Consider the following 55,027-nt stretch of genomic DNA (forward strand, 5'->3'; position numbering starts at 1 on the left):
GGTCGGCGCGACGCCAGCCGGAACGTCCTGGCTCCCCGCCGCGCTTTGCCCTTGCCTCGCCGAGACGAACCCGTTAGAGGGAGCGGACCACGACGGGGCGCAAGCTCCGAAGCGTCGCCGCGGCCGGCCGTTCCAGCCGCGGACGACGACGGTGGGGGATAGTTTAACGGTAGAACTACCGACTCTGACTCGGTCAGTCCTGGTTCGAATCCAGGTCCCCCAGCCAATCTTCCGAACCCTCTTCAGTTTGCTGGACGAGCGCGCAGCGCCGTAAGGCGCTGCCGGCGCGATCGCCGCCATCCGCCGCGCCCGGCCACGACGCCGGCCGTCCTCACGAACGACAGCCACGCCGATCGCGGGAGGCCTTGCGAAAGCGTGAACGCGCCCCGCCTCGACGCCGCGAACATTTTTCCTAAATCCTCGTTCGACGCCATATATTTCAGAGGATATGACGCCGATGTCTCAAGCAACAAGAAGCGAACGCGCCGTCCTTTCCAAGTATGAGGCCGACCTCGTCGCCCGATCTCATTTTCCGAAAGCTTACGAACTCGGGTTTCAGGAGCTGATTGATCTGAACAAGCGACTTCGTGACGCGCAGGACAAGGAACGAACGTTTCACCGCCAGCTTCGTCGCCAGTCCAAGGGGACCGCGGAAAGCCGCGGCGGCAGTTTCCCTGGCGAGGCCGACAGGCCGTCGCGGCGCAAGCAGGTGTTCGGCGCGGCCATCAAGCGCCTGAACGGCGAGATTTCGCGCCGCCATCAGTTGAAGGCGCGGGAGGACCTGCAGAGCGCGGCGCGCAAGGCGCTGCGGCTCAAGCGGCAGGCCGGCGACGCGCGCCGGCCCGAAACCGGGCCGACCGCCGACGACGGCATGCGCCCGGTCACCAGCGAGCGGCGCAAGACGCGCGTGCATCCGGGCGTGGTGGGCCGCGTCTCCCAGCGCACCAAAGCGGCGCAGGCCCGCAAGGACAACCGCGCGGGCTGACGCCGCGACAGCGACCGAGGGGCCCCGCGCCGCGGGGCCCCGCCGCTCCCTATTCCGCGGCCAGAACGCCGGACCGGGATCCAAGCAGCGGCGCGTAAAGCGACGGCTCGAAATCCGGCGGCACCTCGCCTGCGATGCGCGCCGCGTGGGCGTCGAGATCGGCGAGGAACAGGTCGCGGCTGATCTGCGCGACCACGCCCGGCACGTCGCGCTTCACGCTCGGCACGTCGCCGACCGGCAGCCCGTAGCTGACGAAGGCGCTCGGATTGAACACATGGATGTGCCGGAGGAACGCCGAGGCCTCGGGCGTCCGGCCGCGATAGGCGTGGCCCGGCCCGAGATAGGGATGCGCGCCGAGGCCGGCGTCCTCCTCGCCCGCCGGCGGCTCGTAGACGTCGCGCCAACGCAGGATGTCGCCGGCGAAGTCGCGGAGCTCTGGCCGCAGTCCGGGCTCGGCGACGTAGCCCGTGCCCGCGATCACCACATCCGCGAAATGCCGCTCGCCGCCGAAGTCCAGCGCGACGCCGTCCGCGGTCTCGCTCGCGGCGCGCAGCGTCAGGCCGAGGTGAAGCCGGGCGTTCGGGAACGCCAGCAGGCGCTCGATCGCGTCGGTGGTCGTGGTCGAGCCGGCGCGGCGGAACCACAGCGCCGTCCGCCACTTCAGCGCGTCCGGCAGCGCGGGGTAGTTGTCATAGGCGCCGGGATAGGCCCGCGCGCGCGAAACCGGAAGGTTGGCGAGCGCCGGGCGGCGGACGAACAGCCGGACGTCGGCCGCGCCGGCCTCGAGCGCCGCGCCGGCCGCGTCGAAGGCGGACGCGGCCCCGCCGATGACCGCGACCCGCCGGCCCTTCAGCGCCGCGAAATCGATCGCGTCAGAGGTGTGGGCGAGCCGGTCCGGCGGCAGGCCGCGCAGCTCGTGCGGCGTGAACGGACCGCCCGCGCCGAGAAACCCGTTTGCGAGCACGATCTTGCGCGCGGTTTCGACATGGCCGCCCGCGTCGGTCTCGAGATGCAGGCGGAACGCGCCGCCGGCCGGCTCGATCCGGTCCAGCCGCACGCCGCGCCGCGGCGCGAAGCCGGTGACGCGGGCGTGCCAGGCCAGATAGTCCGCCCAGTCCGTCCGCGCGATGCGGTCGATCGCGGCGTAGGCCTCGCGGCCATGGCGCGCCTCGCGCCAGGCCTGGAAGCTCAGCGCGGGCAGGCCGAGCTCCGGTCCCGGCAGGGACTTCGGCGTCCTGAGCTTGAGCATCCGCGCCGTTGTCCGCCAGACGCCGGTCGCGGCCGCGCTGTTTTCCGCGTCGATCACGGAGACCCCGCCGACGCCGGCGCGCGCCAGCGCGAAGGCGATGGCGGCGCCGGATTGGCCCGCGCCGACGACGAGCACGTTGTGGTCGACGCCCTCGGGAATCGGAGCCCAGTTCTCGGGCGCCGGCCCCAGCAGCCGAAGCGCTTCCAGAGCGGCGGCGTCGGCCGCGGCCTGATCGGTCATGTGGCGTCTCCTGTGACAGGCTTGAGGCCGCGCGGGCCGCTCAGGCGAGCAGCTCGAGGATTTCGCGGCGCTGACGGACGAGCGCGGCGCCGTCCCGGGCGCGCGGACGCGGCTCGCTGACGCGCACTTCGGCGAGGATGCGCGCCGGCCGCGGGCTGAGCACCACCACGCGGTCGGCCAGCACGAGCGCCTCCTCGACGTCGTGGGTGACCAGCAGCGCGCTGAAGCCGGCCTCCTGCCAGAGCCGCGCGAGTTCGCCCTGCATCGTCAGGCGCGTGAGCGAGTCGAGCTTGCCGAGCGGCTCGTCGAGGATCAGCAGCCGCGGGTCGTTGACCAGCGCGCGGGCGAGCGCAGCGCGCTGCGCCATGCCGCCCGAGAGCTGGTGCGGATAGGCCGAGGCGAACTCCGAGAGGCCGACGAGCGCGAGCGCCTCCGCGACGCGGTGGCGATGCGTCTTCAAGAGACCCTGCGCCTCCAGGCCGAGCGCCACATTGGCCTCGACCGTCCGCCAAGGGAACAGCGTCGGGTCCTGGAACACGACGACGCGCGAGGGATCGGGGCCGGCGATGTCGTCGCCGTCGAAGATCAGCCGCCCGGCGGTCGGCGGCTCCAGCCCCGCGACGAGGCGGAGCAGCGTCGACTTCCCGCAGCCCGAAGGTCCGAGCAGCGCGACGAATTCGCCCGGCGCGACGTCGAGCGTGATCCGGTCGAGCACCGGCAGCGGCTTGCCCTCGAGCTCGAAGCGGTGGGAGACGTCGCGGACCGAGAGCGCTCCGCCGAGATCAAAGGGGGCCGGCGCCCGCGCCGCCGCGCTCACCACCGGACGACGCCCTTCTGCCAGGTGAGCTGCCGGTCGCGGATCTTGAACAGCGCGGTGATCAGCCCCGAGCAGCCGAGCGCGAGCACGATCAGCGCAGCGTACATGTTGGCGTAGGAGGCCCAGCCCTGGGCCCATTGCAGGTACCAGCCGAGCCCGGCCTTCACGCCCAGCATCTCGGCCACCACCAGCACCGCGAAGGACGAGCCGAGGCCCATGAACAGGCCGACGAAGACGTGGGGCAGCGCCGCCGGGATCGCGACCTTCAGCACGAGGAAGGCGCGGCTCGCGCCGAGCGTGCGCGCGACGTCGTAATAGCCGGAATGGACGCTCGCGACTCCCGACCAGGTGAGCACCGTCACGGGGAAGCCGGTCGCGAGGGCGATCAGGAAGGTGCTGGCGCTCCAGCTCGACGGAAACAGGAAGAAGGCGAGCGGCAGCCATGCGGTCGCCGGCAGCGGCCCGACGAAACGCAGGATCGGGTGCGTCCAGTAGGCGACGATCTGCGACCAGCCGACCGCGACGCCGAGCACGAAGCCGGCGGTCGCGCCGAAGAGATAGCCGACCGCGAGCAGCTTCGCCGACGCCGCGAGGCTCTCCAGCAGCCTCGCGTAGTCGTCGAGATAGACCTCGAGGATCGCCTGCGGCGGCGGGAAGAACGGCATCGGCAGGAGTTCGAGCTTGGCGGTGACGAGCTCCCAGCCGCCGAGCGCGAAGCCGATCGCCGTGAACCACGGCGCGGCGTGGCGGAGGCGCGCGGCGACCCCGTCCGACCAGCGCCCGCCGAAGGCGAGCAGCAGGATCGTGGCGCCGACGCCGGTGAGGAGCGCGGCGAACTCCTGCGTGTAGCCGAAGTCGCCGGTCTCCTGGAGCAGGCCCGTCACGGCGCCGGCCGCGATCCAGGCGAACGCCGCGCCGGTCTCCACCACCGGAAAGCGCCGCCTTTTCTGGACCGGCCCGCGCTCCAGCGCGGCGGCTTCCTCGATGCTGTCGTAGATGGCGGTCATGTCGCCTCCTCAGCTCGCGGTCAGCACGTCGGCGTAGACGCGATCCGCGAATTTCTGCAGGTCGGTCCGCGGCTTGAACACGTTCACCAGCTTCAGCTCCTCGCCATAGGCGACGATCTGGCGCTTGAGGTCGTCCGCGATCGGGCGGTGGTTGTGGTCCTGCGTCGTCAGGATCGTGGCGAGGTCGTCGATCGAGCCCTTGCCGCCGTACTTGGCGAAGGCTTCCGCGGCGTAGCGCGGATCCGTGCCGACGCGGTGGCCGGCCTCGAGCAGCGCCTTGGTGAGCGCGGTCGCGACCGGCCGGTCGTCGCGCACCAGCGAGCCGCGCACGGCGAGCAGGCAGCAGGTGCGGTCCTTGTAGTCGCCGGTCAGGTTGGTGGCGACCTCGACCAACTTCGGCTCCTTCAGCCAGATGAACGTCTTTGGGTCGGAATCCGCGAGCGCCTGGACCTCGCCCTTCTCGATCGCGAGCGGCAGCAGCTCGCCCGGATATTGCCGCCATTCGACGTCGGTCTCCGGATTGAGCCCGGCCTTCGCGAGCGCGATCGAGAAGAAGTTTTTCGCCGGGCTCGCCTGATCGCTGATTGCGACCGCCTTGCCCTTGAGGTCCGTGAGCGTCCTGATCCCGCTGTCCTTCGCGGCGAGCAGGCGCAGGCAGCCGCCGTGGATGCCGGCCGTGAGCTTGACGTCGAAGCCCTGCTCGAGCGGCTTCAGCCAGCGGAGCGCCATGCCGATGCCGGCGTCGGCCTTGCCGGTCGCGATCGCCTCCAGCAGCGTCTCGGTCGAGCCGCCGAAGTTCACGAACTCGATCTCGAGCCCATGCCGCGCGAAAATGCCGGCCTCCTGCGCGACCGGCGCGGAGGCGGTGCAGATCGCGGTCGCGTTCCAGGCCAGCTTGAGCTTCACCGGCGCTCCTCCCGGTCCGGCGACCGGAACGACGGTGCGGCAGATCTCCGCCAGAGGGTCGAACGGAGCGGCCGCCGGCCGCAGCGCCGGCAGCGCCATCGCGCTGAAGGGCGCGACGCCCGCGCCGGCGACGCCGGCGAGCTGGAGCAGCTTGCGTCGGGACAGGCGTGACGATGAGGGAGCTTCGGTCATGGGTGCTGGTCCTGAGAGGGCGGCCTGCCCGCGACGGCGACGGCGAGCGCGTCCGTCCACGACGGATGAAGGGACGGCGGTGAATCGCAGGGCCGGGCCACGCTGTCGCTCCATAGGAGGCTGCGAGAGGCCATTTAATCATTAAATCGATTGAATAAGTCAAATAATGATCGTCGACACGGCGCCGCGACCGGCCGCGGCGGATGCGCGAGCCGCGCCGGACGGCCTGACGATGTTTTTGACGGAAGCTGGAAAGAGGTCGCCGATCCGCGGCGGCGGATCGGGTCAGGCGGACGCGATCACGCGCCGGCGTGCGCGGGGATCGGTCCTCGACCCCGCCGCACGAGCCCGCGCGTGGCGGGCCTGTCGTTACGCGACTGAAACGACCGCGCCCGTCGGCGAGGCGACGTCACTTCTCGACGAAGGCCTTCTCGATCACGAAATGGCCGGCCTCGCCGTGGTTGCCCTCGACATAGCCGAGATCGTCCAGCAGCTGCCGCGTGTCGCGGATCATGTCGGGCGAACCGCACAGCATGAAGCGGTCGTTCTCGATCGACATCGGCGGCAGGCCGATGTCCTCGAACAGCTTGCCCGAGGTCATCAGGTCGGTGATCCGGCCGCGGTTGCGGAACGGCTCGCGGGTGACGGTCGGGTAGTAGACCAGCTTCTCGCGGATGAGATCGCCGATAAGCTCGTCCTTCGGCAGATCCTCGGTAATCATCTCGCCGTAGGCGAGCTCGTTCACATGGCGGCAGCCATGGACCAGAACCACCTTGTCGAAGCGCTCATAGGCTTCCGGGTCCTTGATGATCGACAGGAACGGCGCGAGGCCGGTGCCGGTGCCGAGCAGGTAGAGGTGCTTGCCCGGCAGCAGGTTGTCGATGACAAGCGTGCCCGTCGCCTTGCGGCCGACGAGGATCGGGTCGCCCACCTTGAGGTGCTGCAGCCGCGAGGTCAGCGGGCCGTCCGGCACCTTGATCGAGAAGAACTCGAGCTCGTCGTCGTAATTCGCCGTCGCGACCGAATAGGCGCGCACCAGCGGCTTGCCGTCGACCTCGATGCCGATCATCGTGAACTCGCCGTTCCGGAACCGGAACGACTGGTCGCGGGTGGTCCGGAAGCTGAACAGCGTGTCGGTCCAGTGGCGGACCTCGGTCACGCGCTCCTCAAGATATTTGCTCATCGTTTCCGTCTCGTTCGCTCGAACGCGCCCTTGGATCCAGGCGGGTTCAACAACGTTTGCGGACCAGGAACGCCGGCCGCAGCCGCGGCCGTGGATCGAGGCGTCCGCCTTCACAGATCCGGTGCGCGGGCTCATTACACAAATGCGATCGAAGCGGAAGATCGCACGGCGTCGCATCTGCATTGCGCCGGCCGGACGCCCTCACGCGGCAAGGATGGCCTCGGCGGCCGCGATCCCCGTGCGGTAGGCGCCGTGGGCGGTGGAGTAGTCCCGTTCGGAGCAGGCCTCTCCCGCGAAGAACAGCCGTCCGTCGACCGGCTCGGCGAGAACCGCGCGGTCGCCCGCGCGGCCGGGCGCGGCGTAGGAATAGGAGCCCCGCGCGTAGGGGTCCGCGCGCCAGGGGTGGATGTCGAGCGGCGCGAGCCGTCGGGCGAAGGCGGCGCCGAACACGCCCTTGAGCTCCGCGACGGCATGGGCCGCGAAAGCCCCCTCGCCCTCCCGCTCCAGCGCTTCGGCGAGCTCGCCGCCGAAGTAGGCCTCGATCAGCGGCCGGCCGAAGGGCCTGATGTGGTAGGCGCCGGTCGCGACGCGGTCGGTGTGGCCGAAGACGCGGGACTCCGCCGCGAACTCGTCCGCGTGGTCGAGCGTCAGGAACAGCTTGTCGGCGAGCCCGAGCGGAAGCCCCCGCGCCGCCTCGACCTTGCGCGGCAGCGCCGGGGTGAAGGCGATCGCCTCGTCCGCGATCAGCGCGCTCGGAACCGCGACGATCACGCGCCGGGCCTCAATCGCGCCGCGGGGCGTCTCAAGCAGGATGACGGCTCCGGAATGATCGATGCGGGAGACCGGGCAGCCGAGCGCCACGTCGAGCCCGCGCCCGTGGGCGGCGATCACCGCGCCGTAGCCATCCGGCGTCCGCCAGTTCACGCCCGTGTCGTGGTAGGCGGCGAGGTCGCGCGCCGAGACACGCTCGGGCTCGGCCCCGCTCACCCAGGTGCTGACGGCGCCGAGCAGCCCGTTCCAGCGGCCGCCCGGCTCGATCAGGTCGGCGACGGCGCGGTCCGGGCCGTCCTGCGCCGCAGCGGCGGCGACCCGTTCCGACAGCGCGTCGCTCGCGTCGCGGAAGGCCTGCTGGTCCGGCCCGGGGAATCCCGCCGCCACGGCCCGGCGCATCCACGGCGGCAGGGTCCGGTCGATCGCCCTGCCCTGCGCCTCCGCGATCGCGGTCCAGGGATTGTCGTCCGCCGAATGCAGCCAGCCGCAGCCGAGATCGAGCGGGCCGGGCGCGTGGGCCGCCGTGAAGGCGCGGCCGCCGATCCGCGGGCGCGCCTCGATCAGCCGCACGGCGAGGCCGGCGTCCGCGAGGCGCCGGCCGGCGGCGATCCCCGCCGCGCCCGCGCCGACGATCGCGACGTCGATCATGCGGCGTCTCCACGCCCGAGCAGCGCCAGGGTGCGCGGGTCCGGCTCGCCGCCGCACAGGCGCGCGATCGCGGAGGCGTAAGGGCCGTCGCCGTCGGCGGCGGCCGCGAACAGCGTCATGGACGAGCGGAACTTGAGGTCGTCGGGCGTCCCGAAGATGTGTCTCAGCGGCCGGCCCTCCCACTGGAGCGCCGCCGTCACGGCCTCTTCGAGCCGGGGGCCCAGCACGGGATGCGCGAGATAGGCCCGCGCCTCGCCGAGCGACGCGACGCCGTAGAACGCCGCCGTGGGCGACGCCCCCAGTCCCTTGAGCTGGGGAAACACGAACCACATCCAGTGGCTGCGCTTCTCGCCCGCCTTCAGTTCGGCGAGCGCCTGGGAGAAGACCGGCTCCTGCGCCGCGACGAAGCGGTCGAGATCGTAGCCGGCGCTCATGCGCTGCGCAGCGGCGTCTCCGCGAACTGCGCCTCGTGCAGGCGCCGGTAGACGCCCTCGCTGGTGATGAGGTCGTGGTGCCGGCCCTGCTCGACGATGCCGCGCTTGTCGACCACGACGATGCGGTCGGCGTCGCGGATCGTGGTCAGGCGGTGCGCGATCACGAGCGTGGTCCGCCCCTTGGCGAGCTCCGTCAGCGAACGCTGGATCGCGCGCTCGGTCTCGGCGTCGAGCGCGGAGGTGGCCTCGTCGAGGATCAGGATCGGCGGGTTCTTCAGGAACATGCGCGCGATGGCGAGCCGCTGCTTCTGGCCGCCGGAGAGCTTGACGCCGCGCTCGCCGATGACGGTGTCGAGCCCGTCCGGCAGCCGGGCGATCATGTCCTCGAGCCGGGCTCGGCGGGCGGCCTCCATGACGTCCTCGTCCGGCGCCCCGAGGCGGCCATAGGCGATGTTCTCGCGGATCGTGCCGGCGAACAGGAACACGTCCTGCTGCACGACGCCGATCTGGCTCCGCAGCGAGGCGAGCGTCATGTCCCGGATGTCGACGCCGTCGATCGCGATCCGGCCGGCGCTGACCTCGTAGAAACGCGGCAGCAGCGAGCAGATCGTGGTCTTGCCGGCCCCAGAGGGGCCGACGAATGCGATGGTCTCGCCGGCGCGGATGTCGAGGTCGACATTCTCGAGCACCGGCTTGTCCGGCGCGTAGCCGAAGCTGACGCCCCGATAGGAGATGTCGCCCCGCAGCGCGCCCGAGGGCTTCGCATCCGGCCTATCGACGATGTCCGGCGCCGTGTCCAGGAACTCGCAGTAGCGCCGGAAGCCCGCGACGCCCTTAGGATAGGTCTCGATGACGGCGTTGATCTTCTCGAGCGGCCGGAAGAAGGCGCCGATCAGCAGCAGGAAGCCGACGAAGCCGCCATGGCTGAGCTGGCCGGTGATGACGAAGTAGCTGCCGGCGACCATCACCACGATCTGGGTGAAGCGCATGCTGAGGTAGCTCAGCGACGCGGTCGCGGCCATGATCCGGTAGGCTGCGAGCTTCGTCTCGCGGTAGCCGCTGTTGTCGCGCGCGAACAGCTGGCGCTCGTGCTCCTCGTTGGCGAAGGCCTGCACCACGCGGATGCCGCCGACATTCTCCTCGATGCGGGCGTTGAAGGCGCCGACGCGGCCGTAGAGCTCGCGCCAGTTGCGCGTCATCCGCCCGCCGTAGCGGCCGGTGATCCACGCGGTCAGCGGCGCGACGGCGACCGTGATCAGCGCCAGCTCCACATTGACCATGAACATCAGCGTGAAGGCGCCGATCAGCGTCATCACGGCGATGAACAGGTCTTCCGGCCCGTGATGGGCGACCTCGCCGATCTCCTCGAGATCCTTGGTGAGGCGGCCGACGAGATGGCCCGTCTTCTGATTGTCGAAATAGCCGAAGGACAGCTTCTGCAGGTGGTCGAACGCCCTGCGGCGCATCTCGGTCTCGATGTTGATCCCGAGCATGTGGCCCCAGTAGGTGACCACCACCATTAGTCCGGTGTTGACGATATAGATCGCGGCGAGGCCGAAGGCCGCCAGCACCACGAGCTGCCAGTCTTGGCTCGGCAGCAGTTCGTCGACGAACAGCTTCACCGCCATGGGGAAGCCGAGCTCGAGCAGGCCCGAGGCGACCGCCGCGGAGAAGTCGAGCACGAACAGGCCGCGATACGGCCGGTAATAGGAGATGAAGCGGCGCAGCATGTTCTGCGGAGCGCTCCGACGATCAGCCGTCATCGAAGGCGATGGCCTCGGTTGGCGTGGGGTCCGGGCGACGGCCCGGCCTGTCTCAGGTTCGAAGGCCACAAAGCGGCGGCCTCCGCAAGCGCAAAGTCGCCGCGCTCAGGCATGCGCCGGCCACTCGGCACGGTCTGCGCGCAGCGCTTAGAGGCGCTTCCGGCGAAGCTTAGAAACGATCGACGACGCGAGAAAATCCGGACGCCTCCCTTCGACGCGACAAAAGCGACGATGTATCGCCTTTTATGGGGATGAGCCCTTCTCATGCATGGAGCTGAGCCGATGTCCGTCACGGCGGGTCCCGACGCGCTTCTCCTCGCGGCCTCGGTCGGCGCCGGGCTGATCGGCGGCCTGTTCTTCGCGTTCTCGAATTTCGTGATGCGGGCGCTCGACCGGCTCCCCGCCCGCGAGGCGATCGCGGCGATGCAGGCGGTCAACCTCACGGTCCTGAACGCCGGCTTCTTCGCCGTCTTCTTCGGGACCGGCGCGCTCGCGCTCGTCGGCGCGGCCTGGTCCCTCTCCCCCGCGGCCGTCGCCGGCGCCGCGCTCTACGCCGCCGGGACGCTCGGCGTGACGATCGCCTGCAACGTGCCGCTGAACGAGCGCCTGAAAGCAACGCCGCCGGGCCATGGCGACGCGGAGGCGCGGTGGGCCGCCTATCGCGGGCCGTGGACGCGCTGGAACCACGTCCGGACGGTCGCCTCGCTCGCGGCGGCGCTGGCGCTCGCGCTCGCGCTCGCGGCCGGCTGACGCCGGCTCACTTCACCTGCTGCTTCTCGAGCTTGCGGGCGAGCGTCCGGCGATGCATGCCCAACCGCCGCGCGGTCTCGGAGATGTTGAAGTCGGTCTCCATCAAGACCTGATGGATATGCTCCCATTCCAACGTCTTGATCGAGGTCGCGCGCTCGGTCAGCGGCGCGGCGACGTCGCCCTCCACCCGCTCGAAGGCGGCCTCGATGTCGTCGGTGTTCGAGGGCTTGGCAAGATAGTGCCGGGCCCCGAGCTTGATCGCCTCCACGGCGGTCGCGATGCTGGCGAAGCCGGTCAGCACCACGATGTTGATCTCGGGGTCGTGGGCGTGCAGCGCCTGCACGCAGGCGAGGCCGGACGAGCCGTTGGCGAGCTTGAGATCCACCACCGCGAAGGCCGGCGAGCGCGTCTTGAGCAGCTCCTGCAGCTCCTCAAGGCTCGCGGCCCGGAGGGCCTCGTAGCCCCGGCGCTCGAACGAGCGCGCGAGCGTCTGCGAGAACTTCGGGTCGTCCTCGACGATCACCAGCAGTCGGTCAGCCGACATCCTCACGAGCCTTCCCGATGGCGAGAGCCGCAAGCGGGAGCGTCAGGGTGACGATCGCCCCGCCGCCCGGACGGTTGGCGGCGACGGCCGCCCCCCCGAGCTTGCGGACCACGTTTACCACCAGAAAGAGTCCCAGTCCCCCTCCGGGCCGCCCCTTGGTCGAGCTGTAGGGCTTGCCGAAATTCGCCAGCATCTCGGGCGCGAAGCCCGGCCCGTCGTCCGCGACCGCGATCACGAGCGCGTCCTGCTCGCGCGACGCCGTCACCCCGACCCAGTGCGGCGAGGCGTCGATGGCGTTGTCGATGACGGTGGCGATCACCTGCTTCAGGCCGGTGTCCGAGACGATCGGCTGGTCCTCGCCGAAGTCGTTCTCGTAGGCGATCACGCCGACCGGCCGGGCCGCCCGGCGATCGGCGACGACGTCGTCGAGGAAGGCCGCGACCGTCGTCACCACGGGAGCGTCGCCGCGCGCCTCGCCGGCCGAGAGCAGGATGCCCGTGACGATCGCCTTGCAGCGCCGCACCTCGGCCTGCATGTCCTCGATCTCGTCGAGCAGCTCGGCGTTGTGGGCGAGCGCCGGCATCCGCCGCCAGTCGTTCAGGATCACGTCGAGCGTCGCGAGCGGCGTGCCGAGCTCATGCGCCGCGCCGGAGGCGAGCAGCCCCATGCGGACGATATGGGTCTCCTCGGCCGCCTGCTGGCGCAGGTCCGCGAGCCGCGCGTCGCGCTCGCGCACGTTGCGGCCCATGCGGGCGACGAAGGTCACGACCAGGATCGCGTCGAGCGCGAAACAGACGAACATGCCCTCGATGTGCAGACGGAACAGCTCGCTCTCGTCGCCGCCCGGCAGTTCGAGCGGGCGATGGAAGCCGATCAGCCCGCCGAAACAGGCGACCGCGAGCGCCACCAGCGCCCAGGCCGACCACGCCTCCAGCAGCACGGCGCCGAGCGTCACCTGCAGCAGGAACAGGAAGGCGAAGGGGTTGGTGACGCCGCCGCTGAGATAGAGCTGGGTCGCGAGCGCGGCGGTGTCGAAGGCGAGCTGGAGGAAGAGCTCGACGTTGGTCGCCGGCGCCCGCGTCTTCAGCCGCAGCAGCGTCGCCGCGTTGAGCGCGACGAGCGCCGCGAGCGCCGCCGCCATCGGCGCGAGCGGCAGCGCGATGCCGAAGCCGGAATGGACGGTGGCGATGGTGACGATCTGGCCGAAGACCGCGATCCAGCGGAGCTGGACCAGCTGCTGCATGTTCTTGCGCGTGGCGCCGTCGTCCGGCGCCGCCCGATCCGGCGCGAGACGCCGCAGCGTCGAACCGATCGCGATCACCCCCGCGCCGCTCGGCGCAGACGGAGCTCGTGCCGCGCCAGCAGGCCTGCGCCGCCGGCGACCATCAGCGCGAGCCCGAACCAGGTCAGGGCGTAGACGAGGTGATTGTTGCGGAAGCGGACCACGGTCAGCCCGCCGACCGGCCATCCGCCGGCGTTCGACCGCCCGTCGGCGTCCACGAAGTACGGCGCGGCGTCGGTCAGCCCCTTCGCCTTGGCGATGGCGGCGACGTCGCGCGAGCGCCAGAGATCGCGGTCGGGCTCGTTGGAGCGCAGGAAGGCGCCGTCGGGTTCGGTGAGCCGCAGCAGGCCCGTGACCGTGGCGGGGCCGCGCGGCAGGCCGTCCGCGCGGGTCGCGGGATCGCGCCGCTCGGGCGGCACGAAGCCGCGGTTCACCAGCACCTCGAAACCCTGCTCGGTCGTGAGCGGCGTCAGCGCCCAGTAGCCCGAGCCGAGGCCGGTCGAGGCCTGGACCAGAGTCTCGCGGGCATGGTCGAACTCCCCGGAGAGCCTCACCCGAAGATACTCGTAGCGCGCGGCGTCCACGTCCGGCCACGCGGCCGGGCCCGGCGCCGCGACGGGCTCCGCGGCGAGGCGAGTCTCGACGCGGGAGATCAGGTCGAGCTTCCAGGCGCGCCGCTCGATCTGCCACAGCCCCAGCGCGACGAAGCCGGCGAAGGCCGCGAGCGCGAGGACGCCGACCGCGGCGAGCGCCAGCCCCGAACGCGGCCGGCCGCCCTCCGCGTCGTCGCGGGCGAGCATGTCCCCCGCGACGGCCGCCGTCACCGCATCTGTTCCATGTCGTGCTGGCCGCCCGGCATCATGTTGGTGTTCAGGTGGTGCATCACCCAGAACGAGCCCGCCAGCGTGATGATCACCAGCACCCCCGTGAAGATCAGCGCGAGCAGCGTCCAGCCGTTCTCCGACTTCGAGTTCATGTGCAGGAAGTAGATCATGTGCACGAAGATCTGGATCACCGCGAACACCATCACGACGATCGCGGCCGTGGTCGGCTCGCGGAACACGTCGCCCATCACGATCCAGAACGGGATCGCGGTCAGCAGCGCCGAGAGCAGGAAGCCGGTGACGTAGCCCCGCATGGAGCCGTGGGCTTCGCCGCCTTCGTGGTGGTCGTCGTGGCCGTGGCCGCCGTGGCCGGCGGCGTGCGCGTCCGTTCCCGAGGCCATCAGAGCGTCCCCATCAGATAGACGAAGGTGAAGACGCCGATCCAGACGACGTCGAGGAAGTGCCAGAACAGGCTGAGGCACATCAGCCGGCGGCGGTTCTCCGGGATCAGGCCGCGCTGGCTGACCTGCACCATCAGCGTGACCAGCCAGACGCAGCCGAAGGCGACATGCAGGCCGTGGGTGCCGACCAGCGCGAAGAACGACGACAGGAACGCCGAACGCTGCGGCGTCGCGCCCTCGTGGATGAGATGCGCGAACTCATAGAGTTCGAGCCCGAGGAAGGCGAGGCCGAACAGCAGCGTGACGAACAGCCAGGCGAGCGTGGTCCCGGTCCGGTTCTTCACCATCTCCAGCATGGCGAAGCCATAGGTGATGGAGGAGAACAGCAGGAAGGTCGTGTTGATCGCGACCAGCTTCAGGTCGAACAGGTCCGCGCCGGAGGGGCCCGACGCGTAGTTACGTCCGAGCACGCCGTAGCAGGCGAACAGGACCGCGAAGATGAGACAGTCGCTCATCAGGTAGAGCCAGAAGCCGAGCATCGTCCCGTTCTCAGGGTGATGCTCCTCCCGGAGGTAGAACACGGTTCCGCGGTCCGGCTTTTCGAGCGCGGCGTCGGCGTGGGCGGCGTCCGCCGCGGCGATGGTCGTGGAGCTCATGGCGATCAGGCCCCGGCCGCGAGCAGCTTGGTGCGCTCGGCTTCGGTCGCGGTCACTTCAGCCGCGGGAATGTGGAAGTCGCGCGCGTAGTTGAAGGTGTGGATGATCGCGAGCGACACCAGCGCCGCGAAGCTCGCGGCGGCGAGCCACCAGATGTGCCAGATCAGCGCGAAGCCGCAGACCAGGCTGACGCCCGAGAGCACGATGCCGGCCCAGGTGTTCTTGGGCATGTGGATCGGCATGAAGCCGTCGGTCGGCCTGATGTAGCCGCGCTTCTTCATGTCGTGCCAGGCGTCGAGGTCGTGCACCACCGGCGTGAAGGCGAAGTTGTAGGCCGGCGGCGGCGACGAGGTGGACCACTCGAGCGTGCGCCCGCCCCAGGGATCGCCGGTCGTGTCCTTGAGCTGCTCGCGCTTGCGGAAGCTGACGACGAGCTGGACCAGGAAGGCCGCGATGCCGCCCGCGATCAGCACGGCGCCGAAGGCCGCGATCACGAAGAAGATCTGCAGCGACGGGTCCTCGAACCGGCTCACGCGGCGGGTCACGCCCATCAGGCCGAGCACGTAGAGCGGCATGAACGCGACGTAGAAGCCGATCGTCCAGCACCAGAACGAGATCTTGCCCCAGAACTCGTCGAGCTTGAAGCCGGTGACCTTCGGGAACCAGTAGGCGATGCCCGCGAACAGGCCGAACAGCACGCCGCCGATGATCACGTTGTGGAAGTGCGCGATCAGGAACAGCGAGTTGTGCAGCACGAAGTCGGCCGGCGGCACGGCGAGCAGCACGCCGGTCATGCCGCCGATCACGAACGTCACCATGAAGGAGACGGTCCACATCATCGGCAGGTCGAACTTGATCCGGCCGCGGTACATCGTGAACAGCCAGTTGAAGATCTTCGCGCCCGTCGGGATCGAGATGATCATCGTCGTGATGCCGAAGAACGAGTTCACGCTCGCGCCCGACCCCATCGTGAAGAAGTGGTGCAGCCAGACGAGGTACGAGAGGATGGTGATGACCACCGTCGCGTAGACCATCGAGGCGTAGCCGAACAGGCGCTTGCCGCAATAGGTCGCGACGACTTCGGAGAAGATGCCGAAGGCCGGCAGGATCAGGATGTAGACCTCCGGGTGGCCCCAGATCCAGATCAGGTTCACGTACATCATGGCGCTGCCGCCGAAATCGTTCGTGAAGAACGCGGTTCCGACGTAGCGGTCGAGCGACAGCAGCGCGAGCGCCGCCGTCAGCACGGGGAAGGAGGCGACGATGAGCACGTTCGAGCACAGCGCCGTCCAGGTGAACACCGGCAGGCGCATCATCGACATGCCGGGCGCGCGCATCTTCACGATGGTCGCGATCAGGTTCACGCCCGACAGCAGCGTGCCGACGCCCGCGATCTGCAGCGCCCAGATGTAGTAGTCGACGCCGACGCCCGGACTGTAGGCGATGCCCGAGAGCGGCGGATAGGCGAGCCAGCCGGTCGCCGCGAACTCGCCGACGAACAGCGACATCATCACGAGAACGGCGCCGCTCGTCGTCATCCAGAACGAGAAGTTGTTCAGGAACGGGAACGCCACGTCGCGCGCGCCGATCTGCAGCGGCACGATGTAGTTCATGAAGCCGGTGATCAGCGGCATCGCCACGAAGAAGATCATGATCACGCCGTGGGCGGTGAAGATCTGGTCGTAGTGGTGCGGCGGCAGGTAGCCCTCGGCGCCGCCGAAGGCGATCGCCTGCTGAAGGCGCATCATGATGGCGTCGGCGAAGCCGCGCAGGAGCATCACGAGGCCGAGGATCACGTACATGATCCCGATCTTCTTGTGGTCGATCGACGTCAGCCACTCGCGCCAGAGCCAGCCCCAGAGGCGGTAGTAGGTCAGCGCGCCCAGCACGGCGACGCCGCCGATCGCGACGGCCGCGAAGGTCGCGACCAGGATCGGCTCGTGCAGCGGCAGCGCGTTCAGCGACAGGCGCCCGAACAGGACGCTCTCTTCAACCGGGCTCGGTGTCATCGAAGCTACTCTGTCATTCCGGAAGAACGGCGGCGCCGGGCGCCATGGCGGTCTGCGACACGGGGAGGCCGGCGGCCGAGGCGCGGCGGCCGTCGGGCCGCGGCGTCACGCGCTCGACGGTCTGGCCGTCGCGCGGCGCCTCGGGCGTGCACACCGCCGCGATGAAGCGCTTCTGCGGGGCCGTGTGCCCGCTGCGGCTGCGCGGCTTGTCGTACTGCAGGGCGAACACGTTGCCGAGGCCGGCCTTGCCCATGCCGCCCTGGGCGTCGATGCGCATCATGTCCTTCATGCACATCTTCTGCGTGTCGACGCACATGTTGAGGATGGCGTCGAACAGGTCGTTCTCGACATTGGCGTAGAGCTTCACCGGCTCCCGCACGCTCGGCTTCTCGAGCTCAAGATAGCCGGCGCGGTCGAGCGTCTGGCCGCTCTCCTTGGCCTTCGCGACCCAGGCGTCGAAGCCCGCCTGGTCGACGCCGTGGAACTTGAAGCGCATGTCGGAGAAACCGGCGCCGCTGTAGTTCGCGGAGAAGCCGTCATAGACGCCGGGCTTGTTGATGACGGCGTGGAGCTTCGTCTCCATCCCCGCCATGGCGTAGATCTGGCCCGCGAGCGCCGGGACGAAGAACGAGTTCATCACCGTGGACGAGGTGATGCGGAAGTTGATCGGCGTGTCGACGGGAGCGGCGAGCTCGTTGACGGTCGCGACGCCGAGGTCGGGGTAGATGAACAGCCACTTCCAGTCGAGCGCTACGGCGCGGACCTCGAGCGGCTTGACGCCTTCCGGCAGCGGACGGCTCTCGTCGATCCGCGCGAGCGGGCGATACGGGTCGAGCAGATGCGTGCTGGTCCAGGTGATCGCGCCGAGCGCGATGATGATCACCAGCGGCGCGGCCCAGATGACCACCTCGAGCTGAGTCGAGTGGTGCCAGTCGGGATCGTAGGTCGCCTCCTTGTTCGAGGCGCGGTAGCGCCAAGCGAACAGGAACGTCAGCGCGATCACCGGCACGATGATCAGCAGCATCAGCAGGGTCGAGATCACGATCAGGTCGCGCTGCTGCGCGGCGATGTCGCCGGAGGGCGACATCACGACCATGTCGCAGCCGGCGAGGAACAGAAGGAGGGGGAGGACGGCGAGTGTTCTGAGCGTGCGCAAGGGCCGGCTGTCCGTGTCTCGGATCGGAACTTGATGGCGCCGGGTTAAGCCCGCCCGACGGCGCGGGACATTGGACTCTTTGTCCTATCGGCCTGCGGGCGCCGATGCCGCTAGACACGGCGATCGCCGGAACGGTCGCGGCCTCCGCCCAACCGTCGGGCGGAGCGCGTCGCGAGACGCCGGACGGGACCGGGGCGGACGAGCGCCGCCGGAGGCGCAGAGCCGCAAGGCGGCCTTGACAAGCGTTGGAGCCGATGAGCCACGATAGCGTGATGGAAGCGACCGCCGAACTCGAGCGCCACGGCCGCGAAAGCGCCACCGGCCACGCCAAGGTCACGCCCGGCGAGATCGCCCTCGCCGTGGTCATTGGCCGCACGTCCGAGTTCTTCGACTTCTTCGTCTACGGCATCGCCTCGGTGCTGGTGTTCCCCGCGCTGCTGTTCCCGGACGTCGACCGGCTGACGGCGACGCTCTACTCCTTCGCGATCTTCTCGCTCGCCTTCGTCGCGCGGCCGGTCGGCTCGCTGATCTTCATGACCATCGGCCGCGTCTACGGCCGCGGCGTGAAGCTGACGATCGCGCTGTTCCTGCTGGGCGGCTCCACCGCCTCGATCGCCTTCCTGCCGGGCCACGCGTCGATTGGCGCGGCCGCCGTCTGGCTGCTCGCCGCAGCCCGTATCGGCCAGGGCCTGGCGCTCGCCGGCGCCTGGGACGGCCTCGCCTCGCTGCTGTCGCTCAACTCCCCGGCGGGCAAGCGCGGCTGGTACGCGATGATGCCCCAGCTCGGCGCGCCCTTTGGCTTTCTGCTCGCCGCCGGCCTGTTCGCCTATTTCACGGCGACGCTGTCCGAAGAGGACTTCCTGTCCTGGGGCTGGCGCTACCCGTTCTTCGTGGCCTTCGCCGTCAACGTCGTGGCGCTGTTCGCGCGGCTGCGGCTGGTGCTGAGCGAGGCCTATTCGCAGCTTCTGTCGACCCGCGAGCTCGAGCCGGTGCCGGTGTTCGAACTGCTGTGGAAGGAAGGCCGCAACGTGCTGATCGGCGCCTTCGCGCCGCTCGCGAGCTTCGCGCTGTTCCATCTCGTCACGATCTTCCCGCTGTCCTGGGTGACGCTGTTCACCGATCTGCCGGCGCGGCACTTCCTGCTGATCGAGATGCTCGGCGCGGTCGTCGGCGTCGTCGGCATCATCGCGTCGGGCGTCATCGCGGACCGGATCGGCCGCCGCACGCTGCTCGGCGTCTGCGCCGGCCTGATCGCGGTGTTCAGCGTGCTGACGCCGTTCCTGCTCGGCGGCGGAATCGCAGGGGAGACGGCCTTCATCCTGATCGGCTTCGGCCTGCTCGGCCTGACCTTCGGCCAGTCCTCCGGCGCGCTGACCTCGAACTTCTCGTCGCGGTACCGCTACACCGGCGCGGCGCTCACCGCCGACCTCGCCTGGCTGATCGGCGCGGGCTTCGCCCCGCTCGTGGCGCTCACCGTGGCGTCGAAGCTCGATCTGGCCTTCGTCGGGGTCTACCTGCTGTCGGGCGCGCTCTGCAGCATGGCCTCGCTCGCGGTCAACCGTCAGCTCGTGATGAACGACTGACGCAGGAGGCGCCGCCGCTTCCGAAAAGAATCCGGCGCCGCCTGTCGGCCCGCGCCTCCGCCGGACGTCCTTGACGAGGACGACCAACGGAGGAAGCCGCCATGGCCATCAAGGCCTATCTGTTCTTCGACAGCCGCTGCGAAGAGGCGATCGCGTTCTACGAGCAGGCGCTCGGCGCCGAGCGCCTCATGTTCCTGCGCTATGCCGACGCCCCGGACCCTGTTCCCGAGGGCATGCTCCCGAAGATCGGCGCGGGCGGCGTGCTGCACGCGACGCTCAAAGTCGGCGACGGCGAGCTGATGATGTCGGACGGCTGCGGGCCGGAATGCGAGGCGTTCCGCGGCTTCTCCGTCTCGCTCTCCGCCGACGGCGCGGACGAGGCGAAGCGCTTCTACGACGCGCTCGCCGAGGGCGGCCAGATCCAGATGCCGCTCGGCCCCACCTTCTTCTCGCCCTGCTTCGGCATGGTCACGGACCGCTTCGGCGTTCCGTGGATGGTCGTCGTCCCCGGCGCGGCCTGAGGGGAGGAGCACGCCATGGGCGCGAAGACCATCCTCCTCGTCGGCACCAAAAAAGGGCTGTTTCTGCTGGAAAGCGACGCCGCGCGCCGCGACTGGGAGCTGAAGGGGCCGTTCTGCGAGAATTGGCCGATCAACCATGCGATCGTCGATCCGGCGACCGGCGTGATCTACGCCGCCGGCGGCGCCGAATGGTTCGGCCCCGCGATCTGGCGCTCGGACGACCTCGGCGCGAGCTGGAGCCATTCGAGCCGCGGGCTGGCCTACGCCGCCGGCCAGGAGCCGATCAAGGCGGCGTGGAGCCTCGCCGCCGGCCACGGCCGGCTCTACGCCGGCGTCGATCCCGCGGGCCTGTTCGTCAGCGAGGACGGCGGCGCGAGCTTCGCCCATGTGGCGGGACTGCAGGAGACGCCCTCGCGTCCCGAGTGGAACGCGGGCGGCGCCGGCCTGATCCTGCATTCGCTGGTGCTGCACCCGGACGACCGCGACCAGGTCTGGGTCGGGATATCCGCCGCCGGCGTGTTCCACACCGCGGACGGCGGCGCGACGTGGAGCCCGCGCAACCGCGGCACCCGCGCCGACTTCCTGCCAGAAGGCCAGAACTACCCGGAGCACGGCCAGTGCGTGCACTGCGTGGTGATGGCCCCGGGCCGGCCGAACCGGCTCTACCAGCAGAACCACTGCGGCATGTACCGCAGCGACGACGGCGGCGTGAGCTGGACCAGCGTGGAGCGCGGCCTGCCCTCGAGCTTCGGCTTTCCCGCCGCCGCGCATCCGCGCGACCCGGAGCGCTTCTACCTCGCGCCGCTGAACGGCGACATCGCCGGCCGCTTCATGCCGGACGCCCAGGCCGCAATCTGGTCCACCGGCGACGGCGGCGTGACCTGGACCGCCCATCGCGACGGGCTGCCGCAGCGGAACGCCTATTTCAACGTGCTGCGGCAGGCGCTCGCGACCGACCGCCACGACCCTGCGGGCGTCTATTTCGGCACCGGCTCCGGCGAGCTCTACGCCAGCCGCGACGAGGGCGCGGGCTGGACGCGCATCGCCGAGCATCTGCCGACGATCTCGTCGGTCGAGACCTATGTGGTGGAGGACTGACCGTGGCGGCGACGGCTCCCGCGCTGGTGCGCCTGCCGCCGCTGTTCGACGCCCTGTTTCCGGGCGCCGAACGGCGGGTGGAGATCGTCGCGTCGACCGTGCAGGAGCTCGTCGACGAACTGGACGCCCGCTGGCCGGGCATGCGCGACCGCATCTGCGACTCGACGCCGGCGGTGCGGCGGCACATCAACGTCTTCGTCGAAGGCCGCCGGGCGACGCTTGCGACGCCGCTCAAGCCCGGCGCGGACGTCTACATCCTGACCGCGATCAGCGGCGGCTGACGGGCTCAGCGCGCCCGCGGCGCGTCGAGCGCCGAGCGCACGGCGCGGCCGGCGTGCGCGGCCGAGCGGAACACCTGTCCCTCGAGCGAGAACGCCTCCGCGACGGCCGCGAAGAAACGGAATCCGCCGCTCTCCTGGCGGACCACGAGACCGGCCTGCAGGCCACGAACTTCAATGACGAACGCTGCGCTCATGGCGACGCTCCTCCGGAAAACCTGACGAAAAAGGACCCGGCGCCGCCGATTGCGCCGGGCCGACGGCGGCCTGTCAGGGCCGACATCGTCCGGTCGCGACGCGACGCCGGGGTCCAAGTCGGGAGAGGAAGGACGTCGAGGGGAACTTCATGACGAACCTCGTGGAGACCACGAGCGCTCGGCACGCAACGTGGCGCTTTAGCGTTTGGTGACGCGGGGCAAGCTGCTCGGTCAAAACCCGCGCTCCTGTTCGGGCGAACCGGAGAATGACCCCACCATGCGCCGCGGCGGATGCGGGGTCAACACTTATTTTATTCATTCTATGGATTTTATATTTTTATCCTGTCTCGACACGAGACGCCCGCTGGCGGCCGCGCCCCGCGGGGAGTTACGGCCCAACGCGCGAGCGTTCAGACGCTAAGGAATCGCCCGATCGACCGGCGGCGGTCAGGAAGGCCTGCGGGCCTCTGCGCCGTCGCGCGCCGACCTCGCCGGCGACGGCGCGTGCGCTCCGCGGTTTCCCGAATTGGCGACGCCAAGCTCAAGGCGCCGCCGGCCGGTCCGGACGAATCGTCAGCGCTGCATGCCCCAGCGCCGCACGGTCGCGGCCTCGACGGCGCGGAACAGCAGGCCGTCGACCACGAGCCCGATCACGATCACCGCGGCGAGGCCGGCGAACACCTTGTCGGTCAGGAGCTCGTTGCGGTTCTGGAAGATGAACCAGCCGAGCCCGCCCTGCCGCGAGGTGACGCCGAACACCAGCTCGGCCGCGATCAGGGTGCGCCAGGCGAAGGCCCAGCCGATCTTGAGCCCCGACAGCACCGCGGGCAGCGCCGCGGGCACGAGGATCTTCGCCACATAGGCCGGCCCCTTGAGGCCGTAGTTCCGGCCGACGAGCCGCAGCGTCTCCGGCACGCTGTCGAAGCCCGACAGCGCCGCCAGCGCGAACGGCCACAGCACCGCGTGCACCAGCACGAAGATAAGGCTTTTCTCGCCGAGGCCGAACCACAGCATGGCGAGCGGCAGCAGCGCGATCGCCGGCAGCGGGTTCAGCATCGCCGTCAGCGTCGTCAGCACGTCGCGCGCGAAGCCGTTGGCGACCGCGAGCGAGACGAGGACGAGCGCGAGCGCCACCGCAAGCAGATAGCCCTTCAGCAGCACCGCGACGGAGGCGAAGGCGTAGCCGCCCAGGCCGTCGTTCGCGACGCTGTCGGCGAAGGCGGCCGCGGTCTGGGTGAAGGTCGGCAGCAGGATCGGGTTGTTCTGCCACAGCGCCACGGCCTGCCAGACGAGCGCCAGCAGCGCGAGCACATAGGCGCGGCGCGCGAAGGGCGAACCGAGCGCGCGGCGCAGCCGTCCCGACGCCTTCGTAGGCTCGGCCTCCCGGCCGGCGAGGCCGGACAGCGGTTCCGTCACGTCAGACATGAGCGGCCTCAGGCATGGGCGCCCTCCTGCGGACGCGCGGCGCGGCGCGCGCCGTGGCGGTCGTCGCGCCCGAACAGCAGGCGATGCACCTCGCCCGCGACGCGCTCGAACTCCGGCGAGCCCCACGAGTCGCCGTCGAGATGCGACACGTCGAAGGCCGCGATGGTCCGGCCGGGATGGGCGCTGAGAAGATGCAGCTTGGTGCCGATCAGCACCGCCTCGTCGATCGAATGCGTCACGAACAGCAGCGTGAAGCCGAGGCTTTCCGCGAGCCCCAGCAGCTCCGCCTGCAGCGTCTCGCGCGTCAGCGCGTCGAGCGCCGCGAAGGGCTCGTCCATCAGCAGGATCTCGGGCTCGGCGGCGAGAGCGCGCGCGATCGCGACGCGCTGCTTCATGCCGCCGGACAGCGTGTGGGGATAGGCGTCGGCCGCGCGCGCCAGCCCGACGCGGGCGATCGCGGCGTCCGCCTTCTCGCGGGCCTCGGCCGCCCGCAGCCGACCGGTGGCGCGGAGCGGAAACGCCACGTTGTCCCGCACCGTCTTCCACGGCAGAAGCTGGTCGAACTCCTGGAACACCACCACCCGGTCCGGTCCCGGCCCCTGGACCGGGCGGCCGTGCAGCGCGATCCGCCCCTCGGCCGGCGCTACGAAGCCGGCGACCGCCTTCAGGATCGAGGACTTGCCGCAGCCCGAAGGCCCGAGCAGCACCAGCCGCTCGCCCTTCGCCACCGTGAAGCTGACGCGCTCCACCGCCCGGACCGATCCGGACGGCGTCGCGTAGTCGAGCGTGAGGTCCTTCGCCTCGAGGACCGGGGCGCCGGCCGTCATGCTCAGCTTCCCTCGACGTCCTGGATGTCGGGGAAGACGTAGTCCTTCCAGCTCGACGGCTTGTTCTTGATCGCGCCGGTGCGCGACAGGAACTCGGCGTAGACGAAGGTGCGCTCGGGCTTGAGCGTGAAGCTCACCTCCGGGCTCTGGACGATCGAGAGGATCAGCTCCGGATCGAGTTTCGACTTCTCCACGCGGATGTAGGTTTCGGCCGCCGCCTGCTTGTTGGCCTCGATCCAGGCCACGGCCTCCTTCAGCGCCTCCACGAAGGCCTTGTAGGTCTTCGGGTTGTCCTCGCGGAACTTCGCGGTCGTGTAGGCGAGGTTGGAGGTCGCCCGACCGCCGAGCACGTCGTAGGAGCTCAGCACCTTGTGGATCTTCGGGTCCTTGAGCGCCTGGTACTGGAACGGCGGGTTGGAGAAATGCGCCGTGAGCTGCCCGCCGCCCGACAGCAGCGCCGCGGTCGCGTCCGGATGCGGCAGCGAGACGGTGAGTTCGTCGAGCTTCTTGTGCTGGCCCTCGCCGAAGGCCTTCTCCGCCGCGATCTGCAGCGTGCGCGACTGGACCGAGACGCCGACCGCCGGCACCGCGATCTTGTCGGCCGAGGTGAAGTCCTGAAGCGTCTTCACCTTCGGATTGTTGGTGATGAGGAACGACGGCAGCGAACCGAGCGACGCGATCGCCCGCACGTCGACCGTGCCGCGGGTGCGGTCCCAGATCGTCAGCGCGGGGCCGACGCCCGCCGCCGCGACGTCGATCGAGCCGGAGAGCAGGGCGTCGTTCTGCGCCGCGCCGCCGGAGAGCTTCGCCCACTCGACCGTGATGTCGAGCCCTTCCGCCTTGCCGTGCTTCTCGATCAGCTTCTGGTCGCGGATCACGTGCAGCGGCAGGTAGGAGATGCCGTACTGCTCGGCGATGCGGATCTGGCCTTCGGCCATCGCCGTCGCGGAGATCCCCGCGACGGCGATGATGGCGGCGCCGAGCGCCGCGAGCGTGCGTTTCATGGAACAGCCCTTTGATGGCGGCCGCCAGCCTCCGGGGCCGGCCGAGGCGCACACCAGAACGCGATCATCACATGAATGTCAATTAAGTCGACGGATTGAGTATATTGACGATTGCGAGAGCCTCAGGATCAATGCCGTTCGGTTTGACGAACGGCTCAGGAGGCCGACGATGAAGGCGATTACGGGGATTGCGGGCCTTGGGTTCGCGCTGGCGCTCGGCGGCGTCGCGGCCGCCGCGGAGAGCGGCCCGCTGGTGACCGCCGACTGGGTCGCCGACAACCTCAAGAACCCGAAGGTCAAGGTGTTCGAGGTCAGCGTCGACCCCGGCGTCTATGAGCGCGGCCATGTGCCGGGCGCGACCAACATCCGTTGGCACACCGAGCTGGTCGATCCGGTCAAGCGCGACATCGCTTCCGCTGAAAACCTGCAGAAGCTGCTTTCGGCCGCCGGCGTCGACAAGGACACCACGATCGTCCTCTACGGCGACAACAACAACTGGTTCGCCGCCTGGGGCGCCTGGGTGCTCGAGGCCTATGGGCTCGGCGACCGCGTGAAGCTGCTCGACGGCGGCCGCAAGGTCTGGGAGGCCAAGGGCCTGCCGCTCGACACCGCGACACCGGAAGCCGCCAAGGGCTCGATCGAGATCGGCGAGCTGAACACCAAGGTCCGCGCGCGGCTCGGCGACGTGCTGAAGGTGGCCGAGGGCGACCAGAGCGTCACGCTGCTGGACATCCGCTCGCCGGACGAGTTCTCGGGCAAGATCTTCGCGCCGGAAGGCTCGAAGGAGACCGCGGTCCGCGCCGGCCACGTGCCGAACGCGAAGAACGTGCCGTGGTCCAAGGCGGTCAGCGCGGACGGGACCATCAAGCCGAAGGAGGAGCTCAAGAAGCTCTATGCCGAGGCCGGCGTCGACGGCTCCAAGCCGGTGATCGTCTACTGCCGCATCGGCGAGCGCTCCAGCCACACCTGGTTCGTGCTGGCCAAGGTGCTGGGCTACGACGTCCGCAACTATGACGGCTCCTGGACCGAATACGGCAACGCGGTCGGCGTGCCCGTCGCGAACCTCACCGGCACCGTCTGGCAGGGAAAGTGAGACCCTGAGGCTCCGTGCTGGCGTCCAACGGGCGTCGTCCCGGACGGCGTGTCAGCGCCGCGCCGGGATCGTCGTCCGCAGGAGGCGTTCTTGTCTGGGCGCGATCCCGGCTCTCGCTTCGCTCGGCCGGGCTGACGAGCGCGCCTGATCACTCAAATCCGTTGTTGGCCGGTGGTCTCGCGACCGCCGGCCAACGACGTTCTCCAGCATGAAGTCGCCATGACGCCCCCATTGCCCACCGCCGATCACCTGTCCCCCACGCGCATCGCCATCGCGGCCGGCGTCCTCGCAGGCGTCGCCGCGTGGGCCTACGCGCTGGGGCAGACGCCGGGAGCCGTCGGCGCGCGCCAGTCCTTCGCGCTGCTGGCGGGCGCCTCCTTCGGGATCGCGCTCCAGCGCGGCCGTTTCTGCTTCCTCTGCAATCTCCGCGACCTGCTGCGAGAGGGCGATCCCCGCGGGGTGCTCGCGATCCTCGTCGCGCTCGCCGCCGGCGCGGTCGGCTACGCCGCGGTGTTCGGCGCCTGGCTGCCGAACCCGTTCGGGGGCCGGCTGCCGCCGACCGCACACGTGGGTCCGGTCGGGCCGGCGCTCGGCCTCGCCGCCTTCGTCTTCGGGGTCGGCATGGCGGTGTCGGGTTCCTGCCTGTCGGCGCATCTCTACCGGCTCGGCGAAGGCTCCCCGACCTCGCCCTTCGCGCTCGCGGGCGCGGTCGGCGGATTCGTGATCGGCTTCCTGACCTGGAACCCGATCTATCTCGCGAGCGTCGCCGAAGCGCCGGCGCTGTGGCTGCCGGCGCTGCTCGGCTATCCCGGCTGGCTGGCGCTGACGCTGCTCGTCCTCGCGCTGCTGGCGGCGCTGGCGCTCGCGCGCAGCCGCCCCGGCGCGGCCGAACCAAGGGAGCCGCTGACGCTCCGGAGCGCCGCGCGCGCCGTGTTCGTGGAGCGCTGGCCATTCCTGCCCACCGGCCTCTTGGTGGGGGCGATCGCGACGCTCGCCTATCTGCGCGTCGCCCCGCTCGGCGTCACGGCGGAGCTCGGCAGCGCGGCCCGCACCGCCGCGGGGCTCGCCGGGCTGCTGCCCGCGACCCTGCACGGGCTCGACGGACTGCGCGGCTGCGCGACGGTCGTGAAGGAGACGCTGCTCTCCGAGAACGGCCTGTTCGTCGTCGGCCTCGTCCTGACGAGCTTCGCGGCGGCGCTGGTCGCGGGACGGTTCAGGCCGGCGGTCCCGACCGGAGCCCAGGCCGCGCGGGGGCTGATCGGCGGCCTGCTGATGGGCTGGGGCGCGATGACGGCGCTCGGCTGCACCGTCGGCGTGCTGCTCTCCGGCGTCCACGCCGGCGCGGTTTCGGGCTGGGTATTTCTGGTCTTCGTCACGCTCGGCGTCATCGTCACGGACGCGGTCGGCGCTCGGCTCAGGCGGGCCGCCTGATCCGGACGCCGTCCGGCGCGGCTGCGACCTCGGCGCGGATCGCGGCGGTGTGCGCGCCGAGCGCCGGCGGCGCTTCGCAGGTCGTGGCGGCGGTGAGCGGCGAGGTCGGCAGGTCGAAGCGCTCGCCGTTCGCGAGCGTTGCGGTCATGCGGGTGAGCGCGGGGTGCGCCGCCATGTCGGCGACGTCGGAGACCTTGGCCCAGGCGAGCTGATGCGCCTCCAGCCGCGCGATCATCTCCGCGCGCGTCGCAAGGCCGAAAACCTCGTCGATGATCGCGATCAGCGCGTCCCGGTTCTCGACGCGGGCCGGATTGTCGGCGAAGCGGGGATCGGCCGCGAGCTCCGGCCGCCCCATCACGCCGTCGCAGAACCGCAGCCATTCCGGCGGGCTCTGCACGACTATGACCACGCCGCCGTCCCGGCAGTTCGCGACGTGATACGGAAAGATCGACGCGTGGCTGAGCCCGGTGCGGGGCGTGACGCGGCCCTGATGCTCGTAGTGCAGGAACGGCACCGCCATCCATTCCGCCATGCTGTCGAACATCGCGATCTCGATCGCCTTTCCGCGGCCGGTGCGCTCGCGCTCGTAGAGCGCTTGGCAGACGGCGGCGTGGGCGTTCATGCCGGTGCCGATGTCGGCGATCGAGACGCCGACCTTCACCGCCTCCTCGGGCGTGCCGGTCACGCTGCAAATGCCGCTCTCCGCCTGCACCAGCATGTCGTAGGCCCTGAGCGCCCTCGCCGGCGTCGACTGCCGGTAGCCGACGATGTCGAGCGCGATCAGGCGGGGATGACGCGCGACGAGATCCTTGGCGCCGAGACCGAGCCGCACGCTGGCGCCCGGCGCGAGATTCTGCACGAACACGTCGGCCTTCGCGACCAGCGCATGGGCGAGCGCTAGATCGTCCTCGGACTTCAGGTCGAGCGCCGCGCTCTCCTTGCCGCGGTTGAGCCAGGCGAAATAGGCGCTCATCCCCCGGACGCTGCGGTCGTAGTGCCGGGCGGTGTCGCCGTCGGGCCGCTCGAGCTTGATCACCCGCGCGCCGGCGTCGGCGAGCCGCATGGTGCACATGGGCGCCGCCACCGCCTGCTCCAGGGCCACGACAAGCAGGCCTTCCAAGGGACGGGACATCGGCGGCGGCCTTTCAGTAGGATCGCGGCAGGCCGAGCACATGCTCGGCGAGATAGGACAGCACGAGGTTGGTCGAGATCGGCGCCACCTGATAGAGCCGCGTCTCCCGGAACTTGCGCTCGACGTCATACTCCTCGGCGAAGGCGAAGCCGCCATGGGTCTGGACGCAGGCGTTCGCCGCCTCCCAGGAGGCGTCGGCGGCCAGCATCTTCGCCATGTTCGCCTCGGGCCCGCAATCGAGCCCGGCCTCGAACTTTTCGGCGGCTTCGCGCACCATCAGCTCCGCCGCGCGCATGGCGGCGTAGGCCTTGGCGATGGGGAACTGGACTCCCTGGTTCTGGCCGATCGGACGGCCGAAAACGCTCCGCTCCCGCGCGTAGGCCGTCGCCTTCCGGATGAACCACTTGGCGTCGCCCACGCATTCGGAGGCGATGAGGATGCGCTCGGCGTTCATGCCGGAGAGAATGTAGCGGAAGCCCTTGCCCTCCTCGCCGACGAGGTTCTCGGCCGGCACCCGCACGTCGTCGAAGAACACCTCGGTGGTGGCGTGGTTCATCATGGTGCGGATCGGCCGGATGGTCATGCCGGCCTGCTTCGCCTCCGCCATATCCACCACGAAAACGGACAGCCCGTCCGTGCGCTTCGCCGCCTGCTCCTTCGGCGTGGTGCGGGCGAGCAGAAGCATCAGGTCGGAGTGCTCGGCGCGGCTGGTCCAGATCTTCTGGCCGTTGACGACGTAATGGTCGCCGTCCCGGCGCGCGAAGGTCTTGATCGAGGAGGTGTCAGTGCCGCTCGTCGGCTCGGTCACGCCGAACGCCTGAAGGCGAAGCGCGCCGGAGGCGATGCCGGGGAGGTACTTGGCCTTCTGCGCGTCGCTCCCGTGCCGGAGCAGCGCGCCCATGATGTACATCTGGGCGTGGCAGGCCGCGCCGTTGCAGCCCTGAAGCTGGATTTCCTCGAGCACCGCCGCCGCGGCGGAGAGCGGCAGCCCGACGCCGCCGTATTCCTCCGGAATGAGCACGGAGAGATAGCCGGCTTCGGTCAGCGCCTGCACGAAGGCGGAGGGGTAGGCCATCTCGCGGTCGAGGCCGCGCCAGTACTCGCCCGGAAACTGAGCGCAGAGCTTGGCGACGCTCTCGCGGATCTCCTCATAGGTCTCGCGGGCGGCTGTCGTCATGGCGTGCGGTGCTCCCTTGGCGCCGGAAAGCGTTAGCCGCGCGGAGCCATGCCCACAAATAGCAATCGTGGCTTTGAGGTATCGCCGTTTGATCTAGCTCGGGTTACGCCCGGTCCGGCGCGAGCTTGTGGCCAAGCCAGACGCCTCGCCCGACGAGGTCAGCCGCGATCTCCATGAAGGCGTCGCCGACGAAGCGGGCGGCGGGGCTGACCGGACGGTCCGCGGGAAAGGCCAGCACGACCCGGCGGGTGGGAGCGGGATCCACGAGAGGAGCGGCGGAAAGCTCGCCGCGCTCGACCTGCGCGTAGATCGGCGCGAGCGGCAGGATGGTGGGCCCGAAGCCGCCGCGCACCAGCGCGATCATGCCGCCGAAGGAGTCCGCCTCGACGCTGGCCGTCAGCGCGATCCCGGCCTTGCGCGCGCAGTCTTCCACAATGGCGCGCAGGCCGTGACGGGGGCTCGGCAGCACCAGGTCGCGCCCTGCGAGGCTCGCAAAGGCGACCGCCTCGCTCCGGTCGAGCCCTTCCTCGCCCGCGCCGACCAGAAGCAGGCTTTCGGTCATCACCGGGCGGATGCGCAGGGAGCGCATGGGCTGCGGGTCATAGGAAATGCCGATGTCGACCTCGCCGCGCTGCAGCCAATCCAGCACATGGCCGGAGAAGGCGGACGCAAACCGGATGGCGAGCTGCGGATGCTCGCGCTTGACCCGCGCGGCGACCGGCACGGTCGCGATCTCGGCGACGGTGGAGGTCATGCCGATGGTGACGGCGCCGCGATAGGACGAGCCGCCTCCCGAGGTCGTGGCGCGGATGGCGTCGAGTTCGGCCATGATGCGGGTCGCGTGGGCCAGCACGTCGCGCCCCACGTCGGTGATCTGCATACCGCGGCCGTGGCGCTCGAACAGCGGCTGGCCGATCTCCTGCTCCAGCATGCGGATCTGCCGGCTGAGCGCGGGCTGGGCGATGCGCAGCCGATCCGCCGCCTTGCTCAGGCTGCCGAGCTCGGCGACGTGGATCAGTGTTTTGAGCTGGTGGACGTCCATGTCTCGGACCTATCGCCGAATGCTAAAGCTGAGTTCGCGATATAACATTTCTCGATGGTCATGCCCTCCGCTACCTCTTGAGATCGAGGCGCCGCTCGACCGGCGTCCGTGACAGGTCCGAAACAGGGCCGATGGGAGGATGGGAATGGTCTTCAAGCGCCTCGCCGCTGCGGCGGCCTTCGCTTTCGTTTCGACACTCGCGCCGGTGTTGGCGCAGGACTTCCCGAAGGGACCGGTCACGATGCTGGTGCCGTTCGCAGCGGGCGGACCTACCGACGTGGTCGCCCGGCTCGTCGCCCGGGTGATGGAGAAGGAGCTCGGACAGCCGGTGCTGGTCGAGAACGCGACGGGGGCCGGCGGCACGCTGGCGTCCGGCCGGCTCGCCCGCGCGACGCCCGACGGGCAGACGATCCTGCTGCACCACATGGGCATCACCACCAGCGCCACGCTCTACCGCAAGCTCGCCTACGATCCCAAGACCGCCTTCGGCTTCGTCGGGCAGGTGACGACGGTGCCGATGCTGCTGGTGAGCCGGCCGAATTTCGAGCCGGCCGATTTCAAGGCGCTGCTCGCCTATATCAAGGACAACAAGGACAAGGTCTCGCTCGCGAACGCCGGCCCCGGCGCCGTCAGCCACATCTGCGGCATGCTGTTCATGCAGCTGACCGGCGTGAAGCTGACGACCGTGCCCTACAAGGGAACCGGACCGGCGATGACCGACACCATGGGCGGTCAGGTCGACCTGCTTTGCGACCAGACCACCGGCGCGACGGGCCCTGTGAAGACCCACAAGGTGAAGGCCTACGCCACAGCGACCGCCGAGCGCATCCCGGTGCTGCCGGACGTGCCGACCGCCGCCGAACTCGGCCTCAAGGGCTTCGAGGTCGGCGTCTGGCACGGCATGTACGTCCCCGCCGGGACGCCCGCGCCGGTGGTCGACAAGCTCAACGCCGCGCTGAAGGCGGCCCTCCACGATCCAGAGACCGTGAGGCGCTTCGCCGAACTCGGCACGGCGCCGGTGTCCGACGCGGAAGCGACGCCCGAGGGCCTGAAGGCGAAGTACTTCGCCGAGATCGACCGCTGGGCGCCGATCATCAAGGCCGCCGGCGAATACGCCGACTGATCAGCCTTGCCAGGCGCCCCCGCCGCGTTCCGGCGTAGGCGCGACATCCGGAGAGCCGACCCCCATGACCGACAGCCTTCCCGCCTACAAGATCGTCGGCGAACGCCGCTTCCGCGAGACCTCCGGTCTCTATTTCGAGGATTTCGAGCCTGGCGACGTATACGAACATCGGCCAGGCCGGACGCTCCTCGATGTGGACAACGTGTGGTTCACGCTGCTGACCATGAACACGCAGCAGGTCCACTTCGACGCCGCCTACGCCGACAAGACCGAGTGGAAGAAGCTGTTGGTCGACTCGACCTTCACGCTGGCGCTGCTCACGGGGATGAGCGTGCGCACCGTGAGCGCGAAGGTGGTCGCCAATCTCGGCTGGGACAAGGTCAAGGCGACCGCTCCGGTCTTCGCCGGCGACACGCTCTACGCCGAGAGCACGGTGCTTTCGAAGCGCGAATCCAAGAGCCGACCGCATCAGGGCATTGTCACGGTGCTCACCCGCGGCGTGAACCAGGACGGCGCCGAGGTGATGAGCTTCGAGCGGACCATGCTGGTCTACCGTCGCGGCCAGTCGCCGGAAGAGGCCGCGAACTACTGACGGCGTCGGAACGGAAACCGCCCGCGCCCGCCCAACGGCTGACGATCGATTCCTCGGGCGGAGAGATGGATGCCCGGATCAAGTCCGGGCATGACGGCGATGTCGCGAGCGGCGCCGAGACGGGTCGTTGGCTCAGCTCACCGCGGCGTAACCGTCGCGGCGGGGATCGCTCGCTGCGGCGTAGCCCTCGACGCCGGGATCGCCCATGCGCCAGATGAACTGGCCGGCGCCGAAGTCCTGGTAGCTGTCCTCGATCACGCTCATCTCGTGGCCGAGCGCCGCCAGCCCCTCCACCGTCTCCCGCCGCATCGTCGCCTCGACGTTGATGTCGAGCCCGGCGTTGAAGCGCCAGCGCGGCGCGTCGCAGGCGGCCTGCGGGTTCTGGGCGTAGTCGATCATGCGGACGAGCGTCTGCATGTGCCCCTGCGGCTGCATGTTGCCGCCCATCACGCCGAAGCTCATCACTGGCTGGCCGTCCCTGGTGAGGAAGCCCGGGATGATGGTCTGGAACGGCCGTTTTCCGGGCGCGACCACGTTCGGGCTCGCGGGGTCGAGGTGGAAGCCGTGGCCGCGGTTCTGCAGCGACAGCCCCCATTCCGGCAGGCAGACGCCGGACCCGAAGCCCATGAAGTTCGACTGGATGAAGCTTACCATCATGCCGTTCTCGTCGGCGGCGGTGAGGTAGATGGTGCCGCCCCGGACCGGATTCCGCGCCGCGAAGACCTGCGCCCGCGAAGGATCGATCAGCTTCGCGGCTTCCGCGAGATAGGCGTCGTCCAGCAGTTGCTCCGGCGTCACCCGCATATGGGCGAGGTCGGCCACATGGGCGTAGGTGTCGGCGAAGGCGAGCTTCATCGCCTCGATCTGCAGATGGTTCGCCTCGACGCCGTCGGGATCGAGGCCCGCGAGGTCGAAACGCGACAGTATCCCGAGCGCGATCAGCGCGGCGATGCCCTGCCCGTTCGGCGGTATCTCGTGAACCACATAGCCACGGTAGGTCTTGGAGATCGGCTCGACCCATTCCGGCTGGAACGCCTCGAGGTCCTTGACCGTCAGCGCCCCGCCATGGGCTGCGGCGTGCGCCGCCATCGCCTCGGCGATCTCGCCCCGGTAGAACGCGTCGCCGCCCGTCTCGGCGATGACGCGCAGCGCGCGCGCGGCGCCCTTGAGCGTGACGAGCTCCCCAACTTCCGGCGCGCGGCCCCGCGGCAGGAACAGCTCGGAGAATCCCGGCTGGCGGACGAGGTCGCGGACCTCGGCCGCCGCGGCCCATTTCTGCTGCACCACGGTCGGCGCGAGATAGCCGCGCTCGGCGATCTCGATCGCGGGCGCGAGCGCGTCGCACAGCGACAGCCGGCCGAACCGCTCGCTGAGCGCCACCCAGGAGCCGACCGCGCCGGGCACGGTGACGGAATCCCAGCCGCGCATCGGCGGTCGTGAGCGGCCCTCGCCGTATTTCTTCGCGAAGTAATCCGGCGTCCACGCCGCGGGCGCGCCGCCGGAGGCGTTGAGGCCGTGCAGCTTCTCGCCGTCCCACAGGATGCAGTAGGCGTCGGAGCCGAGGCCGTTCGAGCAGGGCTCGACCAGCGCCATGGCGGCCGCGGCCGCGATCGCGGCGTCGACCGCGTTGCCGCCCTGGTGCAGCATCCGCAGGCCGGCCTGCGCGCCGAGCGGGTGGGAGGTCGAGACGACGTTGCGCCCGAACGCCGGCACGCGGCGTGACGGGTAGCCGGCGGTCCAGTCGAAACGGGTCATGGTCTCCTCGTGATTTCCCCGGGTGAATGCGTTCCGACGATCCTTATCCGGCGTCCGGGCGAGCCGGCGCGGGCTTACGCCATCATCCGCTCTTCAGCTCGGCCTCCGCCCGGGCGCGCAGTCCGGCCCGGTCGATCTTGTTGGTGGAGGCGAGCAGCATGCGGTCAAGAAACCAGATCCGGCGCGGATGCTGGTAGGCCGGCGCGTTCGCGAGCGCGAAGGCCTTGAGCACGGCCTCGTCCAGATCCGAACCCGGACGGCGCACCACGAAGGCGACCGGCTTGGTTCCCTTGATGTCGTCGTCCACCGGCACGACGCTCGCCTGCAGCACGTCCGGATGGGTCTCGAGCATGGCCTCGACCTCGCCCGGAAAGATGTTCTCGCCGCCCGAGACGAACATGTCGTCGACCCGGCCGACGAAGTAATAGAAGCCGTCGCCGTCGCGGCGGAACACGTCTCCGGTGTCGTAGAAGCCGTCCGGGGTGATCGGCGAGCGCACGTCCGGGCGCTCGTGATAGCCGAGCATGACCGCGGGGCTCTTCATCTGCAGCACGCCATGGTCCGGAGCGCCCTCGCCGACGAGCCGGACCTCGACGCCCGGATGCGGACGCCCGACCGAGCCGGTGGGTGCCGAGCCGTCGGGGTCGAGGAACACCACCGGCCCGCCCTCCGTGGTGCCGTAGGCGTTGATGATGCGGGCGTTCGGCAGCAGCGCGCGGGTCTGGGCGGCGAGCGCCTCGTTGACCGGCGCCGAGCCCATGCGCACCACCCGAACGCTGGTCAGGTCGGCGGTCGCGAGGGCGTCCTTCTCGCGCAGCATCATGGCGATCATCGGCGGCACCGCCGTCGCCCAGGTCGCGCGGTGGCGGTCGATCGCGGCGATGTAGGCGCGCGCCTGGAACTGCGGCAGCAGCAGCACGGTCGCGCCCGCCGCCAGCGCCAGCAGGGCGTTGGCGAGCGCGTTCATGTGGTAGAGCGGCGCTGCGATCAGCATGCGTTCAGCCCTGAGATCGTCGTCCGCCATGCGCGTGCGCACGACCCAGAGATGGCCCGCATGGCTCAGCAGCACGCCCTTGGGCCGCCCGGTGGAGCCCGAGGTGAACAGCATCATCGCCGGCTCGTCCTTCGCCGGGTCGACCGGCTCGAACGGTCCGGGATCGAGCCAGTCGCCGAGCCCGCCGTCGAGCGCGACAGCGGGGACCGCGGCCGGCGCCTGCGGGAGCCGCTCGGCGTCGCAGTACACCACCCGCGCGCCGCTGTCGGCCACGACCTGCGCCACGGTCGCGGGCGGAAACTTGAAGTTGACCGGCACGGGGATCACGCCGGCCCGCATCGCGCCGAGCAGGAGCGCGAGATAGACGGGCGCGTTCGCGGCGAGGATCGCGATCCGGTCGCCGCGCCGGATTCCCCGCCGGCCGAGCCCGCGCGCGAAGGCGTCTGCGGTCGCGTTCAGCTCCGCGCGGCTGACGGAGGTCCCGGAGCCGTCCGGTCCGATGCCGATCACCGCCGGGGGTGCGGCGGCGTCGTCATCGGTCAGGACGGCTCCGAGGTTCGTGACGCCGGTCATCGGGCGCTCCGGCAGGCGAGGACAAGCTCCAGCGACGGCAGCGCGAGCGTCGCGCTTTCGCCGGAGGCCGGCTCGCTCCAGACCGCGCCGGCGGTCGCCCGGGCCCGCGCCGCGATCCCGTCCAGGCCGTCGAAGGCAAGGCCGAGGGTCGCGAAACGGGGCCGGTCGCCGGACACGACGTCGATCACGAAATCGGGCAGCTCCACGCGCCAGCCCGTGGCCGTGCGCGCGGCCGGGGCGCCCGCCGCGGCGGCGTAGGACGCGGCGTCGCGCTCGGGAGCAAGCGAGGCGACCTCAATGCGGTCGAGGCGGACAAAGCCGTTGGGATGGGAGAGCCATTCCGGACGCCAGACCAGTTCCGGCGTCAGGTGCTCGCAGAAATAGACCCGGCCAGCCGGGAACAGCGCGTCCGGAACCCTCACGGTGCGGAAGCGCGCCTCGCGGGCCTCGCCGTCGATCTCCACCGGCCGCGAGAACGCGACCGGCGGAGCGGGCTCGAGCCCGGCGGCGCCGAGCCGCGCGAAGGTCTCGTCGGCGTCCGCGCTTTTCATCACCAGCCCGTTGAGGCCGAACGGGCTGTCCAGCACCTCCTGACGCTGGCGGCCCTCGGCCGGCACGCCGACGAGTTCAAGATAGCCGCCCTGCGTCATCATCAGGTGGTTGATGGAGCCGAGCGAATGGCGGCCGAGCGGCGTGAGCTGGAAGCCGAGGCCCGCGAACAGCGCCGCCGCCTCGTCCATGCCCCGCAGCACGTTGACGACCACATGGTCGAGCGCCGCCGCCATCCGCTCAGGCCCTCACTTCGGGGTCGCGGTCATGTAGACGCCGCGGCCGCTGGCGAGCAGCCGGCCTTCGCCGTCCAGCACCTGGGCTTCCGCGACCGACAGCGTGCCGCCGAACTTCACCACCTTGCCCTTCGCGGTCAGGTCTCCCTCCATGGCCGCTCGGTGGTAGTCGACGCGCAGATCCACCGTCGGCACGCCGCGCCCGGTCTTCGACACCAGCGCCCAGTCGGCCGTGAGGTCGATCAGCGTGGCGAGGATGCCGCCATGGACGTAGCCGCGCTCGGCGTTGACGACCCATTCGGGCCGCCAGGTCGCCTTGAGCTCGATCTCGCCGTCGCCGACCGAGATCACCTTGAGCCCGAGCCACTGGTGGAACGGGCCCTTGAGCAGCTTCGCTTCGACTTCGGCCGCGGTGAGGGTGATGGTCTCGCTCATGGCGTCACCACGATCTTGCCCATGACCTCGCGGTCGCGGATCAGGCGCAGGCCCTCCGCCGCCTCCTCGAGCGGCAGCACCTTGTCGACGACCGGCTTCAGCGTCCCCTCCTGGATCATGTCCATGAGCGCCGACAGGTCGTCGTCGTAGAACGAGTTGGAGCCGATGATCTTGAGCTCGAAGCTCCAGATGTAGCGCAGGTCCTCCTTGGGATCGTGGCCGGCGGTCGCGCCGCAAGTCAGGATGGAGCCGCCGCGCTTCACGCATTTCAGCGAGGGTGCCCAGGTGTCGCCGCCGGTGAAGTTGATCACCACGTCGACGCCGCCGTCATAGCTGCGGCGCTGGGGCTTGCCGTATTGCTGGATCGCCCACTTCGAAAAATCGGTCTCGCGGTAGTTCACCACGTGGTCGGCCCCGAGCTCCTTCAGCCGGTCCAGCTTGTCCTGGCTGCCGGCGCAGGCGATCACCTCGCAGCCGAGCTGCTTCAGCAGCATGACGCAGCCGGTGCCGACGCCGCCGGAGGCGCCGAGCACCAGCACCTTGTCGCCGGCCTTCACCGTCTTGTGGGTGACGAGCATGCGGTGGGCGGTGCCGTAGGCGACGGGAAGCGAGGCCGCGTCCACGAAGCTCACCTTGTCCGGCATGCGGATGAGCTGGCCGACCGAGACGCGGCAGTACTGCGCCATGCCGCCATCGAGCATCTCGCCCATCAGGCCCTTGTTGGGGTAGAGCGGGTTGACCAGCACCCGGTCGCCGACGCTCCAGCCCTCGACGCCTTCGCCGACCTCCGTGATCTCGCCCGCCATGTCGAGGCCGATGACCACGGGCATCGGCACCTTGATGCCTGGCATGCCCTTCACGGTGAAGACGTCGTGATAGTTGAACGAGGACGCGCCGACGCGGATCACCACATGGCCGGCGTCGGCGGTCGGGACGGGATGGTCGTCCACGACGATCAGGTCGGAGACGTCGCCGTGCTGCTTCAGCAGCAGGGCCTTCATGGTCTTGGGCATCGATCGGCCTTCTCTCTCGCGGCGCTTTTCGCGCTTGTCGTTGACGTTCAGAAATTGGCTCGGGTCTTCACCTCTCCCCGGCGGGGAGAGATCGACCCGAAGGGTCGGATGAGGGGGCTCTCCGGCGAGAAAAACAGGCCCTCACCCGCTTCGGCTTCGCCTCGCGACCTCTTCCCGGCGGGGAGAGGTGAAGGAAGGATCGGTCACTTGATGGCCTTGGAAGCCTCGTAGGGGCCGGTGGCGAAGGCGGCGTCGGGCAGTTCGCCCTTCACCGCGCCCACCGACTTGAACACCTCGAACGCGGTCTTGAGCGAGGCGATGTCGGACGGCTCCAGCGTGACGGTGTAGATGCCGTCCCACAGCGCCGCGTAGGCCTTGGCGTCGTCCTCGCCCATGTTGGCGGCGGCGACCAGCGCCTTGGCGACGGCGGCCTTGTCGGCCTTGCCGAACTCGTAGGCCTTGCGCATGCCGGCGACGACCTTGGCGGCGCCGTCCGGGTTAGCCTTCAGCCAGTCGTTGCGCATCACGCCGACGCCGAGCACCGGCGGCGCGTCGCCCTTCGACAGCTTCTTCCACTCGTCGCGGAAGGCCCCGATCCGGCGCAGCTTGACGTCCTTGACGAGAGCGATCGTGACCGTGCGGAGCGCCGCGGCGTCGATGTCCTTCTGCACCAGGAACTGCGCGAGGCGCGGGTCGTTGCCCGGCACCAGCGTGTAGTCGCCGGAGCCGAAGCCATAGTTCTTCTCGAGGATCGCCGACGCGATGGCGGCGGTGGCGCTGCCGGCGGGCGAGCCGCCGATCTTCTTGCCCTTCAGCTCCTCCATCGTCTTGATGGGCGAGTCCTCGGGCACCACGAAGTCGAGCTCGGCCACCTGCGTCGCGAGCACGATCGACAGCGGCAGGCCGTCGGCCGCGACGCTCATCGAGGCGGCGGCGGGGGCCGCGATCGCGAAGTCGATGCCGCCCGCTGCCAACGCCTTGGTCGGCGCGTTGACGTCGGGGAACTTGACGTACTCGACCTCGAGCCCCTCCTTCTCCATGAACTTGCCGGTCTCAAGCACGGCGCCGAAGCCGAGGCTGACGCCCGAGCTCCAGTAGCCGATGCGGACCTTTTCGGCGTGGGCCGGAGCTGCCGCTCCGAGGATGGCCGCGAGGGCGGCGGCGAGGACGGCTGTGCGCTTCACGACGGCTGCTCCGGAGTGGGGTTTTGCGGGACGTGCGGTTGGTTGGACATGGGGATCACGACTCTCCGGCCCGCCGTCTCCAGCGGAAGAGGCGGTTTTCGAGCGGCTTCAGGATGAGGGCTTCGAGCGCCAGCATCAGCGTCACGAGCGTCAGCGTCCAGGCGAAGACCTGGTCGGTCTGCACCAGATCGGCGGCCTGGCGCAGGCGGTAGCCGACGCCGCTCGACGCGCCGAGCGTCTCGGCGACGAGGCTGACGCGGGCGCCGAAGCCGAAGGCGAGCCGGGCGGAGGAGAAGAACGGCGGCAGGATCGTCGGCAGGTAGATCTTCAGGAGCACCTGCCGCCGCGGCATGCGGAAGGTGCGCGCCAGCTCCACGTAGTCGGCGTTGACGGTCTTCGCGCCCTGCCAGACCGTGGTCAGGATCAGCGGCATCGCCGTCATGAACACCACGAAGATCGTGGTCCAGTTCGACAGCCCGAACCAGATCAGGGCGAAGATCGCCCAGATCGTCGAGGACACCGTGTTGATGACCGTCAGCACCGGCTCGAACATCGCGCCGAGCGTCTCGCTCGCGCCGAGCGCGAGTCCGAGCACGACGCCGACCACCGCGGCGAGCAGGAAGCCGATGACCACCCGCTCGAAGGTGACGCCAAGGTCCTTCCAGAAGCCCGGCGAGGCGACGAGGTTGCTCCACGCCTCCCAGACCCGGAGCGGCCCCGGCAGGACGAAGGCCGGCATGTTCCACGACGCCACCTGCCAGGCGAGCAGAAGCGCCGCGAGCAGCAGCAGCCGCAGCGCCGCGATCCGCCAGCCGCGCGGGCCGCCGGAGCGGGGAAGCGCGGGGCGGCCGGTCGCGGCCGCGGGATCGGTCGGGTCCATCGCCATCGTCACAGGCTCCCGCGCAGCAGCCGCGCCTGCTCCGCGACCTCCGCGGACAGCGGGTCGCGGGGATAGGGCAGATCGATCGTCCGGGTCTCGCGCACGCGTCCGGGCCGCGGGTTCAGCACCACCACCTTGTGGGCGAGGACCACCGCCTCCTCGACGTCGTGGGTGACGAACAGGAGCGTCATGCCCATGAGCTCCTTGATGCGCAGGACCTCCTCATGCATCTGCGCGCGGATCGAGGGGTCGAGCTTCGAGAACGGCTCGTCCATCAGCAGGATCGACGGCCGGGTGACGAGGCTGCGGGCGAGCGCGACGCGGCTGCGCATGCCGCCGGACAGCTCGTGCGGATAGGCGTCGGCGAAGCCGGTGAGGCCGACGAGCTCCAGCGTCTCGGCCACCCGCTCGCGCCGCTCTGCGCGGCCGACCCCGCCGGCCTCCAGGCCGAACGACACGTTCTGCGCCGCGGTGCGCCACGGCAGCAGGCGGTCGTCCTGGAACATGTAGGTCATCGACCGCCAGTCCTTGAACGCCTCGGCCGGGACGCCGTTGAGATAGACCTCGCCGGCGTCCGGCCGGACGAGGCCGGCGACGATGTTGAGGATCGTGCTCTTGCCGCTGCCGGAGGCGCCGACGATCGCCACGATCGACCGGTCCGGCGCGTCGAGGTCGACGTTCTGCAGCACGTGCAGCGGCTCGCCTTCGCGGCGCGGAAACCACTTGCTGACGCCGCGGAGCCGGACGGATCCCATCGATCAGGCGCCCAGCGTCGCGGCCGGGGTCGACGCCGCCGGCGACAGCGCGGCGTGACGCATGCTCGCGAGCACCTTCTCCATGGTCATGGCGTGGAACGTCTCCACGTGGCGGCGCGCGACGATCTCCGCGGAGTCCGCGTCGCCGGCGACGAGATGCTCGATCAGCAGCGTGTGGTCGTTCTCGATGTTCGGCCGGACGCGCTGCACGCCGAAGCCGAGCGCGACGAGGCGGGTCATCTCGTCGAGCAGACCGGAAAGCGTCCGGCACAGGCGATCGTTCCCGGAGGCGGCTGCGATCGCCATGTGGAAGCTGCGGTTCGCCTCCATGAAGAAGTCGATCTGGTTGCCGACGTCGCCCGGCATCTCGCCGCGGCAGGTGCGCTCCAGCCGCTCCAGCAGCGCGCGGTTGACGCGGCCGGCCGCGAGCCGGGCGGCGAGCGGCTCCAGCACCGCGCGCAGCGCGAACACCTCGTCCACGTCGCGCACCGTGACCGGGGCGACGCGGTAGCCGTGGCGCGGCATCGAGGAGACGAGGCCGTCCTGCACCAGCCGCTGCAGCGCGATCCGCAGGCTCGCCTTGCCGAGCCCGAACCGCTCCATCAGCTCGGGCTCGGTGACGCGCGCCCCCGGCATGATGCGGCAGGACACGATCTCGCGCCGCAGCAGGTCGTAGGCCTGCCGGCCCTTCAGCGCGGCGTCGCTCATCGCGGCTCCGGTCGGGGAAAATTCGGGCGCTTGCGCCACGTCGGCCAGGGCCACTGACATCTCCACGTCATCTGGTGAGCAGCCTACCGCCGCCATGACGGCCGCTCAAGGGTTGCAGGCCGGCGGCCCCCCAGCGGCGGAAGGTCGCGTTTCCGCGCGCCGGACGGCTCCTGCGATCACGGCTGCGTGGGCCCTCTTGCGCCGCAGCAAACGTCGCCTAACTTCGCTTTCGTCAGAACGGTCCGGGCCCCTCTGGCGATCCTCATCGAGGTCGTGATGTCGGACCTGCGCTTCCACCACAGGGCGCAGCGTCACGGCTCGACGTGCGCGCGCCTGCGACCGCAAGGGCACGATCGCAATGGAATTCCTCCCGTCGTTCCTGACCGCCGACGTCGTCGGCAAGCCGGCCTGGCTGTGGCTGGCCTTCCTCGGCCTCGTCGCCGTGCTGCTGGCCTTCGACCTCGGCGTCCTTAACCGCAAGGGCAAGGAGCTCGGCGTCGCCGAGAGCCTGAAGCTCTCGGTGTTCTACATCGCGGTGGCGGTCGCGTTCGGCGGCTACATCTGGTGGTCGATGGGCCCCGAAGCCGGCATGAACTACTACACCGGCTATGCGATCGAGAAAGCGCTCTCGATCGACAACGTCTTCGTCATCTCGCTGATCTTCGGCTACTTCGCGATCCCTGCGCGCTACCAGTACCGCGCGCTGGTCTGGGGCATCCTCGCGGTGCTCGTGCTGCGCGGAATCATGATCGGCGTCGGCGCCAAGCTGGTGCAGGACTACGACTGGATCATGCTGGTCTTCGGCGCCTTCCTCGCCTTCACCGGCGTGAAGATGCTGTTCGCCGGCGACGAGGAAGCCGACCTCTCCAAGAACAAGGCGGTGGGCTGGCTGTCGAAGCGCATGCGCGTGACGCCGGAGCTGCACGGCGAGCGCTTCTTCGTGCGGCAGCCGCACCCCGTCACCGGCAAGCTGGTGCTGTGGACAACGCCGCTGTTCCTGGCGCTGGTCGTGATCAACATCGCCGACCTGGTGTTCGCGGTCGACTCGGTGCCGGCGATCTTCGCCATCACCACCGACACCTACATCGTGTTCACGGCGAACATCATGGCGGTGCTCGGCCTGCGCGCGCTCTACTTCGCGCTCGCGGCGATGGCGGCCCGCTTCGCCTACCTGAAATACGCGCTGGCGCTCGTGCTGGTGTTCATCGGCGTCAAGATCTTCTGGGCGCACTTCTTCGGCAAGGTCGACCCGGCGATCTCGCTCGGCGTCACGCTCGCGCTGATCGCGGGCGGCGTGCTGGTGTCGCTGTGGAAGACCCGCGGCGAGGCCGAGACCAAGGCGATCGGCTAAGCCTGCGAACGGCGGCGCGTCCGGAGCTTCCGGGCGCGCCTGCCCGCCGAAAGAGAACGTCAGGCCAACTCGGCGTCGATCTCGTCGCGGCTCGGCACCAGCACCTGGGCCTCGCCGTCGAGCACCACCTTGTCGCCGACGGTGCATGTGCAGAAGAACGTCACCCGCTGCCGGCCGGGATCGAGCGCGGTGATCTCGACCTGGGTCGTGACCACGTCGCCGATGCGGACCGGCGCGCGGAACTTGATGGTCTGCGACAGGTACACGGCGCCCGGGCCCGGCAGGCGGGTGCCGAGCACCGCCGAGATCAGGCTCGCGGTGTAGAGTCCATGGGCGATGCGGCCGCCGAAGCGGGTGTTCGCCGCATAGGCCTCCGACAGATGGATCGGATTGGTGTCGCCCGTCAGCGCCGCGAAGGTGCGCACGCCGTCCTCGGATACCTCGTGGCGGATCTCGGCCGTCTGGCCGACCGACAGGTCCTCGAAAGCGATCTGCGCGACGTGATCCTGCGGCGCGATGTCCGCAGGCTTGAAGGCGGCTGTCATGGGCGGTCGGGCCTTGGTGCGAAAGCGGCGGCACTGTGCGACCGGCTTCGCTGCGGTGCAACGCGCCTTTTGGCTTAAGGCGAACGGCGTCGTCCTGTCGCAGCTCCAGCGGCCGTTAAACCGAAAATCAACCGCGGGGCGCCATCCTGACCGCTGTGGCCGATGCGCAGGAAGGATGTCCTCGCGCGCGTCCAGCGAAGCGACGGCCGGGTCGGACCACGACCCCATGAAGAAGGATTTTTCTGATGGCCCTCGACCACACGATGCCGGTGCTGATCGTGGACGACTACAAGACCATGCTCCGCATCATCCGCAACCTGCTGAAGCAGATCGGTTTCGAGGACGTGGACGAGGCCGCCGACGGCTCCGAGGCGCTCGGCAAGATGCGCGACCGGCGCTACGGCCTCGTCATCTCCGACTGGAACATGGAGCCGATGACCGGCATCGAGCTGCTGCGCGAGGTCCGCGCCGACGACAAGCTCAACCGCACGCCCTTCATCATGGTGACGGCGGAATCGAAGACCGAGAACGTTATCGCCGCCAAGAAGGCCGGCGTGAACAACTACATCGTCAAGCCGTTCAACGCCGAAACGCTCAAGGCCAAGATCAACGCGGTGTTCGGCGAATGACGCAGAGGGGGAAGTCCAGGGAGACCATGGCGGCGCCGTTCGAGCGCGTGCGCGCCTATGTCGACCAGAAGCGCGAGGGCGAGACCTCGTTCGGCGACGTGGTGGCGCTCGCCGAGATCACGGCCGAATCGATGCAGGCCTTCTTCGCCACCATCGACACGGCGATCTACAAGGAGCTGCGCGACATCGCGGACTACATCACCCGCATGCGCTCCGAGATCGCGCTGCTGCAGGCGGGCGAGCTGCAGACCGACCGCCTGCCCAAGGCCGGCGAGCATCTCGGCGCGATCGTGGTCGCGACCGAGGAGGCGACCAACGCCATCATGGAATGCGCCGAGGACATCCTCGCGGCCGCCGGCGCGGACGACGCCACGTTCCGCTCCGTCGTCAACGACAAGGTGATGGCGATCTTCGAGGCCTGCTCGTTCCAGGATCTGACCGGCCAGCGCATCGCCCGCGTGATCGAGACGCTTGAGCACATCGAGGAGCGCGTCGGCCGCTTCGCCGCGGCGGTCAATCCCGGCGGCGAACCCGGACCCGTCGCCGAGGACGCCCGGGAGCGGCGCGCCCGCGAGCTGATGCTGAACGGCCCGCAGGACCGCGGCGTCGCCATCGCGCAGGACGACATCGACGCGCTCATGGCGAAGTGAGCGCCGCCCGGCGACGTTTCGCCAAGCCCGCGCCCCACGGGCGCGGGAGGACGCGGCCGATGGCGCCTTGACGCTCCGCCCGGCGGCGTCCATCACGGCGCGCCGCCAGGAGCCGCCATGCCGCTGTTCGCGATCCCCTTTCCGATGATCGACCCGGTCCTGGTCTCGGTCGGACCGATCGCGATCCGCTGGTACGCGCTCGCCTATGTGGCGGGGCTGCTGATCGGCTGGTGGTTCGCCAAGCGCCTCGCCGGAAACGACGCGCTGTGGGGGGCCGTGCGGCGCCCGGCGCCAGAGCAGATCGACGACCTCATCCTCTACGTGGCCTTCGGCGTCGTGCTCGGCGGCCGCATCGGCTACGTGCTGTTCTACAACCCCGGCTACTACCTCGAGAATCCGCTCGAAGCGCTGCAGGTCTGGCGCGGCGGCATGAGCTTCCACGGCGGCCTTGTCGGCGCGTCGCTGGGCGTCGCCCTGTTCGCGCGCTCGCGCGGCCTGCCGGCGATGCCGATCTTCGATCTCGCCTCGGCGGTCGCGCCGATCGGCCTGTTCTTCGGCCGGCTCGCGAACTTCATCAACGGCGAGCTGTTCGGCCGCGTGACCGACGTTCCCTGGGCGATGGTGTTCCCGCATGGCGGGCCAGAGCCGCGCCACCCGAGCCAGCTCTACCAGGCCGCGCTCGAAGGCCTCGCGCTGTTCGTTCTCGTCCAGATCCTCGTGCGCTCCGGCGCGCTGAAGCGGCCCGGCCTCGTGGGCGGCGCCTTCCTCGCCGGCTACGCCGTGTGCCGCATCATCGGCGAGGAGTTCCGGGAGCCGGACGCGCAGATCGGCTTCCTGCCCGGCGGCTTCACCATGGGCATGGCGCTGTCGGCGCCGATGCTCGCGCTCGGCCTCGTCGTGATCGTCCTCGCGCTGAAGCGTCCCCGCCCGGCATGACGCCGCTCGCCCGCGAGATCGTCGCGACGATCGCGCAGGACGGGCCGATCACCGTGGCGCGCTACATGGCGCTCTGCCTCGGCCACCCCGTCCACGGCTACTACGCGACCCGCGACCCGTTCGGCGCCGGCGGCGACTTCGTGACCGCGCCGGAGGTGAGCCAGATGTTCGGCGAGCTGCTGGGGCTGTGGTGCGCCGAGGTCTGGCGGCGCATGGGCGAGCCGTCGCGGGTCGCGCTGATCGAGCTCGGGCCGGGCCGGGGCACGCTGATGGCCGACGCGCTGCGGGCGGCCAAAGTCGCGCCCGGCTTCCGCGAGGCGATCGCGGTCACGCTGGTGGAGACCAGCCCGACGCTGCGCGAGGTCCAGCGCAGGGCGCTCGGGCCAAGCGGCGTCCCGGTCCGCTGGGCCGCGGCGGTCTGGGAGGCGCTCGACGCCCCCCTCCCCGCGCTCGTCCTCGCCAACGAGTTCTTCGACGCGCTGCCCGTCCGCCAGTTCGTGCGGACAGAGGCCGGCTGGCGCGAGCGGCTGGTGGGGCTCGCGGACGGCGCGCTCGCCTTCGGGCTCGCCGCGGAGCCGCCGGCCGGCCTGACGCTTCCCGAACGGCCCGCGGGCGCGACGCTCGAGCTCAACCCCGACGGCCTCGCGGGCGCGACGCGGATCGGCGCCCACGTGGCGGCCCATGGCGGCGCTGCGCTCGCGATCGACTATGGCGAGGGCCATTCCGCCGGCGACACGCTCCAGGCGGTCCGCGGCCACCGCTTCGTCGATCCGCTCCGCGATCCGGGCGAGGCCGACCTGACGACGCAGGTGGATTTCGGCGCTCTTGGCCGCGCGGCGCGCGGAGCCGGCGCCGCCGTGGCGCCCCTTCTCCCGCAGGCCGATCTGCTGGAGCGGCTCGGCCTCGCCGCCCGCGCCGCGGCGCTCAAAGCCCGCGCGACTCCGGCGCAGGCGGAGGCGATCGACGCCGCCGTCCTGCGCCTCACCGACCGGGCGCCGAAGGCCATGGGCGCGCTGTTCAAGGCGCTCGCCTTCGCCGATCCTCGCCTCGGTCCCCTCCCCGCCTTCGATTAAGGCCCTGACGGAGCAAGCCCCATGACGTCAGCCGTCCCGACCGTCCAGTCCGAAGCGCTCGGCCGCCTGAACGGCGTGCGCCACGCCTTCTTCACCCGCCAGGGCGGGGTCTCGTCCGGCCTGCTCGCGAGCCTGAACGGCGGGCTCGGCGCCGAGGACGACCCGGCCAACGTGCATGAGAACCGCGCCCGCATGGCCTCCGCGCTCGGCCTCGCGCCCGGCCGGCTGGCGCTGCCCTGGCAGGTGCACTCCGCGAATGTCGCGGTCGCGACCGCGCCGTGGAGCCGCGAGGAGGCGCCGCGGGTCGACGCCGTCGTCACCGCGACGCCCGGCCTCGCCGCGGCGGTGACGATCGCCGACTGCGGGCCGATCCTGTTCGCGGACGCCGAGGCCGGCGTCGTGGCGGCGGCCCATGCCGGCTGGCAGGGCGCGTTCAAGGGCGTGGCCGAGGCGACGCTCGCGACGATGGAGACGCTCGGCGCGCGGCGGGCGCGGGTCACGGCCGCGCTCGGCCCCTGCATCCGGCAGGCGAGCTACGAGGTCGGGCCCGAGTTCACGGCGCGCTTCGTGGCCGCCGACGAGGACAACGCCCGCTTCTTCGAGCCCTCCGGCAAGCCCGGCCACGCGCTGTTCGACCTCGCGGCCTATATCGTGGCGCGGCTCCGGGCGGCGGGCGTCGGGACCGTGGACGACGTCGGCCTCGACACCTACGCCGACGAGGAGCGCTTCTTCAGCTATCGGCGCGCCACCCATCGCGGCGAGGCCGACTACGGCCGGCTCGTCGCCGCGATCGCGCTCGCCTGAACGCGTCCGCGTTAACCCGGCGTGCGCCGCGAGCGGTGTAGTCATGCGTGCACAAGAGTCCGGCCGCTGTTGAGGCCATCTGGAATTGTTGTTAAGAGCCGCACGTTTTTCCGGCCTCCCGGCCGCGTGATGACCGGGCGCTTGATCAGGGTAGCAACGGAATGAAGGTCGTCGCCGGCAACTCCAATCGCGCGCTCGCCGAAGCCATCGCGGCGTATCTCGCGACCCCGCTGACCCGCTGCAACGTGCGCCGCTTCGCGGACATGGAAGTGTTCGTCGAGATTCTCGAGAACGTGCGCGGCGAAGACGTGTTCGTCGTCCAGTCGACCTCGTTCCCGGCGAACGACCACCTGATGGAGCTGCTGATCATCATCGACGCGCTGCGCCGCTCTTCGGCGCGCCGCATCACGGCGGTGATGCCCTATTTCGGCTACGCCCGGCAGGACCGGCGCTCCTCCGGCCGCACTCCGATCTCGGCCAAACTCGTGGCCAACATGATCACCCAGGCCGGCGCCGACCGGGTGATGACGCTCGACCTGCACGCCGGCCAGATCCAGGGCTTCTTCGACATCCCGACCGACAACCTGTTCGCCGCGCCCGTGATCGTGCGCGACATCAAGGAGCGGCTCGCGCTCGAGAACGTCATGGTGGTGTCGCCGGACGTGGGCGGCGTGGTGCGCGCCCGCGCCATCGCCAAGCGCATCGGCGCCCAGCTCGCCATCGTCGACAAGCGCCGCGAGCGCGCCGGCGAGAGCGAGGTGATGAACGTAATCGGCGACGTCGAGGGCCACTCCTGCATCCTGGTCGACGACATCGTCGATTCCGGCGGCACGCTGGTGAACGCCGCCGACGCGCTGATCGCGCAGGGCGCCAAGGAGGTCTACGCCTACCTGACCCACGGCGTGCTCTCGGGCGGCGCGGTGGCGCGCATCACCGCGAGCCGCATCAAGGAGATGGTCGTCACCGACTCCATCCTCGCCACCGAGGCGGTGCGGGTGGCGAAGAACATCCGCGTCGTCTCGATCGCGACGCTGATCGGCGAGGCGATCGCCCGCACCTCGTCGGAAGAAAGCGTCTCGAGCCTGTTCGACTGAGCAGGCCGGGCTCGCGCCTCGGGCCTCCCACATGTCGCGTCGCGGGCCTTTTCCCGAAGGCCGCCCGGTCAACCTGCGCCGTCATCGGCGCAACCCTCCGTGCAACAACACTTTCTTCAGGGACTGCGGGGTAGTTTGCGATAACATCGCCATACCCCTCCAGGTCGCCGCATGCTCAAGGTCATTGGCTGCTTTGTGCAGGACCATGATTTCGGACTGGTCGTCCTCGCCGCTCTGATCTGCACGGTCGCCGCGTTGGCGACCATCAGGCTGCTGCGGCATGCGCTGCTCCAGAAAGGCCGCACGCACGCCGTCTGGCTCGGCGTGGCGGCGATCGCCGGCGGCTTCGGCGTCTGGGCCACGCATTTCGTCGCCATGCTCGCCTTCTCGCCCGGCATGCCGAGCGGCTACGACATCTCGCTCACCGCCACGTCGCTCGCGCTCGCGATCGGCGCGACCGGCGTCGGGCTGGCGGTCGCGAGCTGGCGCGGCGTCCACGCCTGGACCGGCGGCGCTATCGTCGGCGGCGGCGTCGCCGCCATGCATTTCACCGGCATGGCCGCCTTCGAGATCGCGGGCCGGATCGCTTGGGACATCGGGCTCGTGGCCTGGGCGATCGGCCTCGGCGCGGCGCTCGGCTCCGCGGCGTTCGCGATCGCGCTCCGCAGCGACAAGCGCGACGCCCGCGAAGAGCTTTGCGCCGCCGGCCTGCTCGTGCTCGCGATCTGCTCGCTCCACTTCACGGCGATGGGCGCGCTCGTGATCACGCCGGATCCGGCGATCGTGATCCCGGCGAACTCGCTGCCCACGAGCTGGATCGCGGCGGCGGTGGCGACCGCGAGCCTGTTCATCCTGCTGCTGGCCTCGGCGGCGCTCGCGCTCGACGTCCGTGACCTGCGCCGGGCGCAGCGCGAGGGCGAGCGGATGCGCAGCCTGTCGAACGCCGCGGTCGAGGGCCTTCTGGTGGTGCGCAACGGCGTGATCGTCAACGCCAACGAGACCTTCGCAGCGCTGTCCGGCGTTTCAACCGACGCCCTCGCGGGCCAGAAGCTCGCGGCTTACCTGCCGGGGATCGACGCGGCGGCGATCGTCGCCGGCGCCCCCGTCGAGGGCGACATGCTCGGGCCCGGGGGCGTCGGCGTCCCGGTCGAGATCGTGTCCCGAAAGCTGGACGGCGCGGTGAAGCCGCTTATCGCCGTGGCGGTTCGCGACCTGCGCGCCCGTCGGAAGGCGGAACGCGACATCTATTTCCTGGCGCATCACGACCCGCTCACCGGGATCGCCAACCGCCCCGCCTTCCATGAGCGTCTCGACCGCGCGATCGAGGCCGCAAAGGAGTCCGGTCGCCGGATCGCGGTGCTGTGCATCGACCTCGACCGCTTCAAGGACGTCAACGACCTGTTCGGTCACGCCGCCGGTGACGCCGTTCTGCGCCAGGTGGCCGACATCCTGCGCGGCTCGGTCGCCGCGGGGGACTGCGTGGCGCGGGTCGGCGGCGACGAGTTCGCCGTCTTCGCCGCGATCGAGAACGGCGAGGACGCGGAGGCGCTCGCCCGCGCCATCATCCGGCGCGCCAACGGCCAGCCCGACGCGCCGCGCGAGACCTCGATCGGCCTCAGCGTCGGCGTCGCGATCTTCCCGCAAGACAGCGGCGAACGCGAGACACTGCTGTCCTACGCCGACATGGCGCTCTACCGCGCCAAGCACGAGGGCCGCGGACGCTGTTGCGTCTTCGAGTCCTCGATGAGCGCCGAGCTGCACGACCGGCGCCTGCTGGAGCACGAACTGCGCGGCGCGATCGGGCGAGGCGAGATCGCGCTCGCCTTCCAGCCGCAGCTGGATGTCGCCTCCGGCGCGGTCATCGGGTTCGAGGCGCTCGCCCGCTGGAGCCATCCTGTCCGCGGGTCGGTCTCGCCCGCCTTGTTCATCCCGCTCGCCGAGGAGAGCGGCGCCATCCTCGACATCGGGGAATGGGTGCTGCGCCACGCTTGCATCGAGGCGGCGCGATGGACGAACCCGCTGACCATCGCGGTCAACGTCTCGGCCGTGCAACTGCACTCAACGTCCTTCTGGGAGCAGGCGCGCCGCGCGCTGTACGAAAGCGGGCTGCCCGCCGCGCGGCTGGAGCTCGAGGTCACCGAGACCGCGCTCATCCGCGACCTGCCGCGCGCGCTCAACACCTTGCGGCGGCTGAAGGCGCTCGGCGTGCGCATCGCCATGGACGATTTCGGCACGGGCTACTCGTCGCTCTCCAACCTCCGCGCCTTCCCCTTCGACAAGATCAAGATCGACGCGTCCTTCGTGAAGTCGGTCGATGGCAACCCGCAGGCGGCGGCGATCGTGCGTTCGGTGCTGGGCCTCGGCCGAGGGCTCGGCCTGCCGGTGCTGGCCGAGGGCGTCGAGACCGAGGCCGAGATGACCTTTCTTCGCGCGGAAAACTGCGCCGGCGCGCAGGGCTACCTGTTCGGCCGCCCGGGTCCGATCGAGAGCTTCGCGAGCATCACCGGCCGCGCCGGCGCGCCGGCGAGGGGCGACATGTCGGCCGAACCTGCGACGGCAGCCGAGGCGCCTCCCTTGCTGACGGCCGCGTAGGAAGCGCTATTTCCGCCGCGCCTCGGACGGCGGGCGGCCGGTCATGCGGCGGAACAGGCGGGCGAAATGGCTCGGGCTTGTGAAGCCGACCGCCGCGGCCGCCTCGACGACGTCGGCGCCCCCGCGCAGCAGCGCCTCCGCGCGCGCGATCCGGCGCGCGGTGACGAAGCCCAGCGGCGAGACTCCCGTGGTTTCGCGGAACACCCGGTGGAAATGGCCGGACGACATCTCGGCGATCGCCGCAAGCTCCGCGATCGCGACCGGACGGTGGAGATGGGCCTCGACGAAGGCCGTCACCCGCTTCAGCCGCCACGCGGCGAGCCGTGACGCGGCCTGGGCGGGCGCCGCGGCGTAGCGGCTCGTCATGTAGCGGCCGAGAGCATAGGCCAACGTCTCGCCATAGGCGGGATCGAGAACGCCGGCTGACTGCTGCGCGCGATCCAGCTCGCAGACCAGCGCGCGCACAAAGGGGTCGTCCGCATTGCTGAACGGCGCGAAAACCGGCGGCCGGCCCTCGAAAACCGAGGGCGCCAGTGCGACCGACGCCCATTCGGCCTCCACGTCCTGAAGCCTGATCCGGCGTTCGCAGTCCGGCGGCGCCAGCGACACCGCGCCCGCGAAGTCCGTCCCGTCGTAGCGGTGACCGCAGTCCGAGCGCACCTCGAGCCGCCGCGCGCCGCCCCGCAGCGTCACCAGCAGGATGAGGTCGGCCGAGCGGGTCACGCCCTCGACCGAGCGCGTCAGGGCGCGCCGGCCGGCGTCGAACCGCCCGCCGGGCCACACGGCGCTGCGGCGGTCGGAGGCTTCCGGCTCGTGAACGCGACGGTACATCGTCGTATGGCCCATGATCAGCGCAAGCCCTCGGACGCGCCTGCGGATTCCGTCAGGATCGCGACTGCCCGGTCAGGATCGCGCGCGCGGCGGCGTCCGACAATAGTCTAGTTCGGGCGGGCTCGCCGAACATCCCGAGGATCAAGCCCATGGCCCCCCGCCCGCTCGCCCCGAACCGCCGCGCCTTTCTCGGAGGCTCCGCCGCCGCGCTTGCGGCGGCGACGGTCGCCGCGCCCGCCACGCTGACCGCGTCCCCCGCCGCGGCCCAAAGCGCCGCAGAGCCGGCGCTGACGCGGCGCATCCCCTCCTCGGGCGAGGAGATTCCCGCGGTCGGACTCGGCACCTTCCTCGCCTTCGACCTGACGCCCGGGCAGAAGCGCGACCACCTGTTCGAGGTCACGAAGCGCTTCTGGGAGGCGGGCGGACGCGTGGTCGACACCTCCCCGCTCTACGGAGCCGGCGAAATCACCACCGGCGACGCCCTGATCGCGATCGGCGCCAACCAGCAGGCCTTCGTCGCCAACAAGCTGTGGTCGACCGGCGAGTTCCTCGCCGACGACAGCCACGCGGTCCGCAGCCTCGACCAGAGCCTCGGCCGGCTGTGGCGCGACAAGATCGACCTGATGCAGTGCCACAGCCTCGTCAACGCCGAGGTCATGATCCCGCTGATGCAGGCGTGGAAGAAGGAGGGCCGCATCCGCTACGTCGGCGCGACCCATTACGAGAACCCCCATCACGCGGTGCTCGCGAGCTGGATCGCCCGCGGCAAGCTCGACGTCGTGCAGGTGAACTACTCGATCTTCAACCGCGCCGCGGAGGAGACCGTGCTGAAGGAGGCCGAGGCCCGCGGCTGCGCCGTGCTCGTGAACATGCCGTTCGAAAAGGCGCGGCTGTTCAAGGCGGTGGAGGGCCAGCCCCTGCCCGCCTTCGCGCGCGACATCGGCGCCGCGACCTGGGCGGCGTTCTTCCTCAAATGGGTGCTTGGCCACCCGGCCGTGACCTGCGTCATCCCCGCGACCTCGGACCCGGAGCACGCCTCCGAGAACATGACCGCGCTGCATGGGCCGCTGCCCGACGCCGCGATGCGCGCCCGCATGGCGCGGCACATGGAGACGATCCCCGCCTTCGCCGAGATCGGCAAGCAGCCGTGGTATCCCGGCAAGCGCTATCCCGGGCTGATCGCCCGCGCTCAGGCCGCGATCCGCGCGCGCGGCTGACCGGCCTCAGCGCCGGCCGCGGCGCGGCTCCGCCTCCTGAGACTCATGGGCCTCGTAGAGGGGAACGTCGGCGTTGACGCGCACGCGGCGGACCCGCGACGGCAGCCGGCGCGACGTGAACTCCGGCGGGAACAGGCCGGTCCCGTCGTCCTCCAGCAGCAGCCGCGGCCCGCGGGTGACGACGATCTGGTCCGCCGAGCCCGGCAGCGCGACCTGCGGGCCGTAATAGGCCTCCGCCGCGCGCGAGACCCGGAGACGCTCGACGGGGCGCTCGCGAAACCCACGCTCCGGCGGATCGGCCGCAAGCGCGGGCGGGACGCCCAGCGCGAAAACCACGAGACAGACGCCGCCGACGCGCATGGGCCAAGGTCTCCGGAGGGACGTCACGGAGACATGGGGCGCGCCGGCGGCGCGGCGAGTCCGCGCCTCAGCGGATGTTCATGCAGTTAGCGTAATAGGTGACCGGCGCCGGCCAGTCCGAAAAGATGGCGCGCACGCCGACGTCGCGGGCGAGCGCGTCGATCACGCGCATCAGGTCGCCCTCGCGGCTGACCGCCTTCTCGATCGTCTGGTAGTAGAAGTCGCCGTCGAGGTCCGCGAGCCGGCCCGAGCGCTCCAGCGACCAGGCGATGATCTCGAGGCCCGCCGCCTTCGCGTTTTTGGCCGCGCGCGAGGCGACGATCTCGTTGCGCCCGTTCACGTCGAGCAGCGCGAACACCGGCGGCGCCCAGATGCGGATGCCCTCACGGCGGTAGCCCTCGAGCTCGGCCGCACCCGGCAGGTCGGCGACCGTGTTGGCGTCGTCGAGATAGACCGCCTGCCGGCCGAAGGCGGGCTCGTTGCGGATCCAGTACAGCACGTCGTTCCTGTCGAAGGACTGCGGGAACACGTCCCGCGGCCGAACCCCCGCCGCCCGGTACTCGTCGATCAGCTTCTGCGCGTAGGCTTCCTGCGTGAAGCCGCGGAACGGCATCGGAACCACCGGGCTCTTGAGCTCCGGCGTCATCTTCACGCCCAGTTCCTTGAACAGCTCGATGCTCTCGCGATGCGTCATCAGATGGCCGCTGGTCGGGCCGGAATAGAGATCGGTGCGCCAGGCCGGCGTGCCGCCGACGAACTCTTCGGCCGTCCGGGCGCCGCGGTCGAAGGCGTCCATCTTGCCGCGCAGCGTGCGGAACTCGGCCAGCGTGATGTCGCTGGTGCGGCACTCCGCGCTCGCCGGCGTCACCACCGCGCCGTCCGGCCCCAGCACGGCCGGCGTGAACGGTTTCGTGCATTTCGAAGCCAGCGGCGTCAGCAGGATGTTGGTGGTGGTGTGCAGGTCGTTCTGCGCGTGGCGGCAGACGAGCTCCAGGTCCTTGGTGAAGGCGACGTCGCATTCCAGCACGCCGGCGCCCATGCGCGCCGCAGCGACATAGGACTCGCGGGTGTGCTCGGGAAACTGCAGCGGCGCGCCGCGATGGCCGATGGAGAAGTCGCTCGGCCGCAGCCGGTTCCCCTCGCAGCGCTGCAGCCGGCGCTTGAGCGCGCTGTTGGCCATGTCCTCGATCAGGAAGAACGGCCGCGGCCCGACCTGCACGTTGGCGCCGGCGCCGCCGGCCGCCCGCGCCTCCACCTGAGCCGCCGCCCCGCCCGCGCCGAGCAGCGCCGACGCCCCGAGGGCGAAGGCGAGCCCCAGTCCCACGATCGTCCCGCGCATGCCGCATCTCCCCGCTTCCGCGCCCTCGGGCGCCGCCCCGTTATGGCCGGGACGCTAGCCGCGCGCGCTGACAGATGCGTGACGGGGGCGTGAGACGCACGCCGTCGCGGCGCGCCCGACCGGACGGCCGGAACGGCTACCGCGCGCATTCCCCACCGCCGCCGCCGTCATGCCCGGCGAAGCC

At 70.3% G+C, this 55,027-nt stretch carries 54 protein-coding genes and 1 tRNA gene; 20 read left to right on the plus strand and 35 right to left on the minus strand.

Translation table 11 applies throughout. From position 1 onward, the window contains the following. The first annotated feature begins 152 nt into the window (after positions 1-152). Positions 153-226 (plus strand) — tRNA-Gln (locus ACFSCV_RS11100). Positions 227-457: 231 nt separating this feature from the next. Beyond that, complete coding sequence (locus ACFSCV_RS11105) at positions 458-985, plus strand: hypothetical protein (protein WP_378799650.1); 528 nt, start codon at positions 458-460, stop codon at positions 983-985. A gap of 49 nt (positions 986-1,034) precedes the next feature. On the opposite strand, the gene ACFSCV_RS11110 is transcribed toward ACFSCV_RS11105, so the two are convergent. From ACFSCV_RS11110 to ACFSCV_RS11145, 8 genes are all read right to left on the minus strand, one after another. Beyond that, the gene (locus ACFSCV_RS11110; protein WP_378799651.1) at positions 1,035-2,474 is read right to left on the minus strand and encodes an NAD(P)-binding domain-containing protein; all 1,440 of its coding nucleotides are present in this window, start codon (positions 2,472-2,474) and stop codon (positions 1,035-1,037) included. A 40-nt stretch (positions 2,475-2,514) separates the two neighbouring features. Then, on the minus strand, positions 2,515-3,294 hold the full coding sequence (locus ACFSCV_RS11115; protein WP_378799652.1) for an ABC transporter ATP-binding protein: 780 nt from the start codon (positions 3,292-3,294) through the stop codon (positions 2,515-2,517). Then, the gene (locus ACFSCV_RS11120; RefSeq protein WP_378799653.1) at positions 3,288-4,298 is read right to left on the minus strand and encodes an ABC transporter permease; all 1,011 of its coding nucleotides are present in this window, start codon (positions 4,296-4,298) and stop codon (positions 3,288-3,290) included. The genes ACFSCV_RS11115 and ACFSCV_RS11120 overlap by 7 nt, the downstream gene beginning before the upstream one ends. 9 nt (positions 4,299-4,307) lie before the next feature. Continuing rightward, entirely contained in the window at positions 4,308-5,396 is a 1,089-nt protein-coding gene (locus ACFSCV_RS11125) for an ABC transporter substrate-binding protein (protein WP_378799654.1), read from the minus strand. A gap of 409 nt (positions 5,397-5,805) precedes the next feature. Further along, a complete protein-coding gene (locus tag ACFSCV_RS11130) occupies positions 5,806-6,579 on the minus strand; it encodes a ferredoxin--NADP reductase (protein WP_378799655.1) in 774 nt (257 codons plus the stop codon). Between the two features lie 201 nt (positions 6,580-6,780). Further along, positions 6,781-7,998, minus strand: coding sequence for a flavin monoamine oxidase family protein (locus ACFSCV_RS11135; RefSeq protein ID WP_378799656.1), 1,218 nt, complete (start codon positions 7,996-7,998; stop codon positions 6,781-6,783). Next, positions 7,995-8,432 (minus strand): DUF1810 domain-containing protein, encoded by a 438-nt coding sequence (locus ACFSCV_RS11140; protein ID WP_378799657.1) that lies wholly within the window; start codon positions 8,430-8,432, stop codon positions 7,995-7,997. Before ACFSCV_RS11140 ends, ACFSCV_RS11135 begins: the two co-directional genes overlap by 4 nt. After that, on the minus strand, positions 8,429-10,162 hold the full coding sequence (locus tag ACFSCV_RS11145) for an ABC transporter ATP-binding protein (protein WP_378799929.1): 1,734 nt from the start codon (positions 10,160-10,162) through the stop codon (positions 8,429-8,431). Before ACFSCV_RS11145 ends, ACFSCV_RS11140 begins: the two co-directional genes overlap by 4 nt. 315 nt (positions 10,163-10,477) lie before the next feature. Between ACFSCV_RS11145 and ACFSCV_RS11150 the strand changes: the two genes are divergently transcribed. Continuing rightward, positions 10,478-10,945: an anthrone oxygenase family protein gene (locus ACFSCV_RS11150; protein WP_378799658.1), complete on the plus strand. Its 468-nt coding sequence runs from the start codon at positions 10,478-10,480 to the stop codon at positions 10,943-10,945. A 7-nt stretch (positions 10,946-10,952) separates the two neighbouring features. Here ACFSCV_RS11150 and ACFSCV_RS11155 read toward each other — a convergent pair whose 3' ends face one another. The 7 genes from ACFSCV_RS11155 to cyoA all read right to left on the minus strand — a co-directional run bounded on the left by ACFSCV_RS11155 (position 10,953) and on the right by cyoA (position 17,817). Beyond that, positions 10,953-11,489, minus strand: coding sequence for a response regulator transcription factor (locus ACFSCV_RS11155; RefSeq protein ID WP_378799659.1), 537 nt, complete (start codon positions 11,487-11,489; stop codon positions 10,953-10,955). Continuing rightward, positions 11,479-12,732, minus strand: coding sequence for an ATP-binding protein (locus tag ACFSCV_RS11160; protein ID WP_378799930.1), 1,254 nt, complete (start codon positions 12,730-12,732; stop codon positions 11,479-11,481). The genes ACFSCV_RS11155 and ACFSCV_RS11160 overlap by 11 nt, the downstream gene beginning before the upstream one ends. Positions 12,733-12,806: 74 nt before the next feature. Further along, positions 12,807-13,595, minus strand: coding sequence for an SURF1 family protein (locus tag ACFSCV_RS11165; protein ID WP_378799660.1), 789 nt, complete (start codon positions 13,593-13,595; stop codon positions 12,807-12,809). Then, a complete protein-coding gene (gene cyoD / locus ACFSCV_RS11170; RefSeq protein WP_378799661.1) occupies positions 13,592-13,996 on the minus strand; it encodes a cytochrome o ubiquinol oxidase subunit IV in 405 nt (134 codons plus the stop codon). The genes ACFSCV_RS11165 and cyoD overlap by 4 nt, the downstream gene beginning before the upstream one ends. Continuing rightward, entirely contained in the window at positions 13,996-14,661 is a 666-nt protein-coding gene (gene cyoC, locus ACFSCV_RS11175) for a cytochrome o ubiquinol oxidase subunit III (RefSeq protein WP_378799931.1), read from the minus strand. Before cyoC ends, cyoD begins: the two co-directional genes overlap by 1 nt. Further along, the gene (gene cyoB / locus ACFSCV_RS11180) at positions 14,658-16,661 is read right to left on the minus strand and encodes a cytochrome o ubiquinol oxidase subunit I (RefSeq protein ID WP_378799662.1); all 2,004 of its coding nucleotides are present in this window, start codon (positions 16,659-16,661) and stop codon (positions 14,658-14,660) included. Before cyoB ends, cyoC begins: the two co-directional genes overlap by 4 nt. Positions 16,662-16,674: 13 nt before the next feature. Continuing rightward, complete coding sequence (cyoA, locus tag ACFSCV_RS11185) at positions 16,675-17,817, minus strand: ubiquinol oxidase subunit II (RefSeq protein ID WP_378799663.1); 1,143 nt, start codon at positions 17,815-17,817, stop codon at positions 16,675-16,677. Positions 17,818-18,071: 254 nt separating this feature from the next. Between cyoA and ACFSCV_RS11190 the strand changes: the two genes are divergently transcribed. From ACFSCV_RS11190 to ACFSCV_RS11205, 4 genes are all read left to right on the plus strand, one after another. Beyond that, positions 18,072-19,400: an MFS transporter gene (locus ACFSCV_RS11190; protein WP_378799664.1), complete on the plus strand. Its 1,329-nt coding sequence runs from the start codon at positions 18,072-18,074 to the stop codon at positions 19,398-19,400. A gap of 101 nt (positions 19,401-19,501) precedes the next feature. After that, positions 19,502-19,921 carry a VOC family protein gene (locus tag ACFSCV_RS11195; protein WP_378799665.1) on the plus strand — a complete coding sequence of 140 codons (420 nt, stop codon included), beginning with the start codon at positions 19,502-19,504 and terminating at the stop codon, positions 19,919-19,921. Positions 19,922-19,936: 15 nt separating this feature from the next. Beyond that, the gene (locus ACFSCV_RS11200; RefSeq protein ID WP_378799666.1) at positions 19,937-21,019 is read left to right on the plus strand and encodes a WD40/YVTN/BNR-like repeat-containing protein; all 1,083 of its coding nucleotides are present in this window, start codon (positions 19,937-19,939) and stop codon (positions 21,017-21,019) included. Positions 21,020-21,021: 2 nt separating this feature from the next. Beyond that, complete coding sequence (locus tag ACFSCV_RS11205; protein ID WP_378799667.1) at positions 21,022-21,300, plus strand: MoaD/ThiS family protein; 279 nt, start codon at positions 21,022-21,024, stop codon at positions 21,298-21,300. Between the two features lie 5 nt (positions 21,301-21,305). On the opposite strand, the gene ACFSCV_RS11210 is transcribed toward ACFSCV_RS11205, so the two are convergent. The 4 genes from ACFSCV_RS11210 to ACFSCV_RS11225 all read right to left on the minus strand — a co-directional run bounded on the left by ACFSCV_RS11210 (position 21,306) and on the right by ACFSCV_RS11225 (position 24,750). Continuing rightward, positions 21,306-21,494: a hypothetical protein gene (locus ACFSCV_RS11210; protein ID WP_271199682.1), complete on the minus strand. Its 189-nt coding sequence runs from the start codon at positions 21,492-21,494 to the stop codon at positions 21,306-21,308. A gap of 573 nt (positions 21,495-22,067) precedes the next feature. Then, positions 22,068-22,919 (minus strand): ABC transporter permease, encoded by an 852-nt coding sequence (locus tag ACFSCV_RS11215; RefSeq protein ID WP_378799668.1) that lies wholly within the window; start codon positions 22,917-22,919, stop codon positions 22,068-22,070. Positions 22,920-22,927: 8 nt separating this feature from the next. Continuing rightward, positions 22,928-23,746, minus strand: a complete 819-nt coding sequence (locus ACFSCV_RS11220; RefSeq protein ID WP_378799669.1) for an ABC transporter ATP-binding protein — start codon at positions 23,744-23,746, stop codon at positions 22,928-22,930. A gap of 2 nt (positions 23,747-23,748) precedes the next feature. Beyond that, positions 23,749-24,750 carry an ABC transporter substrate-binding protein gene (locus ACFSCV_RS11225; RefSeq protein ID WP_378799670.1) on the minus strand — a complete coding sequence of 334 codons (1,002 nt, stop codon included), beginning with the start codon at positions 24,748-24,750 and terminating at the stop codon, positions 23,749-23,751. A gap of 169 nt (positions 24,751-24,919) precedes the next feature. Between ACFSCV_RS11225 and ACFSCV_RS11230 the strand changes: the two genes are divergently transcribed. Together ACFSCV_RS11230 and ACFSCV_RS11235 are read left to right on the plus strand one after the other, a co-directional pair. Then, positions 24,920-25,843, plus strand: a complete 924-nt coding sequence (locus ACFSCV_RS11230; protein WP_378799671.1) for a sulfurtransferase — start codon at positions 24,920-24,922, stop codon at positions 25,841-25,843. A 219-nt stretch (positions 25,844-26,062) separates the two neighbouring features. Then, a complete protein-coding gene (locus ACFSCV_RS11235; protein ID WP_378799672.1) occupies positions 26,063-27,274 on the plus strand; it encodes a YeeE/YedE family protein in 1,212 nt (403 codons plus the stop codon). On the opposite strand, the gene ACFSCV_RS11240 is transcribed toward ACFSCV_RS11235, so the two are convergent. The 3 genes from ACFSCV_RS11240 to ACFSCV_RS11250 all read right to left on the minus strand — a co-directional run bounded on the left by ACFSCV_RS11240 (position 27,258) and on the right by ACFSCV_RS11250 (position 30,625). Beyond that, positions 27,258-28,406: a CaiB/BaiF CoA transferase family protein gene (locus ACFSCV_RS11240; RefSeq protein ID WP_378799673.1), complete on the minus strand. Its 1,149-nt coding sequence runs from the start codon at positions 28,404-28,406 to the stop codon at positions 27,258-27,260. The genes ACFSCV_RS11235 and ACFSCV_RS11240 overlap by 17 nt on opposite strands. Positions 28,407-28,419: 13 nt before the next feature. Continuing rightward, complete coding sequence (locus ACFSCV_RS11245; protein WP_378799674.1) at positions 28,420-29,583, minus strand: acyl-CoA dehydrogenase family protein; 1,164 nt, start codon at positions 29,581-29,583, stop codon at positions 28,420-28,422. 103 nt (positions 29,584-29,686) lie between these two features. Continuing rightward, a complete protein-coding gene (locus ACFSCV_RS11250; RefSeq protein WP_378799675.1) occupies positions 29,687-30,625 on the minus strand; it encodes a LysR substrate-binding domain-containing protein in 939 nt (312 codons plus the stop codon). Between the two features lie 145 nt (positions 30,626-30,770). Between ACFSCV_RS11250 and ACFSCV_RS11255 the strand changes: the two genes are divergently transcribed. Next, a complete protein-coding gene (locus ACFSCV_RS11255) occupies positions 30,771-31,748 on the plus strand; it encodes a tripartite tricarboxylate transporter substrate-binding protein (RefSeq protein WP_378799676.1) in 978 nt (325 codons plus the stop codon). Between the two features lie 64 nt (positions 31,749-31,812). Next, entirely contained in the window at positions 31,813-32,340 is a 528-nt protein-coding gene (ripB, locus tag ACFSCV_RS11260; RefSeq protein WP_204948573.1) for a (R)-specific enoyl-CoA hydratase RipB/Ich, read from the plus strand. A 132-nt stretch (positions 32,341-32,472) separates the two neighbouring features. On the opposite strand, the gene ACFSCV_RS11265 is transcribed toward ripB, so the two are convergent. The 9 genes from ACFSCV_RS11265 to ACFSCV_RS11305 form a co-directional block, all read right to left on the minus strand. Continuing rightward, a complete protein-coding gene (locus ACFSCV_RS11265) occupies positions 32,473-34,095 on the minus strand; it encodes a gamma-glutamyltransferase family protein (protein ID WP_378799677.1) in 1,623 nt (540 codons plus the stop codon). Positions 34,096-34,177: 82 nt separating this feature from the next. Next, positions 34,178-35,662, minus strand: coding sequence for a class I adenylate-forming enzyme family protein (locus tag ACFSCV_RS11270; RefSeq protein ID WP_378799678.1), 1,485 nt, complete (start codon positions 35,660-35,662; stop codon positions 34,178-34,180). Continuing rightward, positions 35,659-36,447 (minus strand): VOC family protein, encoded by a 789-nt coding sequence (locus ACFSCV_RS11275; protein WP_378799679.1) that lies wholly within the window; start codon positions 36,445-36,447, stop codon positions 35,659-35,661. The genes ACFSCV_RS11270 and ACFSCV_RS11275 overlap by 4 nt, the downstream gene beginning before the upstream one ends. A 12-nt stretch (positions 36,448-36,459) precedes the next feature. After that, positions 36,460-36,882, minus strand: coding sequence for a PaaI family thioesterase (locus ACFSCV_RS11280; protein ID WP_378799680.1), 423 nt, complete (start codon positions 36,880-36,882; stop codon positions 36,460-36,462). Further along, positions 36,879-37,895 (minus strand): SDR family NAD(P)-dependent oxidoreductase, encoded by a 1,017-nt coding sequence (locus tag ACFSCV_RS11285; RefSeq protein WP_378799681.1) that lies wholly within the window; start codon positions 37,893-37,895, stop codon positions 36,879-36,881. Before ACFSCV_RS11285 ends, ACFSCV_RS11280 begins: the two co-directional genes overlap by 4 nt. 203 nt (positions 37,896-38,098) lie before the next feature. Further along, on the minus strand, positions 38,099-39,079 hold the full coding sequence (locus ACFSCV_RS11290) for an ABC transporter substrate-binding protein (RefSeq protein ID WP_378799682.1): 981 nt from the start codon (positions 39,077-39,079) through the stop codon (positions 38,099-38,101). Between the two features lie 55 nt (positions 39,080-39,134). Beyond that, positions 39,135-39,965 (minus strand): ABC transporter permease, encoded by an 831-nt coding sequence (locus ACFSCV_RS11295; protein WP_378799683.1) that lies wholly within the window; start codon positions 39,963-39,965, stop codon positions 39,135-39,137. Positions 39,966-39,967: 2 nt separating this feature from the next. Further along, the gene (locus ACFSCV_RS11300; protein ID WP_378799684.1) at positions 39,968-40,714 is read right to left on the minus strand and encodes an ABC transporter ATP-binding protein; all 747 of its coding nucleotides are present in this window, start codon (positions 40,712-40,714) and stop codon (positions 39,968-39,970) included. A 3-nt stretch (positions 40,715-40,717) separates the two neighbouring features. Beyond that, entirely contained in the window at positions 40,718-41,422 is a 705-nt protein-coding gene (locus ACFSCV_RS11305; RefSeq protein ID WP_378799685.1) for a GntR family transcriptional regulator, read from the minus strand. Positions 41,423-41,780: 358 nt separating this feature from the next. On the opposite strand from ACFSCV_RS11305, the gene ACFSCV_RS11310 reads away from it, so the two are divergent. Further along, complete coding sequence (locus ACFSCV_RS11310; RefSeq protein WP_378799686.1) at positions 41,781-42,773, plus strand: TerC family protein; 993 nt, start codon at positions 41,781-41,783, stop codon at positions 42,771-42,773. A 59-nt stretch (positions 42,774-42,832) separates the two neighbouring features. On the opposite strand, the gene ACFSCV_RS11315 is transcribed toward ACFSCV_RS11310, so the two are convergent. After that, positions 42,833-43,318 (minus strand): MaoC family dehydratase, encoded by a 486-nt coding sequence (locus ACFSCV_RS11315; RefSeq protein WP_378799687.1) that lies wholly within the window; start codon positions 43,316-43,318, stop codon positions 42,833-42,835. 245 nt (positions 43,319-43,563) lie between these two features. On the opposite strand from ACFSCV_RS11315, the gene ACFSCV_RS11320 reads away from it, so the two are divergent. The 7 genes from ACFSCV_RS11320 to ACFSCV_RS11350 all read left to right on the plus strand — a co-directional run bounded on the left by ACFSCV_RS11320 (position 43,564) and on the right by ACFSCV_RS11350 (position 51,096). Then, a complete protein-coding gene (locus ACFSCV_RS11320) occupies positions 43,564-43,947 on the plus strand; it encodes a response regulator (RefSeq protein ID WP_378799688.1) in 384 nt (127 codons plus the stop codon). Next, a complete protein-coding gene (locus tag ACFSCV_RS11325; RefSeq protein WP_378799689.1) occupies positions 43,944-44,597 on the plus strand; it encodes a protein phosphatase CheZ in 654 nt (217 codons plus the stop codon). The genes ACFSCV_RS11320 and ACFSCV_RS11325 overlap by 4 nt, the downstream gene beginning before the upstream one ends. Positions 44,598-44,714: 117 nt before the next feature. After that, the gene (gene lgt, locus ACFSCV_RS11330) at positions 44,715-45,533 is read left to right on the plus strand and encodes a prolipoprotein diacylglyceryl transferase (RefSeq protein WP_378799690.1); all 819 of its coding nucleotides are present in this window, start codon (positions 44,715-44,717) and stop codon (positions 45,531-45,533) included. Continuing rightward, positions 45,530-46,606 carry a class I SAM-dependent methyltransferase gene (locus tag ACFSCV_RS11335; RefSeq protein ID WP_378799691.1) on the plus strand — a complete coding sequence of 359 codons (1,077 nt, stop codon included), beginning with the start codon at positions 45,530-45,532 and terminating at the stop codon, positions 46,604-46,606. Before lgt ends, ACFSCV_RS11335 begins: the two co-directional genes overlap by 4 nt. A 21-nt stretch (positions 46,607-46,627) precedes the next feature. Continuing rightward, positions 46,628-47,410, plus strand: a complete 783-nt coding sequence (gene pgeF, locus ACFSCV_RS11340; protein WP_378799692.1) for a peptidoglycan editing factor PgeF — start codon at positions 46,628-46,630, stop codon at positions 47,408-47,410. Positions 47,411-47,571: 161 nt separating this feature from the next. Beyond that, complete coding sequence (locus tag ACFSCV_RS11345) at positions 47,572-48,504, plus strand: ribose-phosphate pyrophosphokinase (protein ID WP_378799693.1); 933 nt, start codon at positions 47,572-47,574, stop codon at positions 48,502-48,504. A gap of 171 nt (positions 48,505-48,675) precedes the next feature. Beyond that, entirely contained in the window at positions 48,676-51,096 is a 2,421-nt protein-coding gene (locus ACFSCV_RS11350; protein ID WP_378799694.1) for a bifunctional diguanylate cyclase/phosphodiesterase, read from the plus strand. 6 nt (positions 51,097-51,102) lie between these two features. Here the strand turns inward: ACFSCV_RS11350 and ACFSCV_RS11355 are convergent, their stop codons facing one another. Continuing rightward, complete coding sequence (locus tag ACFSCV_RS11355; RefSeq protein WP_378799695.1) at positions 51,103-51,927, minus strand: helix-turn-helix domain-containing protein; 825 nt, start codon at positions 51,925-51,927, stop codon at positions 51,103-51,105. 149 nt (positions 51,928-52,076) lie between these two features. On the opposite strand from ACFSCV_RS11355, the gene ACFSCV_RS11360 reads away from it, so the two are divergent. After that, positions 52,077-53,144, plus strand: a complete 1,068-nt coding sequence (locus tag ACFSCV_RS11360) for an aldo/keto reductase (protein WP_378799696.1) — start codon at positions 52,077-52,079, stop codon at positions 53,142-53,144. A gap of 6 nt (positions 53,145-53,150) precedes the next feature. On the opposite strand, the gene ACFSCV_RS11365 is transcribed toward ACFSCV_RS11360, so the two are convergent. Further along, entirely contained in the window at positions 53,151-53,504 is a 354-nt protein-coding gene (locus ACFSCV_RS11365) for a hypothetical protein (RefSeq protein ID WP_378799697.1), read from the minus strand. Between the two features lie 67 nt (positions 53,505-53,571). Beyond that, a complete protein-coding gene (locus ACFSCV_RS11370; RefSeq protein ID WP_378799698.1) occupies positions 53,572-54,843 on the minus strand; it encodes a glycerophosphodiester phosphodiesterase family protein in 1,272 nt (423 codons plus the stop codon). Between the last annotated feature and the right edge of the window lie 184 nt (positions 54,844-55,027).

The organism is Methylopila henanensis (assembly GCF_042681025.1).
Taxonomy (GTDB): Bacteria; Pseudomonadota; Alphaproteobacteria; order Rhizobiales; family Methylopilaceae; genus Methylopila; species Methylopila henanensis.

Excerpts from the sequence above, each read along its gene's own strand:
- ACFSCV_RS11105 (WP_378799650.1), top strand. The coding sequence starts at position 458 with ATGTCTCAAGCAACAAGAAGCGAACGCGCCGTCCTTTCCAAGTATGAG.
- ACFSCV_RS11110 (WP_378799651.1), bottom strand. The coding sequence starts at position 2,474 with ATGACCGATCAGGCCGCGGCCGACGCCGCCGCTCTGGAAGCGCTTCGG.
- ACFSCV_RS11120 (WP_378799653.1), bottom strand. The coding sequence starts at position 4,298 with ATGACCGCCATCTACGACAGCATCGAGGAAGCCGCCGCGCTGGAGCGC.
- ACFSCV_RS11125 (WP_378799654.1), bottom strand. The coding sequence starts at position 5,396 with ATGACCGAAGCTCCCTCATCGTCACGCCTGTCCCGACGCAAGCTGCTC.
- ACFSCV_RS11130 (WP_378799655.1), bottom strand. The coding sequence starts at position 6,579 with ATGAGCAAATATCTTGAGGAGCGCGTGACCGAGGTCCGCCACTGGACC.
- ACFSCV_RS11135 (WP_378799656.1), bottom strand. The coding sequence starts at position 7,998 with ATGATCGACGTCGCGATCGTCGGCGCGGGCGCGGCGGGGATCGCCGCC.
- ACFSCV_RS11140 (WP_378799657.1), bottom strand. The coding sequence starts at position 8,432 with ATGAGCGCCGGCTACGATCTCGACCGCTTCGTCGCGGCGCAGGAGCCG.
- ACFSCV_RS11145 (WP_378799929.1), bottom strand. The coding sequence starts at position 10,162 with ATGCTGCGCCGCTTCATCTCCTATTACCGGCCGTATCGCGGCCTGTTC.
- ACFSCV_RS11150 (WP_378799658.1), top strand. The coding sequence starts at position 10,478 with ATGTCCGTCACGGCGGGTCCCGACGCGCTTCTCCTCGCGGCCTCGGTC.
- ACFSCV_RS11155 (WP_378799659.1), bottom strand. The coding sequence starts at position 11,489 with ATGTCGGCTGACCGACTGCTGGTGATCGTCGAGGACGACCCGAAGTTC.
- ACFSCV_RS11160 (WP_378799930.1), bottom strand. The coding sequence starts at position 12,732 with ATGCAGCAGCTGGTCCAGCTCCGCTGGATCGCGGTCTTCGGCCAGATC.
- cyoD (WP_378799661.1), bottom strand. The coding sequence starts at position 13,996 with ATGGCCTCGGGAACGGACGCGCACGCCGCCGGCCACGGCGGCCACGGC.
- cyoB (WP_378799662.1), bottom strand. The coding sequence starts at position 16,661 with ATGACACCGAGCCCGGTTGAAGAGAGCGTCCTGTTCGGGCGCCTGTCG.
- ACFSCV_RS11190 (WP_378799664.1), top strand. The coding sequence starts at position 18,072 with ATGAGCCACGATAGCGTGATGGAAGCGACCGCCGAACTCGAGCGCCAC.
- ACFSCV_RS11195 (WP_378799665.1), top strand. The coding sequence starts at position 19,502 with ATGGCCATCAAGGCCTATCTGTTCTTCGACAGCCGCTGCGAAGAGGCG.
- ACFSCV_RS11200 (WP_378799666.1), top strand. The coding sequence starts at position 19,937 with ATGGGCGCGAAGACCATCCTCCTCGTCGGCACCAAAAAAGGGCTGTTT.
- ACFSCV_RS11210 (WP_271199682.1), bottom strand. The coding sequence starts at position 21,494 with ATGAGCGCAGCGTTCGTCATTGAAGTTCGTGGCCTGCAGGCCGGTCTC.
- ACFSCV_RS11215 (WP_378799668.1), bottom strand. The coding sequence starts at position 22,919 with ATGTCTGACGTGACGGAACCGCTGTCCGGCCTCGCCGGCCGGGAGGCC.
- ACFSCV_RS11220 (WP_378799669.1), bottom strand. The coding sequence starts at position 23,746 with ATGACGGCCGGCGCCCCGGTCCTCGAGGCGAAGGACCTCACGCTCGAC.
- ACFSCV_RS11225 (WP_378799670.1), bottom strand. The coding sequence starts at position 24,750 with ATGAAACGCACGCTCGCGGCGCTCGGCGCCGCCATCATCGCCGTCGCG.
- ACFSCV_RS11230 (WP_378799671.1), top strand. The coding sequence starts at position 24,920 with ATGAAGGCGATTACGGGGATTGCGGGCCTTGGGTTCGCGCTGGCGCTC.
- ACFSCV_RS11235 (WP_378799672.1), top strand. The coding sequence starts at position 26,063 with ATGACGCCCCCATTGCCCACCGCCGATCACCTGTCCCCCACGCGCATC.
- ACFSCV_RS11240 (WP_378799673.1), bottom strand. The coding sequence starts at position 28,406 with ATGTCCCGTCCCTTGGAAGGCCTGCTTGTCGTGGCCCTGGAGCAGGCG.
- ACFSCV_RS11245 (WP_378799674.1), bottom strand. The coding sequence starts at position 29,583 with ATGACGACAGCCGCCCGCGAGACCTATGAGGAGATCCGCGAGAGCGTC.
- ACFSCV_RS11250 (WP_378799675.1), bottom strand. The coding sequence starts at position 30,625 with ATGGACGTCCACCAGCTCAAAACACTGATCCACGTCGCCGAGCTCGGC.
- ACFSCV_RS11255 (WP_378799676.1), top strand. The coding sequence starts at position 30,771 with ATGGTCTTCAAGCGCCTCGCCGCTGCGGCGGCCTTCGCTTTCGTTTCG.
- ripB (WP_204948573.1), top strand. The coding sequence starts at position 31,813 with ATGACCGACAGCCTTCCCGCCTACAAGATCGTCGGCGAACGCCGCTTC.
- ACFSCV_RS11265 (WP_378799677.1), bottom strand. The coding sequence starts at position 34,095 with ATGACCCGTTTCGACTGGACCGCCGGCTACCCGTCACGCCGCGTGCCG.
- ACFSCV_RS11270 (WP_378799678.1), bottom strand. The coding sequence starts at position 35,662 with ATGACCGGCGTCACGAACCTCGGAGCCGTCCTGACCGATGACGACGCC.
- ACFSCV_RS11275 (WP_378799679.1), bottom strand. The coding sequence starts at position 36,447 with ATGGCGGCGGCGCTCGACCATGTGGTCGTCAACGTGCTGCGGGGCATG.
- ACFSCV_RS11280 (WP_378799680.1), bottom strand. The coding sequence starts at position 36,882 with ATGAGCGAGACCATCACCCTCACCGCGGCCGAAGTCGAAGCGAAGCTG.
- ACFSCV_RS11285 (WP_378799681.1), bottom strand. The coding sequence starts at position 37,895 with ATGCCCAAGACCATGAAGGCCCTGCTGCTGAAGCAGCACGGCGACGTC.
- ACFSCV_RS11295 (WP_378799683.1), bottom strand. The coding sequence starts at position 39,965 with ATGGCGATGGACCCGACCGATCCCGCGGCCGCGACCGGCCGCCCCGCG.
- ACFSCV_RS11300 (WP_378799684.1), bottom strand. The coding sequence starts at position 40,714 with ATGGGATCCGTCCGGCTCCGCGGCGTCAGCAAGTGGTTTCCGCGCCGC.
- ACFSCV_RS11305 (WP_378799685.1), bottom strand. The coding sequence starts at position 41,422 with ATGAGCGACGCCGCGCTGAAGGGCCGGCAGGCCTACGACCTGCTGCGG.
- ACFSCV_RS11310 (WP_378799686.1), top strand. The coding sequence starts at position 41,781 with ATGGAATTCCTCCCGTCGTTCCTGACCGCCGACGTCGTCGGCAAGCCG.
- ACFSCV_RS11315 (WP_378799687.1), bottom strand. The coding sequence starts at position 43,318 with ATGACAGCCGCCTTCAAGCCTGCGGACATCGCGCCGCAGGATCACGTC.
- ACFSCV_RS11320 (WP_378799688.1), top strand. The coding sequence starts at position 43,564 with ATGGCCCTCGACCACACGATGCCGGTGCTGATCGTGGACGACTACAAG.
- ACFSCV_RS11325 (WP_378799689.1), top strand. The coding sequence starts at position 43,944 with ATGACGCAGAGGGGGAAGTCCAGGGAGACCATGGCGGCGCCGTTCGAG.
- lgt (WP_378799690.1), top strand. The coding sequence starts at position 44,715 with ATGCCGCTGTTCGCGATCCCCTTTCCGATGATCGACCCGGTCCTGGTC.
- ACFSCV_RS11335 (WP_378799691.1), top strand. The coding sequence starts at position 45,530 with ATGACGCCGCTCGCCCGCGAGATCGTCGCGACGATCGCGCAGGACGGG.
- pgeF (WP_378799692.1), top strand. The coding sequence starts at position 46,628 with ATGACGTCAGCCGTCCCGACCGTCCAGTCCGAAGCGCTCGGCCGCCTG.
- ACFSCV_RS11345 (WP_378799693.1), top strand. The coding sequence starts at position 47,572 with ATGAAGGTCGTCGCCGGCAACTCCAATCGCGCGCTCGCCGAAGCCATC.
- ACFSCV_RS11350 (WP_378799694.1), top strand. The coding sequence starts at position 48,676 with ATGCTCAAGGTCATTGGCTGCTTTGTGCAGGACCATGATTTCGGACTG.
- ACFSCV_RS11355 (WP_378799695.1), bottom strand. The coding sequence starts at position 51,927 with ATGTACCGTCGCGTTCACGAGCCGGAAGCCTCCGACCGCCGCAGCGCC.
- ACFSCV_RS11360 (WP_378799696.1), top strand. The coding sequence starts at position 52,077 with ATGGCCCCCCGCCCGCTCGCCCCGAACCGCCGCGCCTTTCTCGGAGGC.
- ACFSCV_RS11365 (WP_378799697.1), bottom strand. The coding sequence starts at position 53,504 with ATGCGCGTCGGCGGCGTCTGTCTCGTGGTTTTCGCGCTGGGCGTCCCG.
- ACFSCV_RS11370 (WP_378799698.1), bottom strand. The coding sequence starts at position 54,843 with ATGCGCGGGACGATCGTGGGACTGGGGCTCGCCTTCGCCCTCGGGGCG.